Origin of the sequence: Streptomyces sp. NPDC050560 (assembly GCF_044457285.1) — a bacterium.
Taxonomy (GTDB): Bacteria; Actinomycetota; Actinomycetes; order Streptomycetales; family Streptomycetaceae; genus Streptomyces.
Window position 1 is genome coordinate 1 of record NZ_JBITGT010000011.1, and the last position, 56067, is coordinate 56067.

Sequence of the window (56067 nt, forward strand, 5' to 3'; positions counted from 1 at the left end):
AGGATCGTCCTCGTACTGGGCGTACGTGGACGGTCCGACAACGCGGCGAGGTGCCGTAGCTGGCGTCGCACCCCCGCGAAGATCCAAACGACACGACCTAGTGCCCCGCTCCCCCGTCAGTGGATCTCGCTGACCACCACGTCGAGCGCCCAGGGCCGTCCCGGCCCGCCCTCCCGCGCCTCCACCGTGAAGCCCAGGTCGCGCAGGGCCGCCACCAGGGCCGACGGGGTCCTGGGGGCGGCGCCCGCGATGAGCAGGGCGCGGGCGAGGCGGCCCTTGGTGGCCTTGTTGAAGTGGCTCACCACGGAACGGCGTTCGACGCCGTCGACCATGCGCGCGTGCAGCACCCGTACCGTCGCGGTGCGGCCCGCCACGTCGCCCGCCGGTTTCCACGCGGCAGCGTAGGCGGCGGAGCGCAGGTCGAGGACGAGGCCACCGCCTGCCGCCTCGGGCAGCGCCTCGGCGAGGTGGGGCCGCCAGTAGGCGGCGAGCGCGCCCGCGCCGGGCAGCCGTACGCCCATCGGGCAGCGGTACGGGGGGATGCGGTCGCCGGGCCGCACCGCGCCCCAGAGCCCGGAGAAGACCAGCAGCGAGCGGGCCGCGCGGCGCCTGGCGGCGGTGTCGAGGGTGGCGAGGCCGAGCGCCTCGTACAGCACGCCGGTGTACAGCTCGCCCGCGGGGCGGGTGCCAGCGGTGCGCAGGCGCGCGTTCTTCTCGATCTCGCCGCGCTGGCCCTCGCTCAGGCCGAGGACCTGGAGCGCCTTGTCGTTGGCCGCGGCGTCCTCGGCGCAGAGCGCCACCAGCTCGTCGAGGACGGCCTCGCGCGCCGCGGTCAGCCCGGGCAGCGACAGCTCCCCCGGCCGCAGCGGCGCACCACGGCCCGCGGGGGCCTTGCCTTCTGACGGCGGCAGCAGCACCAACACGATCGGTCTCCTCCAACACTTCGGTACCGGGGCGCGGGGCCCGCCCCACACGGGTGGGGACTTGTCGCTATACGGATATGCGGTGCGCGCGGAAATGGCGGGTCGCACGCGTGCGTTGTACCCGGCTGTGGCGCACCCGGCCGGGCCCCCGCGCCAGGGTACGGGGCGCGCGGGGTGTTTCTGCGGGGGCCCGCTGTAGGGTCGCGCGGTGGGGAAGGGGGAGCCGTACGGTGAGGGGTGCGGATGGGGTGCGGGGGCGTGCGGGCGGCGCGGGGCGGCCGCGTGAGCACGCCGTGTGGACCAGGGCGGCGCTGGACACCGGCCGCCCGCTCGACCTGCTGACCGCGCGCTTCGAGGAGCACCGCTACGCGCCGCACAGCCACCCCGAGTACACCGTCGGGGTGTGTGTCGGCGGCTCCGAGGCCATCGCGTACCGGGGCGGGACGATCTACCCGGGCGTCGGTTCGATCGTGGTCCTCGGGCCCGGCGAGCCCCACACCGGCGCCCCCGCGTCCCCGCAGGGGTACGCGTATCTGGCGCTGTACCCGGGCGCGGAGCTGCTGTCGGACGCCACGCTCGGCGCGCCGCACTTCGGCGAGCCCGTCGTGGACGACCCGCGGCTCGCCGACGCGCTCGTCAGGGCGCACACGGCGCTGCGGCGCGGTGTCGAGCCGCTGGAGGCCGAGTCGCGGCTGCCGTGGCTGCTGTCCGCGCTCGCCCGCAGGCACGGCGGCGCCCGGCCGGTGCGGGACACGGTGCCGGGCGCCGCAGCGATCACGCGCGCGGTACGGGACCGGCTGGCGGGGGAGCTGCTGGCGCCGCCGTCGCTGGCGCAGCTCGCCGCGGAACACGGTCTGTCGCGCTACCAGTTGCTACGGGCCTTCCGGGACAGCATGGGCATGCCCCCGTACGCGTGGCTGGCGCAGTACCGGGTCGGCAGGGCGCGGGCGCTGCTGGAGGCCGGGTACCGGCCCGCGAGGGTGGCGGGCCTGGTGGGCTTCGCCGATCAGGCGCATCTGACCCGCTGGTTCCGCAGGGTGCTGGGGGTGACCCCGGCCGCGTACCGCGCGGAGGTGCTGGGCGGCCGCAACCGGACACCCGACGGGGACGCGGACGCGGCGGGCGGGAGGGGCTGACGGCGCCCCCGCGTGGTCCGGCCCGGCCCGGTGGCCGCCCCTTGTGGCGGGGGCGCCGCTCCTCTACTCTCGCTGCGCCCGCGCGGCGCCCCGCTCCGTCGAACACCCTCGAACGTCCCTTTCGCCGCAGGTGGCAGGCGGCAGCGGCCTCCCCATGGGCCGCCGTACGCGCCGCCGAGTCAGCGCTCGCCGGGTACGGAACCGCGCTCCGTCCCGGGGCCGCGGTCCTCCCCCACCCAGGGAAGGGACAGCCATGGCACCTCGCACCTCGCACCGCCTCGTCCGACTGCTGGTGGCACCGGCCGCGTCGGCGGTCGCGCTCACCGTGTTCACGGGGGTCTGCGGCGCGCCCGCGGGCGCCGCGGTGTGGACGTCGTCGGAACAGTGGGGCACGTACACCACGGACGACGGCTACACCCTCTACAACAACATCTGGGGCTCGGGCGCCGGCTCCCAGACCATCTGGGCCGACTCCTCGCGCGTCTGGGGCGTCACCGCCGACCATCCGGGCACCGGGGGCGTGAAGTCGTATCCGAACGCCAAGAAGGCCGTGAACAAGCCCCTGTCGTCGCTGACGTCGTTGAGCAGCACGTACGACGTGTCGGTGCCGTCGTCGGGCGCGTACAACACGTCGTACGACATCTGGGACACGGACTACGACTACGAGATCATGCTGTGGGTCAACCACACGGGCGCCGTGGGCCCGATCGGGACCTCGCAGGGGACGGTGTCGCTCGGCGGCCACGAGTGGGCCGTGTACAAGGGCGACAACGGCGCCAACCAGGTCTTCTCGTTCCTGCGGACCTCGAACTCGTCGGCCGGCACGGTCGACATCCTGCCGGTCCTGGACTGGATCAAGGACACCAAGGGCTGGTGGGGCGACGAGACCGTCGGGGACGTGCAGTTCGGGTACGAGATCACCTCGTCGCCCGGCGGCCTCGACTTCACCACCAACGACTTCGGGGTGGCCTACGGGTCGTAGCGGCGCGTCCGGGCGGCCGCCGCGGCGCGGGTCCGGAGGCGGGTGCCGCCCCGGACCCGCGCCCGTCTCAGGTGTCCGCGCGGGGGGCCAGGGCCGCGGCGTCGCGGGCCAGTGACTCCACGCGGGCCCAGTCGCCCGCCGCCACGGCGTCCGCGGGCAGCATCCAGGAGCCGCCGACGCAGGCCACGTTCTCCAGCGCGAGGTATGCGGGCGCCAAGGCGGCGTTGACCCCGCCCGTCGGGCAGAAGCGTGCCTCGGGCAGCGGGCTCGCCAGCGCCCTCAGATAGGGGGCGCCGCCCGCGGCCTCCGCGGGGAAGAACTTCATGTCGCGCACGCCCCGTTCGAGCAGGGCCACCACCTCGGAGGTGGTGGACACCCCCGGCAGGAAGGGCACCCCCGACGCTTCGAGCGCGCCGAGCAGTCCGGGTGTCCAGCCCGGGGTCACCAGGAAGCGGGCGCCCGCCTCGACGGCCGCGGGGACCTGCTCGGCCCGTACGAGCGTGCCCGCGCCGACGACCGCCCCGGGGACCTCGGCCGCCACGGCGCGGATCGCGTCGAGGGCCGCGGGGGTGCGCAGGGTGATCTCGACCGCGGGGAGCCCGCCCGCGACCAGGGCGCGTGCCAGCGGCACCGCGTCCTGCGGCCGCTCCACGACGACCACGGGGAGTACGGGGGCGAGGTCGAGGACGGAGGCCGAGGCCGGGGAGGCGTCGGCGGGCGGCGGGGAGGACGTCATACGTACCATCCTGCACGCCAACCACATGAGCTGCAACGAGCGTTGCGGGTGATGCAACGGAACTCGTGGCACACGGGTGCGCGGGCGTACGGGCCAGGCGTGGGCGCGGGCGCACCGGCCCCGCGCGCGCTCCGGCGCACGGACGCCCGGGGCACCCGGCGTGGGCGCGGGGGCTCAGCGCAGATGTCCGGTGTCGTTGAACACCCGCAGGCTCGCGTTGCCGTCGGAGTAGCGGGCGAGCACGGTGAGGGACGCCGGGGACAGCTCCATGCGGTAGAGGGACTCGGGCGGTGCGCCGAGCGCGAGCCGTACCAGGGTCTTGACCGGGGTGACATGGGAGACGAGGAGCACGGTGGCGCCCTCGTGGGCGGCCAGCACGCGGTCGCTCGCCGCGGAGACGCGCTCTGTGACCTCGGCGAAGCTCTCGCCGCCCGGCGGCGCGGTGCCGGGGGCGGCGAGCCAGGCGTCGAGGTCGGCGGGGAACCGCTCGCGCGCCTCGGCGAACGTCAGCCCCTCCCAGGCCCCGAAGTCGGCCTCGCGCAGCCCGTCCTCGACGGCCACCGGCAGTCCGAGGCGTTCGGCGACGGCCGCGGCGGTCTCCCGGCAGCGCAGCAGCGGGGAGCTGACGACGGCATCGATCGCGCCGACGTTGCCGACCGTGCCGGGGGCGGCGAGCGCGGCGGCGGCGCGCCCGGCCTGCTCCCGGCCGGTAGGCGAGAGCGCGGGGTCGCTGCCGCCGCTGCCGGAGAACCGCTTCTGCGGGGTGAGGGGCGTCTCCCCGTGCCGCAGCAGTACGAAGGTGGTGGCGGTGACCGCGGCGGGTCCCCAGCCGCGGTCCGCGACGTTGCGAGCCGCGCGGGTGTCGGCGCGGTCGGAGGAGGGGGCGCCCTCCGGGGGGCGGTCGGGGGAGGTCGCGCCCGCGGGGGCGTGGTCGGGGGACGTCGCGCGCGCCGGAGTGCGGCCGGGGGAAGCCGCGCCCGCAGGGGCGCGTTCGGCGGGCGCTTCGGCGCGCGGGCGCCACTGTGTGCCGCGCTTTCCGGCGTCCATGGCCTCGTTGGCGAGCCGGTCGGCGCGCTTGTTGCGCTCCCGCGGAATCCACTCGTAGCCGACCCTGGACGGCGGGAAGACCTCGGCGGCGCGGGCCGCGAGCGGCCTCATGTCGGGGTGCCTGATCTGCCAGCGCCCCGACATCTGCTCGACGACGAGCTTGGAGTCCATGCGGACCAGGACGCGCGCGTCGGGGTCGAGGGCACGGGCGGCGGTGAGCCCGGCGAGCAGCCCGCGGTACTCGGCCACGTTGTTGGTGGCGACCCCGATGTACTCGGCGGTCTCGCGCAGGGTCTCGCCCGAGGCCGCGTCGATGACGACGGCGCCGTACCCGGCGGGGCCCGGGTTGCCCCGGGAGCCGCCGTCGGCCTCGACGATGAACTCGTTCACCGGGGGCCTACAGCCCCGACTCCGCGGTGCGCACCAGGATGCGGCGGCAGTTCTCGCAGCGCACGACGGTGTCGGGGGCGGCGGCGCGCACCTCGTTCATCTCCGTGATGTTCAGTTCGAGCCGGCAGCCCTCGCAGCGGCGCTGGTAGAGCCGGGCGGCGCCGATGCCGCCCTGCTGCTCGCGCAGCTTGTCGTAGAGCTTCAGCAGGTCGGCGGGGACGGACCCGGCGATCAGCTCGCGCTCCTTGGTGACGGAGCCGGTCTCGCCGTCGATCTCCTCGTACGAGGCGTCCCTGCGGGAGGTGGCCTCGTCGATCCTGGCCTGCACGGAGGCGACGCGCTCGGTCAGCTCCTCGATACGGGCCTGGGCGGACTCGCGGCGCTCCATGACGTCGAGGACGACGTCCTCCAGGTCGCTCTGGCGCTTGGCGAGCGAGGCGATCTCGTGCTGGAGGTTCTCCAGGTCCCTGGGGGAGGTGACGGCGCCGGAGTCCAGGCGCTGCTGGTCGCGGCCCGCGCGGGTGCGTACCTGGTCGACGTCCTGCTCGGCCTTGGTCTGCTCGCGTGCGGTGTCGCTCTCCTCGGTCTGTGCCGCCACCAGCAGGTCGCGCTGCTGGGCGAGGTCCTTGTTGAGCGTCTCGATCTCGGCGTGCTCGGGGAGCGACCTGCGCCGGTGGGCGAGTTGCTGCAAGCGTACGTCCAGTGCCTGGACGTCGAGGAGTCGGATCTGGTCGGCGGGCGCGGCGTTCAGTTGGGGGCTCCCTCGGATGAGTCGGTGGACGGACCGGCGGCGGGGGCCCCGGCGGGCGGGGCCGCGTGTGCGGTCCAGGGGTCGGTGACGGTGTCCGAGACGGCGAAGGCGAGGCCCCAGCCGTGCCGTTCGGAGACCGCGGCGAGTTGGGTGGCGGCGAGGCGGCACCAGGGGTGTTCCGTGGCCCAGTGCGCGGCGTCGAGCAGGGCGAGTGGGCCGTGCTCCCGTGCCTCGGAGGCCGGGTGGTGACGCAGGTCGGCGGTGAGGTACGCGTCCACGCCCGCGGCCCTGACCTGGTCGAAGAGGCTGTCGCCCGAGCCGCCGCAGACGGCGAGGGTGCGCACGGACAGGTCCGGGTCTCCGGCGGCCCTGACGCCCTGGGCCGCCGCGGGCAGCAGCGCGGCGGCGCGGGCGGCGAGTTCGCCCAGGGTGAGCGGGGGTTCGACGGCGCAGATCCGGCCGAGCCCGCGGCGTCCGCGCGGGTCCCCCGGGTCGGGCACGAGGGGGCCCGTGGGCCGTACGCCGAGGGCGTCGGCGAGGGCGTCGGAGACCCCCGGGTCCGCGCGGTCGGCGTTGGTGTGGGCGACGTGCAGGGCGATCCCGTGGGTGATCAGGGTGTGGACGACGCGGCCCTTGAAGGTGTCGGCCGCGACGGTCGTGGTGCCGCGCAGATAGAGCGGGTGATGGGTGACGAGCAGGTCGGCGCCGGTCCGCACGGCCTCGTCGGCGACGGCCCGCACCGGGTCGACGGCGAACAGGACGCGTCCGACCTCGGCGTCGGGGTCGCCACAGACCGTGCCGACCGCGTCCCACTCCTCGGCCAGGTCCTGCGGCCAGAGGGTGTTGAGGGCTGCGATCACTTCGAACAGTCGGGGCACGGGCGAAAGGCTACCGTGGGCGGCTCGGCAGGCGAGCGGCGTGGCCCGACTCGGCGGGCACCGGCGGGACGCGGGCGGTACGGGGGCCGTGGCGGGGGCGCGCGGAGGGGCCCCGCGGCCGGGCGGGCGGGGCGCCGTCGAGGGCGCGGGGGCGGTCCGCCCCGGCGCCGTGGGACGCCGGGGCGGGAGTGGGCTGGGCGGAGGTCACGAGGGGCGTTCGCCGTGGGGGCTCCCGGCGGGTCCGGGGGCTCGGGGCTCCCGTGGCCTGCGTCAGCCCGCAGCCGACGTCGGCCCAGGACAGGCGTCAGCCGAGGAGCGAGGTCAGCCCAGGACTGGCGTCAACCCAGGACCGGCGTCAACCCAGGACCGGCGTCAGCCGAGGTACTTCTGGATGTCGTCGAGGACGGAGTTGGCGGCGGTGACGCCGAGGCCGAGGTACCAGGTCTCGTCGGAGACGTTCTTGGCGTGGCCGTCGCGCACGGCGCGCAGGTGCTTCCAGAGGGGGTTGCCCTCGGCGGTGGCGCGCGGGGTCTTGGCGGCGTCGCCGTAGACGCCGGTGAAGATCCAGTCGGCGTCCGCGTCGTCGATGCGCTCGGGGCTGATCTCCGCTGCCAGCTCGTTGATCTGCTGGTTCTTGGGGCGGGGGATGCCGACGTCGTCGAGGATGGTGCCGATGAAGGACGCCTTCGCGTACAGCCGGGTGCGGTCGGGCATGTAGCGGAGCATGGTGACGGTCGGCTTGTCGGAGCCGAGCGTGGTGCCGAGCGCCTTGGCCCGCTTCTCGTAGGCGGCCAGTTTGGCCTTGGCGGTGGAGGTCTCGTCGAGGGCGGCGGCGTTCAGCAGGTAGTTCTCCTTCCAGGGGAAGCCCGGGCGGATGGAGAACACCGTGGGGGCGATCTTGGAGAGCTGCGGGTAGAGCTTGGCGGCGCGGAGCTGGCTGCCCAGGATGAGGTCGGGGTGGAGGCCCGCGATGGCCTCCAGGTTGAGGGTGTTGGTGATGCCGACGCTCTTGGGGTGGCCCGCGTCCTTGGCGAGGTAGCCGGGGATGTCGGGCGAGCCCTCGGTGGGCGCGTAGCCGACCGGCTTGACGCCCAGCGAGACGACGTTGTCCAGCTCGCCGATGTCGAGCACCACGACCCGCTTGGGCTTCGCCTTGAGGGTGGTGCTGCCCATGGCGTGCTCGATGGTGCGGGGGAACTGCCCAGGCCCGGCGGTGGTTCCCAGCTCCGCGGTCTTCTGCGCGGCGCCCGCGAAGTCCTTGCCGCCGGTGGCCACGGACTTGCTGCCGCTGTCGGACGACTTGCCGTCGCCGGAACCGGAGTCGGAGCTGCCGGAGCCGCAGGCGGTGAGGGAGAGGGCGGCGCCGAGGGCGAGGGCGGCGGCCGCGGTGGCCCGGCGGCCGACCGGTCGTCGGCGGCCGGTCCCGCGGCGGGACAGGGGCAGGTGCAGGGGCATCGAGCGCTCCAGGGACATCGAGACGGGGCGCGCGTCATGCGCGCCACCCCCGGCACCGCACACCCCCTGGTTAGGTGAGCCTTACTTTAACCATAAGGTATTTCCGCAGGACAAGAGGGTGCCAGGCGGGCGGGGGTACGGCACGGGCGGGCTCGGTACGCGCGGGTGGCGGGGTGAGCGGGGGCGATACGCGCGGGTGGCGGGGCACGCGGGTGGCGGGACGTGGCGGTTCAGCAGGCCGCGAGGGTCGGCAGCCGTCCCGCCGCGTACGCGGCCGGGGGCACCCCCATCAACGCCCTGAAGTCGGCGGTCATATGGGACTGGTCGTAGTACCCGGCGGCGGGGGCGACCCCGGCCCAGCGCCGCGCCGCACCCGGGGCGGCGAGCACGCCGCGCACCCGGGCGATGCGCTCCGTGCGCTTGGGCGACAGGCCGACACCCTCGGCGAACAGGGCCCGCAGATGCCGCTCGCTGACGGCGAACCGTGAGGCGAGCGCGGGCAGTCGCTCGCGCCGCCCGGGCGGCGTCGCGGCCGCGGCCCGTACCAGCTCGCAGCGGGCGAGGTCCGCGGGGCTCAGCGCCGCGGCCCGCGCGAGCAGCACGGCCCCGACCCGCCGCACCACCGCGGCGGGCGCCTCGGGACCCACCACGTCAACGGGGCCGCGCGGTCCACTGGAGTCGGCCCGACCACCGGAGTCGGCCGAACCGGCGGCACCGTCCAAGCCGTCCGAGCTGGCCAAGCCGCCCAAACCGTCCAAGCCATCCAGACCCCCGGGGCCATCACACCCCTCGGAGCACCCGCCGTCCCCGGAACGCCCCCACAACTCCCCCAAGGGAACGACCCGGTCGACAAGTTCCGCGGCGGCAACGCCCAGCAGGGCGCCCGCGGTGCCGGGCCACAGCCGCAGCCGTACACAGAGCGGCAGGTCCTTGTCGTGGTGGTACGAGGCGTGGCTGCGGGGGCCCACCGCCACCCACCGCCCGACGCCGTCGGGCATGGCGCGGAAGACCAGGCTGGTGGCGCTGTCGGGGAGGTGGACGAGCGGGGCGCCCGAGGCGGCGCCGCGGTGCGAGGTGGCCGTGGCGACCCACCGCCGCAGCGGTGCGGGCACGGGCAGCGGCTCCTCATGGCTCATCCCGCCACGGTAGCCCTGCCACGGGGCGCGCGGTCGTGCCGATTTCTCCTATAACCGCAGGCGGAGGCGGCGGCATCGTGGCGTGCATGATCCTTGTGACGGGTGCCACGGGCACCGTGGGACGTGTGGTGGTGCGGCTGCTTTCGGCCGCGGGCGAGCGGGTGCGCGCGCTGACGAGGGACGCGGCGCGGGTGCCGGAACTGCCGGGGGTGGCGGGCGTCGTGGGCGACTTCGGCGACCCGGACTCCCTGGCGCGCGCGGCCGAGGGCGCGACGGCGGTGTTCCTGTGCACGGCGCCCGGCCCCCGGGTGCCGGAGCAGGACGCGGCGGTGCTGGACGCGGCGCGGGCCGCGGGTGTGGCGCGGGTGGTGAAGCTGTCAGCGATCGGGACCGGGGAGCGGGGCGGCCCGGGCGACTGGCACGCGCCGGGCGAGGCCGCGGTGCGCTCGTGCGGCGCGCGCTGGACGCTGCTGCGCCCTTCCTCGTTCGCCTCCAACACGCTGGGCTGGGCGGCGGCGATCGCGGCGGGCGACCCGGTGCGGAACCCGTCCGGCGACGGTGTCCAGGGCGTCGTGGACCCGCGCGACGTGGCCGAGTTGGCCGTACGCGCGTTGACGTCCGACGGCCTGCACGCGCGCGTGCTGACGCCGACGGGGCCCGAACTGCTGAGCGTCGACCGGATGGCCGTCCAGCTCGGGGCGGCGCTCGGGAGGCCGGTGAAGACGCTCGCGCTGACCCCGGAGGCGTACCGGCAGGGGCTGCTCGACGCCGGGCTTGCACCCGAGTTCGCGGAGGTCGCGGCGGCGGGGGCGCGGCTGGTCGCGGAGGGCGGCAACGCCCGGCTCACCGACGACGTGGCGACGGTGCTCGGCCGCCCGCCGCGCTCGTACGCGACCTGGGCGCACGACCACCGGGACGCGTTCGCACGGTGACACCGCCCGCCGCAGGGCGGCGGGAGGGCGGCGGCACCTGCCGAAGAGCGCCGCAAGAAGGCGCTGGTGGACGCCAGGAACCGGCGAGAAACTGCCGACAAAGCACCACGGGCGGCACCGGCGCGGCACATCGGCCCGAGAACCACCCGTCCGAGTGAAGCCTTCCCGGGCGCCGTGCTGACAGCCGGTGCGGAACCCTAGGTTCCTCACCGGAGGTGACCGGTCGATGACCGTCTGTGCGACTGAAGAAGCGATGGCGTCCGGCGAGCGCGGCGACGCGGCGAGCGGCCGTTACGCGGTCTCCGCGTGCGGCTCCCACGCGGCCCGGCTCAACAGGGCCGAAGGGGCCGCAGGAGCCGAGGGGGCCGGGGGGACGTGGTCCGTGGAGCGCTGGGCGCTGCACGCGCCGGTGCCGTACGCGGTGTCCCTGCCGGTGCCGGGCGCCACGGCCGCGGGCGACGAGGTGCTGCCGCTACCCGACGGGCGGGTGGTGCTGCGCCGCGGGGCGCGGGGGCGGCAGCGGGTGTCGCTGCTGTGCCCGAGCGCGTCGGGCACGGTGGAGCGACCGCTCGCCGAGGTGTACGCGCCCGGGCTCCGGCTGCTGCCCGCCGCGCCCGACGGGGCCTGTCTGCACGGTCTTGAGACGGGCGACGAGGCGTCGGCGGTGTGGGTGCTGGCCGGGGAGCGCGGGGGCCCGCGCAGGGTGGCGGAGCTGCCCGGGCGCTGCTCGGGCGGTATCTGGCTCGACCGGGCGGGGCGGCTGCTCGCGGTGGACGTCGAGACGGCCGGCGCGGTCAGGACCGTACTGGTGGATCTGGCGCGGGGCGGCGCGGTGGCACCGCTGCTGGAGATCGCCGAGCACAGCACCGACCGGCTGCTGGGCGCCGAGCAGGGCAGCGGGCTGCTGCTGATCGGCTCTGACGCGGCGTCACCCGGCCGCGAGCGGCTCGCGTGGGGCGTGCTCGGCAGCGGGGAGCCGGTGCGGTTCCCGGCGTGCGTGGCGCTGCCGGGGCAGACCGCGACGGTGCTCTCGGTGCGGGGCGCGGGCACCGCGGCCGAGTGCGCGGTGGCGCTGCGGGTGACCGGCGCGGACGGCACGTGCGTGGGCCTGTGGCGGCCAGGCGCCGGGACACTGCACCAGCAGCCGGTGCCGCCCGGCTGGCTCGACGGCGTGGTGGTCTGGGGCCGGGACGGCGCGCTCGGGCTGCCGTGCGCGGGCGGCGCGGGCGTGGTGTGGCTGCCCGAGGCGCCCGCGCGTGCCCCGCGCCCGATCCCCCTGCGCGAGGCCCCGCTCGCGGCGCCGGGCCCGGCACAGGCCGTCGCGAGCTGAACGGCGGCCGGGAGCGCGGGCCGAACGCCGGGGCGCGCGGGGGCGCGAGATCCAAGATCCCCAACGCGAAAAGCCCGACCGGCGAAACGCGGGGGCGCGCAGGGGCGCGAGTGCCGACCGACGGCCGGGGGGCGCAGGGGGCCGGGAGGACGGGGCCTCCGCGCCCGGACCTCGGCCCCGGCCCCGGCTACGCCCCGGCCCCGGCTACGCCTCGGCGCTCCGGCTACGCCTCCGCCCCCGGGCCCGTCTCCACGCGTCCCACCAGCACCTCGTCCCCGCGCTCCGGCACCCGCGCGCGTACGTGTCCGTCCGCCCACACCGAGACCCGCAGCGTCTCCCCCGGGAACACCACCCCGGTGAACCGTGCGCGGTACGCCACCACGCGCGCGTGCGCGCCGTCCGGGGTCTCCGGGGCGCCGTCCAGGCAGCCCTTCAGCACCATCCCGTAGGTGCACAGGCCGTGCAGGATGGGCCGTTCGAACCCGGCGCCGCGGGCCGCCTCCGGGTCGGCGTGGAGGGGGTTGAGGTCGCCGGAGAGCCGGTACAGCAGCGCCTGGTCGGGGCGGACCAGGGTCTCGAAGACCCGGTCGGCGGGCGCGTCGGGCGGGTCATCGGGTCCCAGGGAGGGGCCGCGCTCGCCGCCGAACCCGCCCTCGCCCGGCGCGTAGAAGTCGGTCTCCGCGCTCCACAGCGGGCCCCCTGCGTCCCGGACGTCGGTGCGGGAGACCAGCACCGCCGCCTTGCCCTTGTCGTACACGGCGGTGATCCGTGACGCCGCCTCGGCGCGCCCGCGCGCGGGCAGCGGGCGGTGCAGGGTGAGCCGCTGGCCGCCGTGCAGCACACGCGCGGTGTCGACGGCGACGCCCGGCACGTCGAGGGCGCCGAGCACCCCCGCGCCGCCCGCGACCGTCGCGAAGGCGGGCAGCACCCGTAGCCGGTCCTCCAGGACGTAGCGCAGCTCCCCCGGCGCGGTGGCGGCCCGGCCCGCGCCGATGCCGAGGTGGTAGAGCTGCACATCGCGCGGCTCCCAGGCGAGGGCGGTACGGCGGGGCGCGGCGGCGAGCGCGGCGGCGGGGTCCAGGGGCACGGGGCGTCTCCTTCGACGAGGGGGCGTACGGGCGCGGCCCCGCCGGGAGCGGACGCCGCACCGCGGCCCGGCGCGCCGGACGCGGCGGCGCCCCGCCGCCGGGACCACCCAGGACATTTGTCCTACCGGATGTCGTACAGGTGCGCCTACGGCGGCGCCCGCCGCCTCTCTATCGTCGGTGCCATGACCAGGACATCAGACACATGATCGGAACAACGGGCTCGGAGACGGCGCCCGCGGTGTTCTTCACGGGGGCGGTCAAGTCGTTCGGCGCGGTGCGCGCCGTCGGGGGCGTCGACCTGGAGATCGGACGCGGCGAGACCGTGGCGCTGCTGGGGCGCAACGGCGCGGGCAAGTCCACCACCCTCTCGCTGCTGCTCGGCCTGAACGAGCCGGACGAGGGCTCGGTGCGGCTGTTCGGCGACACCCCGGCGAGGGCGGTGGCCGCGGGGCGGGTCGGGGCGATGCTCCAGGAGACCAGGCCGGTGAGCCGGGTGACGGTGCGGGAACTCGTGACCTTCGTCGCGCGCCGCTACCCGTCGCCGATGCCGGTGGACGAGGCCCTGCGGCTCGCCGGGATCGGGGAGTTGGCGGGCCGCCGGGTGGACAAGTTGTCGGGCGGCCAGACCCAGCGCGTCAAGTTCGCGGTGGCGCTCGCGGGCGACCCCGACCTGATCGTGCTCGACGAGCCCACGGCCGCGCTCGACGTGGAGGCGCGCAACGCGTTCTGGGACTCGATGCGCTCGTACGCGCGGCGCGGCCACACGGTGCTGTTCTCCACGCACTACCTGGAGGAGGCCGACGCGAACGCGGACCGCATCGTCGTCATCGACCGCGGCAGGATCGCCGCGGACGGCACGAGCGAGGAGCTGAAGCGGGCCGCGGGCGCGAGCCTCGTCTCCTTCGACCTCGCGGGCCGTGGCACCGAGGGTCTGACGCTGCTGCCCGGCGTGGTCTCCGTGGAGGTGCGCGGGGACAGGGCGCGGCTGCGCTCCGAGGACTCCGACGCGACGGTGCTCGCGCTCGCCGGCCTCGGCGCGGTCCGCGGCCTCGAAGTGGCGGGCGCGTCCCTGGAGGCCGCGTTCCTGACGCTGACCGCCGACGGCGGCGGGGCGCCGCTCTCCCCGCGGGGCGCCCGCCCCGCGGACCGCTCGGGCACCAAGGAGGCCGTACGGTGATCGACTATCTCCGGCTGGAAGTGCGGCGCACCCTGCGGGACCCGAGCTTCGTGGTGTTCTCGATCGCGATGCCGGTGCTGATGTACCTGCTGTTCACGAACGTCGGCGCGGTCGACGGCGAGTGGAAGACGGCGTCCATGGTGGGCATGGCCGCGTACGGGGCGCTGGGCTCCGCGCTGAACACCGGCAGCGGGGTCGCCGAGGACAAGACGCTCGGCTGGCTGCGGCAGCTGCGGATCACCCCGATGAAGCCGCGCGAGGCGGTGCTCGGCAGGGCGCTGACCGGCGGTGTGACGGTGCTGCCCGCGATCGCGGCGGTGCTGGCCGCGGGCGGCGTCGTCAACGGGGTGCGGCTGGCCGCCTGGCAGTGGGTGCTTGTCGCGGTGCTGCTGTGGCTGGGGGCGCTGCCCTTCACCCTGCTCGGGATGGGCAACGGCTACCGGCTGACCGCGCAGGCCACCGGCATGGTGGCGGTCGCGTGCAACCTGGGGCTCTCGATCGTCGGCGGCCTCTGGTTCCCGGTGGAGGCGTTCCCGCGGTGGCTGCGGTCCGTGTCGTCGCTCACACCGTCCAACCGCTTCGCCGAGCTGGGCCGCTCGGTGACGGACGGCGGCCCGCCCGCGCTCGGCGCCGTACTGGTGCTGCTGTGCTGGCTGCTGCTGTTCGGCGGCTACGCGGCCGCGTCGTACCGCAGGTCGGCGCGGACGACATGACGGTGCGCGGGGCGGGGTGAAGGGGCGGCGGGCGGGCTTGCCGTACGCGGCGTGGTCCGTACGGTGGCGGGGAGCGGCAGGGCGATGAGCGCGGCGACCAGGAGGGCGGCCGGGGTGAACGGTGTGACGAGCGGGGCGTCCGGAGCGGCGACCAAGCGGCCGGAGCCGGACGGGGAGCCCGGCGCCGACGGTGCGCGGGCCGCGGCGGAGCCCGCCCCCGCCGCGCCCGGCACGGCGCGCACGGCGCGCGTACGGGCGCTGCCCTGGCGCGGGCCGCGCCCGCGCCGCACGGGGCCCGGGCGCACGCGCCGGGACGGCGCCGAGAAGTGCTCCGAGATGCGCGCGGAGGACATGACGCCGCCGCACGGGTTCGCGCTGCTGCCCTGGCTGGTGATGGAGCTGGGTCCCATCCTGGAGATGGTCGAGGGCGAGACCCCGCACCCCTGGCTCGGCTGGATCGGGCTCGTCGTCTTCAACGCCCTGTACACGGTCACGGCGTTCCGCGCCTTCGACAAGCCGCGCCGCCGGCTCCCCTCCACCCGGTACTGCCTCGTGGCACTCGGCGTGATCGCGTTCGGCCTTGAAATCGGCTACGGGCACAGTTGGCAACTGCTGTTCCCGCTGCTCGCGCTCGCGACCGGCTCCGTGCTGCGGGGGCGGTGGCTGGCGTGGCTGATCATTTGCATGTCGGTGGCGGCGGCGCTGATCTCGGCGTGGCGCAGCGGCTGGGAGTCCGCGGGGATCGGGTACGGCACGTTCATCTCCGGCATGGTGACGGCGTCCCTGCTGGCGCTGCGGGAGACGGTCATCGAGCTGCGCGAGACCAGGGAGGAGCTGGCGCGCACGGCGGTGGAGAGCGAGCGGCTGCGCTTCTCGCGCGACCTGCACGACCTGCTGGGGCACACGCTGTCGGTGATCGTGGTGAAGTCAGAGGCGGCCCGCCGTATCGCCCACCGGGACCTGGGCGCGGCCCTCACCCAGGTCACCGACATCGAGTCGGTGGGGCGGCAGGCCCTCACCGAGATCCGCGAGGCCGTCACCGGCTACCGCGAGGGCTCCCTTGCCACCGAACTCGACCGGGCCCGCTCGGCGCTGACCGCCGCGGGCATCGAGCCCGTCGTACGGCAGTCGGGGCCGCCGCTGCCCGCGCGCACCGAGGCGCTGCTCGGCTGGGTGGTCAGGGAGGCGGTGACGAACGCGGTGCGGCACAGCGCCGCGAGCCGCTGTGAGATCGCCGTGGCGGGCCGGGCCGAGCGGGTCTCGCTGACCGTGTCCGACAACGGCCGCGGCGCCGCGGCGGAGCGCCCCGCCGCACAGCCCGTCGTCGGCGGCACGGGCCTGAAGGGGCTCACGGAGCGGCTGTCCGCGGCGGGCGGTTCCCTGGCCGCGGGTCCTGGCGCGCGCGGCGGCTTCCAGGTCACGGCGGAACTTCCGGTGGAGGAGGCACTCAAGGAGCCGGGCGTCCGCTGAGGGCGCGCCCTCCCGCCCGCTCCCCGGCGCCCACGGCCGCCCCGGCGCGCGCCGCATGAGCCGTGCCCGCGGCGGGTAGACCAAGGCTCCGCGACGACAACGGGGAGTGGGCATGACAAGACGATCGGGCCGGGGACGCAGAGGGTGGGCGGCGGCCGGGGCACTGGCCCTCCTGCTGTGCGGGGCGGCGCAGGGCACCGCCGCCGCCACCACGCACGAGGCGCCCGCCGCCGCCACGACCAGGGCGGCCCGGGTGTTCTACGGCGGCGAGACGATGACCGACGGCGGCGGCGACCGCTGCACCGCCGGCTACGTCGCCACCGGCGCAGGCAGCACGGACCGCTACATCCTGACCGCCGCGAACTGCACCGACGCGGCGTCCACCTGGTACACCGACGACGGCGTCCTGATCGGCGAGAGCACGGGCACGGGCACCGTCGGCTACGGACTCGTCCGGGTGGCCAACCCGGATCTGGACGCGCGCGGGGCCGTACTGCTCGACGGGCAGCCCGTGGACGTCACCGGCAGCACACCCGTTCCAGTCGGCTCCCAGGTGTGCGCGGCCTCCGGGCCGAGCGGCACCCTCTGCGGCACGGTGACGGCGTACGACGTGACCGTGTCCCTGCCCGACGGCACGGTGACCGGGCTGACGCAGACCACGCTGTGCACGGGCCCCGCCGACATCGGCGCCCCGGTGCTGGCGGGCGGCGAGGCGCAGGGCGTCGTCGTGGGCGGCTCGGGCTGCACCACGTTCGTGCTGCCGGTCGACGAGGCGCTCACCGCGTTCGGGGTGGAACTCGCCTGACCACGGCGGCCTCCGTACCGGCGCCCCCGGGCACCTCTTACGCTGTGCCGTATGACAGAGGTGCCCGGGGGGCAGGCCGAACGGCGGGTGCGGGTGCTGCTGGCCGAGGACCAGGGCATGATGCGCGGCGCCCTGGCGCTGCTGCTCGGGCTTGAGGACGACATCGAGGTGGTGGCGCAGGTCGCGGCGGGCGACGAGATCGTGCCGGCCGCCGAGCGCGAGCGGCCCGACGTGGCGCTGCTCGATATCGAACTGCCCGGGTGCAGCGGCCTCGACGCCGCCGCGCGGCTGCGGGAGCGGGTGCCCGAGTGCCGGGTGCTGATCCTCACGACCTTCGGCCGCCCCGGCTATCTGCGGCGGGCGCTGGAAGCGGGCGCCGCGGGGTTCCTCGTCAAGGACGGCCCGGTGGAGGAGCTGGCGGCGGCGGTGCGGCGGGTGCTCGCCGGGGAGACCGTCGTCGATCCCGCGCTCGCCACCGCGGCGCTGAGCGCGGGCCCCAATCCGCTGACCGCGCGCGAGCGCGACGTCCTCACCGCGTCCGTGGACGGCGCCACCGTCGCGGACATCGCGGCCGTCCTGCACCTGTCGGAGTCGACGGTGCGCAACTACCTGTCGTCCGCCATCGGCAAGACGGGCACCCGCAACCGCATGGAGGCGGTACGGGAGGCCCGGCAGCAGGGCTGGCTCTGAACGCCGCACCGACGAACGCCCACGGCGGGCGCGGCGCCACGAGGACGACGACGCGCGCGTGGAGCCCGGCGGGCCTGACGCGCGTACGCCCCGCGGGCTACGAGAGCGCGTCCCGCGCCGCGCCGCTGTCCGCCGCGGGCCCCGCGGCCCTCGGCTCCCCGGGGGCGGTGCCGCTCGGCGCCCCGCGCGGCATCCACGCGAGCATCAGGGCGACGGCGCCGACCAGGATCAGCGCGCCCCAGCGGAACGCGAGCGCGTAGCCGGAGGCGAGCGCGGCGGGGCCGGTGGCGCCCCCGGTGCGGGTCGCCGCGACGGTGGACAGCACCGCGAGCCCGAGCGCGCCGCCGAGCGTACGGGACGTGTTGATCAGCCCCGACGCGAGGCCCGCGTCACCCCGTTCGGCCCCCGACGTGGCGAGCGCGGCAAGCGGGGTGCTGGAGAGCCCGGCGCCGAGCATCATCACGACGCCGGGCAGCATGATCGCGGTCAGATACGCGCCGTGCGCGCCCATCGTGGACTGCCAGGCGAAGCCCGCCGCGGCGATCGCGGCCCCCGCGGCGGCCACCGTACGGGTGCCGAGACGGCGCATCAGCCGGGGCGCCAGCTTGGAGCCCGCGACGACCGCGAGCGAACTCGGCATCAGCGCGAGACCGGCGCGCAGCGGGCTGTACCCGAGGACGTTCTGCGCGTACAGGGTCATGAAGAACCACATGCACATCATCGCGCCGCCGCAGAGGAACATCGCGGCGTTGGCGACGGAGACCCCCCGCAACCTGAACAGCTTCAGCGGCATCAACGGCACGCGCGTACGCGCCTCGACGAGCAGGAAGGAGAGCACGAGCAGCAGCCCGGCCCCGAGCGGCACCAGGGTCCTCGGCGACGTCCAGCCCGCCTCCTCGGTCTGCACGATGCCGTACGCGAGCACCGCCGCGCCGCCGGTCACCAGCACGGCGCCTGGCAGGTCGAGGCGGCGCGGGCCGCCGGTGCGGCTCTCGGCGACCCAGCGGGCGGCGCCCGCGAGGACCAGGGCGCCGACGGGCACGTTGATGAGCAGCACCCAGCGCCAGGACAGGCCGTCCGTCAGCACCCCGCCTACCAGGCCGCCCGCCGCGCCGCCGCCCGCGCCCACCGCGCTCCAGGTGGCTATCGCGCGGGTGCGCGCGGGCCCCTCGGAGACCGCGGACGTCAGGATCGTCAGCGTCGAGGGCGCGAGCACCGCCGCGCCGAGCCCCTGCACGGCGCGGGCCACGAGGAGCTGCCAGCCGTCCTGGGCGAGGCCGCCGCCGAGCGAGGCGAGCGTGAAGAGGGCGAGGCCGACGAGGAACATGCGCTTGCGGCCGAAGAGGTCACCCGCCCTGCCGCCGAGGAGCATGAAGCCGGCGAAGGCGATGCTGTACGCGTTCACCACCCACTGCAAACCCGACTCGCTCAGCCCGAGGCCCGAACGCATCGACGGCAGCGCCACGTTGACGACCGAGACGTCGAGGACGACCAGGAACTGCCCCGCGCAGGCCGCGAACACCACCAGCCAGGTCGCGACGGTCGAGCGGGGCCTGCCTGGGGGTACGGTCGTCGGTGGCATGCCGACCATCGTCTCAACGGCTGCCGGGCGCATGCATCGGGATTTCGGCGCACAAACCGGAGGCCACCGGTCCTAGGACCCGTCGGCACGCCCCCGCGGCGGGCGCGAACCCCGGCCGTGCGGCGCGTGTACGGCCCGCGTGCGGCGCCCGGGGGCAGCGCGGCCCGAGCCGGGTGCCCGGCATCACACCACGCGCCTGTGCCGCATCTCACAACCCCGCCGGACACCGCCCCACGAGCCGGAACGCCGTCCCACGCGCCTTCTCGCGCGTAACGAACGAGTCAAAACTCCGATTCATACGACAGTCGTCGGAATACTGGAACGGTCGGCGAGGTTGATCACTCCCGTACCGGGGCCGTGACACGGCCGCTCGGAGAAGTACGCCCGACAGCCCCACCCCTCGAACGCCCATGACCTGACCACCTCACGACGTCCCGCCGCGCCCGCGCTCGACACGCCCCGGGCCAGGGCCGCCTCGTCCGAAGCTCCGCCGTCCGCGCCACGGCGCCGCACGCCGAAAGCCCCTCCCGCGCGGGAGGGACCGCCCGGCGGCGCGGGCCCTGGCGCCCCGTGCCGCGAACGGCACCGCGGGCCCACGGAGAACCGGACGGTACGGCCGTGGACCCGCCGGGCCACCGCAGCGCCCGGAGCGCGGCGTGGACCGACCGCACCGCACCGCCCCGGGGCCACCGACCGGGGCCGAACCGCCCGACCCCGGCAGCCGCCCGGCCGACGCGCCGCGCTCCTGCCGCGCCCACCGCACTCTCCACCGCATGCGCCCTGGAGGCACCACACAATGACGCAGTCCACCGGCCTGCCCACGCCATCGGCGGCACCCGGTATGCCCGACGACCCGGACAGCGGCCGCGGGGCCCGCGGCAGCGGCTTCGTGGCCGTGCTCGCCTTCGCCGGCATCACGGTCGCCGTGATGCAGACGCTGCTGGTACCGGTCGTCAAGGACCTGCCCACCCTGCTCGGCACCTCCGCGAGCAACGCCACCTGGGTCATGACGTCGACCCTGCTCGCGGGCGCCGTCGCCACCCCGATCATGGGCCGCCTCGGCGACCTCTTCGGCAAGCGGCGGATGCTCCTCGCGAGCCTCGCCGTCATGGTCGTCGGCTCGCTCATCTGCGGCTTCACCGACAACCTGCTGGTCATGATCGTCGGCAGGGCGCTCCAGGGCTTCGCCATGGGCGCCATCCCGCTCGGCATCGGCCTGATGCGCGACGAGTTGCCGAGGGAGCGCCTCGGCGGCGGTATGGCCCTGATGAGTTCGTCCATCGGCGTCGGCGGCGGGCTCGCGCTGCCCGGCGCCGCGCTGGTCGCCCAGCACCTCGACTGGCACGCCCTGTTCTTCACCGCCGCCCTGCTCGGCGTCCTCGCGATCGGCCTCACGCTGCTCGCCGTGCCGGAGTCGAAGGTCCGCGCGCGGGGCCGCTTCGACATCGCGGGCGCCCTCGGGCTCTCCCTCGGCCTGATCCTCCTGCTGCTGCCGGTCACCAAGGGCAGCGACTGGGGCTGGGGCGCGCCGCTGACGCTCGGCCTGTTCGGCGGCGCCGTGCTGGTACTCGCCCTGTGGGGCGCCATGGAGCTGCGGATACCGGCGCCGCTCGTGGACCTGCGCACCAGCGCCCGCCGCGAGGTGCTGCTCACCAACCTCTCCTCGATCATGGTCGGGGTCGCGTTCTACGCGATCTCGCTGGTGCTGCCGCAGTTGCTACAGCTCCCCTCCGCCACCGGTTACGGACTCGGCCGGTCGATGGTGGTCGCGGGCCTGTGCGTGGCGCCGCTCGGCCTCACGATGATGCTCACCGCGCCGCTGTACGCGCGCATCTCCGCGCGGTACGGCCCGAAGGTGTCGCTGATACTCGGCATGCTCGTGATCGCCGTCGGGTACGGCGGCGGGCTCGCGCTGATGAGCAGCGTGTGGGGCACCGTCGTGATCTCCGTGGTGGTGGGCGCGGGCATCGGCCTCGCGTACTCGTCGCTGCCCGCGCTCATCATCGGGGCCGTGGACGCCTCGGAGACCGGCGCCGCCACCGGCCTCAACACCCTGATGCGCTCCATCGGCACCTCGGTGTCGAGCGCGGTCATCGGCATGGTGCTCGCCCGTACCGCCCACGAGAGCGGCGGGATCGCGGTCCCCACCATGAGCGGCTTCAGGACGTCCTTCGCCATCGCCACCGCGGCCGTGGCCGTCGGCCTGCTCATCGCCGTGTTTTTGCCCGCGCGCCGCCCCGCGCCCGCCGTGGAGCGCGTGGTGACGTCCGACGAGCCCGAGACCGTCAGGACCGTCGGGGCCGCCCCCGGGACCGGCTCGGCCCGTGAGGGCGTGCACGGCGACGTGCGGGATGCCGCGGGCGAGGTCCTGGCGCGCGCCAAGGTCACGCTGATCGACCACAGGGGCCGCAGGACGAGCGCCGCGCTCACCGACGCCGGGGGCTCGTACGAACTGCCCGCGCCCACCGGGGGCCACTACGTACTCGCCGTGACCGCCCCCGGCTTCGCGCCCCGCGCCACCGCGGTCACGTACGCGGACGAGCCGGTCCGCCACGACATACGGCTCACCGCCCTCCCGGGCCTCGGCGCCCCGGAGGTCACCTCGGCGAGCTGACACCCCGGAGCGTCACGGGGCCTCAGGGCCTCGCCACGCCCCGCCACGCCCGAAGAGGAGGAGGCCGCCGGTGCGCACGCGCGCGTGTACGCACCGGCGGCCTCCGCGTATCCGTCCGCGGGCCGGGCACAGCGCCACTCCCGCGCGCGCGTGCGGTGCGCGGCCCGACGACACCGGCCGCGCAGGATCGGGCGGGCACTCCCGCGCGCGTGCGGTGCGCCGGAACCATCGGGGCCACGGGACGCACTCCGCGCGCGTGCGCCGCCCGACGTCCCCTCCCCCACATCCGCCGACCCCGCTACCGTGGCCCCATGCTCTGACGTCTGCGACCGCGCCCCCCGCCCCCGCTCCTTCGCGCCCCCGCGAGCCGCCCGTGCCCGCCCGAACCACCACCGAAGGAGCCCCCCTTGAGCATCCTCACCCTCGCGCTGCTCCAACTCGCCCCGCCGGGACCCCGCCTCGACGCCAACCTCCGCGCCGGGGACGCCGCCTGCCGCCGGGCCAAGGCGCTCGGCGCCGACCTCGCGCTGTTCCCCGAGATGTGGAGCAACGGCTACAGCTACGGCGCCGACGGCGAGGTCTACCGCCACCCCGGCCACTGGGACGGCGCCCCCGCACTCGACGAGGGCCCCGCCTGGCTCGGCGAACCCCTCGCCCCCGACGCACCGTTCCTCGCCCACTTCCGCGCGCTCGCGGCCGACCTCGACATGGCGATCGCGCTGACCTACCTGGAGGCGTGGGACGGGCCGCCACGCAACACGATGGCGCTGATCGACCGCACGGGCGAGACCGTCCTCACCCAGGCCAAGGTGCACACCTGCGCGTTCGCGGCGCCCGAGGCCGGGCTCACCCCCGGCGGCGGCTTCGCCGCGTGCACGCTCGACACCGCCGCGGGTCCGGTGCGGATCGGCGCCATGATCTGCTACGACCGCGAGTTCCCCGAGAGCGCCAGGGCGCTGATGCTGGCGGGCGCCGAGCTGATCCTCGTACCGAACGCGTGCGACATGGAGCACAACAGGCTTGCCCAGTTGCGCAGCAGGGCCACGGAGAACATGACCGCCGTCGCCATGGCCAACTACGCGGGGCCCGGCTGGGGCCACTCCACCGCCCACGACGGCATCGCCTTCGCGGACGGCCGCAGCCGCGACACGCTGCTTGTCGAGGCGGGCGAACAGCCCGGCGTCTACCCGGCGTTCCTCGACCTCGACGCGCTCAGGTCCTACCGGGAGCGGGAGACCTGGGGCGACGCCTTCCGCCGCCCCAGCGCCTACGGCCCCCTCGTGTCGGCCCCGACCGCCCCGCCGTTCGTCCGCGTCGCACGCGACGGCTCCCGGCCCGCGCGCTGACACGGGCGGCACCCACGGGCGACACCCCTCGCCCCCCGGCCGCCGGGTCAAGGACCCGGGCCCCGCCCGCGCGTGGGCGGGGCCCGCCGCGTCGAACGGCCCGCCCGATCCGTCGAATATCCCGCGCCCCACGCCCCAACTCTTGACATGACTTCGACAACATGAGGTCATGTGGAGACCGATGGGAGCGCTCCCATACTCCCGCGGAAGACGGCGCGGGCACCGGCCCCGCCGCGCCCCGCGCCCGCACCCCGCCGCCCGCGCCGGACCCGCCGTGTCACGGCCCCACGCCGCCGCGCACCGGCACCCGGCGTCCCCGCGGACCCGGTGCGGCCCACTCCCACAGGAGGCAACGCCCATGCGCAGCAACGCACTCGGACGCCTGCTCACCGTCGCCGCGGTCGCGGCGCTCGCCCTGGTCGCCGCCCGGCCCTCGGACGCCGCCGAGGACCACACCGGCGCCCACGCGCGCGGGACGCGAACGGCAGCGCACGCGCGCGTGACCGCGGAGCCGGTACGGATCATGCCGCTCGGCGACTCCATCACGGGCTCCCCCGGCTGTTGGCGCTCGCTGCTCTGGAACCGGCTCCAGGACACCGGTTACACCGGTATCGACATGGTGGGCACCCTCGGCCCGCAGGGCTGCTCGCTGCCGTACGACGGCGACAACGAGGGCCACGGCGGCGCGCTCGCGACCGTCACCGCCGACCAGGGCCAACTGCCGGGATGGCTCGCCGCCACCCACCCGGACATCGTTGTCATGCACTTCGGGACCAACGACGTCTGGAGCGCCGTCGACCCCGGGCGCATCCTCGACGCCTACTCCACGCTGGTCGCGCAGATGCGTGCGGACAACCCCGCGATGAAGATCGTCGTGGCGCAGATCCTGCCCATGGCGCCGTCCGGCTGCGCCGAGTGCGGGGCGCGGGTCGAGGCCCTGAACGCGCTGATACCGGAGTGGGCGCGGCAGACGAGCACCGCCGGTTCGCCGGTCGTGGTGGTCGACCAGTGGACCGGCTTCGACACCGCCGCCGACACCTACGACGGCGTCCACCCCAACGCCTCGGGCGACGCCAAGATGGCCGACCGCTGGTACCCGGCCCTGACCGGCTTCCTGACGCCAGCGGCGGACGGCCGCCCGGCCGCCCGCACCACCGGATGACCTCCGCCGCCCGAACCCCCCGCCCCATCCCCACGACCCACGGAGCCGCACCATGACACACCCCTCAAGGCGCCGCGCCCTCGGGGCACTTGCCGCCATGACCGGGCTCGCCGCCACCGGACTCGGCCACAGCGCCGAGGCGTCCCCGCGCACCGCCGCCCGCCGCACCGCCCGGAAAACCGCGGCCACAGGACTGCACGTGGCCGACGGAAGGCTGCGCGAAGCGGACGGCAACGACCTGGTGCTGCGCGGCGTCAGCGTCGCGCACGCCTGGTACCGGGACAGGACCGCGCAGTCGCTCGCCGACGTCAAGTCCCTCGGCGCCAACAGCGTCAGGCTGGTGCTGAGCAGCGGCGCGCAGTGGACGCGTACCACCGCGTCCGAGATCACGGACCTCGTCGCCGAGGCCAGGAGCAACCGGCTGATCAGCATCCTCGAAGTGCACGACACCACCGGCTACGGCGAGGACGCGAACGCCGTCCCGCTGGCCGAGGCCGTCGCGTACTGGGCGAGCGTGGCGGGTGCGCTCCGGGGCCAGGAGGACTACACCCTGGTCAACATCGGCAACGAGCCCTACGGCAACACCGGCACCGCCGGCTGGGTCCAGGACACCCAGGCCGCCATCGCCACCGTGCGCGACGCCGGCATCGGCCAGGCCCTCGTGGTGGACGCCCCCTGCTGGGGCCAGGACTGGGACCACACCATGCGGGACGCCGCACCCGCGGTGCTCGCCGCCGACCCGCAGGCCGACACCGTGTTCTCGGTGCACATGTACGGCGTGTACAACAACGCCCAGTCGGTCGCCGACTACCTGGACTCGTATGTGCAGCGGGAACTACCGGTGATCGTCGGGGAGTTCGGCGACATGCACTCGGACGGCGACCCGGACGAGGACGCCATCATGTCCACCGCCCAGCGGTCGGGCCTCGGCTACCTCGGCTGGTCGTGGAGCGGCAACGGCGGCGGCGTCGAGTACCTGGACATGGCCACCGACTTCGACGCGACCCGTCTGACGCCGTGGGGGCGGCGCATCTTCGACGGGCAGGACGGCATCGCGTCCACCGCGCAGGAGGCACGCGTCTTCTCCTGAACGCGCCGCCCCTCCCGGCGCCGCGCCCCTCCCGGTCGCCCCGCGCGCCCCGGTTCTCCCGCACACGCGGTGGGGCCGGGGCGCGCGTCGTCGGTGCGGGCCGGGAGAATGGTGCCGCGCGTCGAGCGGTACGCGCGCGTACGCGCAGAGCGGAGGACCACCATGCCGGGCCCACCCGAGCCGACGACCGCGGCGGGACAAGGCGCCGTCGCGCCCGCACCCGCCACGCTGGCCGCCTTCGAGGCGGCGAAGGGCTTCATGCCGCGCCATGAGGGACTGGCGCTGTACGCGGCCGCGGTGGCGGCCGCGCGGCTCGGGCTGCCGCTGCTCGAAGTGGGCACGTACTGCGGGCGTTCCACGCTGCTGCTCGCGGACGCGGCGCGGGCCGCCGGGGTGACGGCGGTGACGGTGGACCACCACAGGGGCAGCGAGGAGCAGCAGCCGGGGTGGGAGTACCACGATCCGGAACTGGTCGATCCGGACCCGGCGGTGGCGCGCATGGACACCCTCCCGGTGTTCCGCAGGACCCTCTTCAAGGCGGGACTGGAAGCGCACGTGGTGGCGCTGGTGGGCCGTTCGCCGCAGGTGGCGCGGCTGTGGGCGGCGCCGCTCGGCCTCGTGTTCATCGACGGCGGCCACACCGACGAGCACGCCTTCGCCGACTTCGCGGGGTGGGTTCCGCATCTGGCGCCCGGGGGGCTCCTCGCCGTGCACGACGTGTTCCCCGACCCGGCGGCGGGCGGCCAGGCCCCGTACCGGGTGTACCGGAAGGCGCTCGACACGGGGGAGTTCGAGGAGACGGCGGCGGTGGACTCGCTGCGGGTGCTGCGGCGTGCGCGCTGAGCCGGGCGGGCCGCGGCGGCACCGGGAATTCACCGGCGGTCGGCGCCAACAGGGCCCGGGGGTGTGCCGTCGGCCACTAGAGTCGGCGGCGTGTCGTACGTGAGTCCGGGGCGCGATCCCCGTCGTCCCCGCCGCGACCGCCGCCCCGGTGGCGCCCGGCGTTCCTTGGTCGTCGTCCTCGCCGTGGTGGTGCCCGCCGCGGTGGTGGCGGGCATCGTGTGGCTGGTGATGAGCAGTTCGGGCGACGACGGCGGCCGGGTCGCCGCCGACCGGGCGCCGGGGAGCGGCGGCGCGCCGCCCTCCGCCTCCGCGTCGAAGTCGTCGCCGCCCTCGAAGTCGGAGCAGCACCTGCCCCCCACGACCCGTAAGCCGACCGGTTCGAAGCCGCCCGCGGGGCCCCTCGCGGGCAAGGTGGTGGTGATCGACCCGGGGCACAACCCGGGCAACAGCCGCCACACCGCCGAGATCAACAAGCAGGTCGGGATCGGGACGAACCGCAAGGAGTGCGACACCACGGGCACCGCCACCAACGACGGCTATCCGGAGGCCCAGTTCACCCTGGACGTCTCCAGGCGGCTGCGGAAGCTGCTCCAGGACGAGGGCGCCACGGTGAAGCTCACCCAGGACGGCGACCGCCCGTGGGGACCGTGCGTGGACGAGCGCGCCGAGATCGGCAACAAGGCGAAGGCGGACGCGGTGGTGTCGGTGCACGCGGACGGCGCACCGGTGGGCGACCGCGGCTTCCACGTCATCCTGCCCGCGCCCGTGCACGCGGGCGACGCGGACACGAGGAAGATCGCGGCGCCCTCGCGTGACCTGGGCACCCGCATCGCGGGACGGTTCGTGGCGGTGACCGGAAGCGCCGCGTCCAATTACATCGGCGGCGGTACGGGTCTGGACGAGCGCTCGGACCTGGGCGGTCTCAACCTGTCAAAGGTGCCCAAGGTGTTCATCGAGTGTGGCAACATGCGTGATCCGCACGACGCGGCCCTGGTGAAGAGCGGGGACTGGCGGCAGAAGGCGGCACGGGGGATCTCTGAGGGAATCATGAGTTTCCTGGAGCAGTAGCGCCCCGGCCCCGACCCGGCAGACACCCCCAAGCGCGGGACGATAGTGTCACCCTACGATGGGGGCCACCCCCGCGCTTCGCCCGCGGCCACGGTGTTCAGGTGACCGGCCGCCGCGATCCTTCAGCGACAGCGACGCCCACCAGCGACCTATGAGACGACCGACGAAGGACCTGAAGTGAATATCCGCTCCCTCACACGAGGCGACGGCGTGGTGATCGCGGCAGCGGTGTTGCTGTTCATCGCCTCGTTCCTCGGCACGTTCGACAGCTCTGACAGCGACGCGCCCAGCGCCTGGGACGACCTGGGCCTGGTCATGAGCCTGTACATCGCGGGGATCGTCGGTGCCGCACTGATCATCATCGCCCGCGCGCTGCCGACACCGCGCAAGATCATCGGCCTCGACCTCGGCCAGTTCGGGATCGCGTTGACGATCTTCACGGCCTGGACGGCCTTCTGGACGATCATCGACGCCGGTGGCCCCCTCGACGGCCTCGACGCCGGTTCCGGCCTGATCCTCGGGCTGATCGCCGCCCTGGTGCTCGCGGCGGCCGCGGTGGCGACACCGCTCGTGCCCGCGCTCCAGGCGGCGCTGGTGGGCGCCCCGCGCCCCGCCGTCGGACAGCAGCCGTACGGCGGCCAGCCGCAGGGCGGCTACGGCTACCCGGGCGCACAGCCCGCGTACGGCGCCCCGGGGCCGCAGGGCGCCGCTCCCTACGGCCAGCCGCAGCAGCAGACGCCGCCCCCGGCGGGGACCGGCGGCGGCAGCTTCTCGCCGTTCTGGTTCGCGGTGCCGGTGCAGCGCCCGCTGTACGCGGAGGACGGCTCCCCCGCGCCCATCGCGGAGCTGGCGCCCGGTACCTGGTACCTGGCCGTCGAGCAGCGCGGCAGCGGTCTCGTGGCGCAGACGCAGGACGGCCGCCGCGGCGTGTTGCAGGACACCACGGGCATCCAGCGCGGCTGACCCCGCACACCGGAAAGGCCCCCGCTCCCTCGGGAACGGGGGCCTTCGCGCTGCCCGCCCACGCGCGCGTACGGCCGGTCGGCGTCCCCTGCGCGCGGGCGGCGCTCCGTGCGGATGCGCTCCGTGCGGATGCGCTCCGTGCGAATGCGGCGGACGCCAGGAGGCGGGTCCTGGCGCGGGGTGACAGGGCGTCATGCAGACCGCACGGTTTCGGCGCGGGACGGCGGGCAACCTGTATGGCATGTCTCATTACCGTAACGGCACGCACTCGGTGGGAACGGTCATAGCGGCCATCGCGGACGTGATGGCTTTCGTCCTCGGCCTGTGGATTCTGATGTACCTGCTGGACGCGAACCGGGGCAACGACCTGGTCCAGTTCGTCCATGACGCGGCGAGCTGGCTCGCCGGCTGGTCCCACGACCTGTTCACCTTCGACGAGGACTGGGCCCGCGTCGTCGCCGGCTACGGTCTCGCCGCCGTGGTGTACCTGGCCGTGGGCCATATCGTCGCCGGCCGGCTGCACCGGTAGCACGCGGGCGACGCCGCCCCGTGCCCCGCTACGCGGGGTCGCGGTGCGGCCCGCGGCACTCGGTGTCCAGGCCGTGCGGCAGGGCGGCGCCGCCGAAGACGGCGCAGGTCGCCTCGTCGCCGCCCAGCGCGGCCGCGGCGAGCAGCAGCGCGCCCGCGGTCCACGTGGTCTGCTCCTCGGGCCACACGGCACGGTCGGCGAACACGTAGCCGGTCCAGTACAGGCCGGTGGCCCGGTCCCTGAGGTGGCCGATCGAGCGCAGCACCTCCCGCGCGCGCGTGTGGTCGCCCATCGACCAGAGCGCCAGCGCGAGTTCCGCCGACTCCCCGCCGGTGACCCAGGGGTTGGGCACGACGCAGCGCACTCCGAGCCCGGGCACCACGAAGCGGTCCCAGCCCTCCTCGATGCGCCGCTCGGCCTCCTCGCCCGTCAGGGCGCCGCCGAGCACGGGGTAGTACCAGTCCATCGAGTAGTGGCTCTTGTCGAGGAACCGCTCGGGGTGGCGGCGCAGCGCGTGCCGCAGGGTGCCCGCGGCCAGCTCCCAGTCGGGCTGCGGCTCGCCGAGGTGGGCGGCGATGGCGAGGGCGCAGCGCAGCGCGTGGTGGATGGAGGAGCAGCCGGTGAGGAGCGCGTCGTGCTCCGCGGTGCCGTCAGCCGTGCGCTTCCAGCCGATCTGCCCGCCGGGGCGGCGCAGTTCGAGCACGAAGCCCACCGCGTCGCGCACCAGGGGCCACATCCGCGCGAGGAACGCCTCGTCGCCCGTGGAGAGGTAGTGGTGCCACACCCCGACGGCCGGGTACGCGCAGAAGTTGGACTCCCTGTCGTCGTCGGTGACGGTGTCGGTGCGTCCTTCGCGCTCGGTGTAGGCGGCGTACCAGGAGCCGTCGGCGTTCTGGTGCCCGGCGAGCCACGCGTAGGCGCGGGCGGCGGCGGTGTGCTCGCCCGCGGCGTCGAGCGCCATGGCGGCCTCGGTGTGGTCCCAGGGGTCGAGGTGGTGCCCGGGGAACCAGGGGATGGCGCCGTCGCCGCCCTGCGCGGCGAGGATGGCGCGCACGGTGGCCGTCGCCTGCGCCGCCGTGAGCACGCCGGGCAGGGCGAGCCGTTCGGTGCGCTCCGCTTCCGTCACGCGGCGTCCCCCGCCAGGCGGGGCTTGGTGGCGTAGGCGACGAAGCTCTTGCCGACGACGGGGTTGAGGAGTTGCTCCGCGAGGCGGGTGGCCAGGGGCTTCTTCATGATGTCCCAGACCAGGAGCTGGTGGTACGCGCGTACGGGCAGCGCCTTGTCGTTGTCGACGCCGAACGCGCACTTGAGCCACCAGTACGGGGAGTGCAGGGCGTGCGCGTGGTGGGTGCCGTACGGTTCGAGTCCGGCCTCGCGCATCCTGCCGAGGAGTTCGTCGGCGCGGTAGATGCGGATGTGGCCGCCCTCGACCTCGTGGTAGGCGTCGCTGAGGGCCCAGCAGACCCGTTCGGGGCCGTAGCGGGGGACGGTGACGGCGATCCGGCCGCCGGGGCGCAGCACCCGCACCATCTCGGCGAGCACGCCCTTGTCGTCGGGGATGTGCTCCATCACCTCGGAGATGATGACGGCGTCGAAGGAGGCGTCGGGGAACGGCAGCGCGAGGGCGTCGCCCTCGACGGCGGTGGCGGTGGCGCCCCGGGGGGCCTCGCCCTCGTCGCGCATCGCGGCGAACCAGCCGGCCACCTCGCGGATCTCGTCGCCGTTGCGGTCGAGCGCGACGACGCGCGCGCCGCGCCGGTAGCACTCGAAGGCGTGGCGTCCCGCGCCGCAGCCGAGGTCGAGGACGCGGTCGCCCGCGGCGAGGGGGAAGCGGGCGAAGTCGACGGTCAGCATCAGCGGTCACTCCCGTGGGGGGTCGCGGCGCGCGGCCGGGGGCCCGCGGCGCTGCGGGCGATGGCTTCGCGGTACAGCTCGGCGGTGCCCGCGGCGGCGCGGGCCCAGGTGAAGCGGGCGAGTACGCGCGCGCGTCCCGCGGCGCCGAGCCTGCTGCGCAGCGTGGCGTCGCCGAGGAGCCGGTCGAGGGCGGCGGCGAGGGCCTCGGGGTCGCCGGGGGGCACGGCGAGGCAGGTCTCGCCGTCGGGGCCCGCGACCTCGGGAATGGCGCCGCCCGTGGTGGCGACGAGGGGGGTACCGGTGGCCATGGCCTCGGCGGCGGGCAGCGAGAAGCCCTCGAACAGGGAGGGCACGCAGGCGATCTCGGCACCGCGGATGAGGTCGACGAGTGCGGGGTCGGAGATGCCCTTCACGAACTCGACCGCGTCGGCCAGGCCGTGGTGTGCGACGGCGCGGGCGACGGGCCCGGACTCGGGGCGCCTGCCGACGACGACGAGGTGCGCGGCCGGGTTTCCGGTGCGCACCTTCGCCAGCGCCTCCACGAGGTGCACGAGGCCCTTCAGGGGGACGTCGGCGCTGGACGTGGTGACGATGCGGCCGGGGACGCGGCGGACGGCGGGGTCGGGCGAGAACAGGTCGGTGTCGGCGCCGATGGGCACCACGCGCACGCGCGCGGGGTCGACGCCGAGGTGGTCGGTGATCTGCCGCCGTGAGCTGCCGGAGACGGTCAGCACCGAGGGCAGCCGCCGCGCGACGCGGCGCTGCATGTGGGTGAACGCGTACCAGCGGCGCACGGAGAGGCGGCGGAGGCCGCGTGCGGCGTCGAGTTCGAGCCTGCGGTCGACCGTGACGGGGTGGTGGACGGTCGTGACCAGGGGCGCGCCGAGGTCGCCGAGGAGGCCGTAGCCGAGGGTCTGGTTGTCGTGGACGACGTCGAAGTCGCCGCGGCGCGCGCGCAGCAGCCGTGCGGCGCGCAGCGAGAAGGTCAGCGGCTCGGGGAAGCCGCCGGTGCGCATGGTGGCGAACTCCAGGGCGTCGATCCAGTCGCGGTACTCGCGAAGGCGCGGGGTGCGGAACGGGTCGGGCTCACGGTAGAGGTCGAGGCTGGGCAGCTCGGTGAGGCGCAGCAGGTCGCCCCCGTCGTCGAGTACGGGGTAGGGCTGGGCGCCGATGACCTCGACGCGGTGGCCGAGTCCGGCGAGTTCGCGGGAGAGGTGGCGCACGTAGACGCCCTGGCCGCCGCAGTAGGGGTTGCCCTTGTAGCTGAGCAGGGCGACACGCAGCGGGCGGCCGCCGTCGGCGGCCCGGTGGGTGTCGTCGGGGCTCGCGGCGGCCGGAGGCCCGGCCCGTCCGGCCTCAGCGGTCACTCATGGCCCCCTATCTCTGGCACCCGGTCTGGAGAGTACGCGGGCGGGATGAACCGGAACAAGGACACCTCGCGCCCCGCCGCAGGTCGTACGACGAACAGCAAATCTACCGGCAAGTAGCCTCGGGTCGGCGACGAGGGCGCGGTGATTCCCGCCACCAGGGGCCGAGCAGCCGGGAAGAAGCCCTGGTCGGGGCGGTGTCGCGGAGTTGTCCACAGGCCGTCGGGGCGGGTGTGGCCCGGCCGGTACAGTGAACGGGTCGTCATCACCACCCGGGTGGGGGGAAGCCGGTGCGAATCCGGCGCTGACCCGCAGCCGTGAGCCGCCTCCGGGCGGCGAGCCGGAATGCCCGGCCCGGGCCGTGACCGGCTCCTTCCGCCGCACCCGCGGCGGTCGGCACCGTCGTGGCATGCGGAGCCGGAGCCGCCCCGGTGCCCCCGCGTGCCCCGGTGCCGCCCGGCTCCCCGCAGGGAGGGGCACCGGCCCATGAATGTTCGCCGCAGCGCAGCGGCTCTCGCGGCGGCGGCGCTGGTCGCCGCGGGGGGCGCGCCCGCCGCCCTCGCGGACGGCGGGTCGCCCTCCCCTTCGTCGTCGGCGGCGCTGCCCCCGGGTCTCTACGGCACGTCCGATCCCACGTACGACGGCGTGTTCCGGCAGTCGTACGCGCTGCTGGCGCAGCTCACCGGCGGTGTGCGGCCCACCTCGGAGGCGAGCGGCTGGCTGACCGTGCAGCAGTGCGCCGACGGCGGCTTCGCGGCCTACCGCGCGCGGCCGGCGAAGCCCTGCGACGACAAGACGCCCCGGGACAGCAACTCGACGGCGGCGGCCGTGCAGGCCCTGGCGGCGCTCGGCGGCGACGCTGCCGACCGCGCGGCGGGCAGGGCGGTCGACTGGCTGAAGTCGGTGCAGAACGACGACGGCGGCTGGGGCTACAACCCCGGCATGCCGAGCGACGCCAACTCGACCGGCATCGTCGTCGGCGCCCTGGCCGCGGTCCACACCGCGCCGGGGGACGTGCGCTCCGCCAAGGGCGGCAAGACGCCGTGGGACGCGCTGCCCGCGCTGGCGCTGCCGTGCGCGAAGGGCGGCGCGTTCGGCCTGCGCGACGACAAGTCGGGCAAGCTCTCGGCGAACGCGGACGCGACCGCCGCCGGGGTGCTCGGCGGCCTCGGCAAGGGCATGGTGGCCACGGCGGGTGGCCCGGTGGCCAAGGGCGCCTGCCGGGACGGCGACCGGGCGACCGCGCGCGGCGCCGCGGCCAACGGCGCCCGCTATCTGGCGCGGCAGCTCGCGAAGAGCGCGCACCTCACCTCGCAACTGCCCGGCGCGGACGACCAGCCCGACTACGGCAACACCGCCGACGCGGTCGTCGCCCTCGCCGCCGCGGGGCGCACGACGGAGGCGAAGCGCGCCTACGACTGGCTCTCGGGGCACGCGGGCGACTGGGCCGAGTCGGCGGGTCCCGCCGGGTACGCGCAGCTCATCCTCGCCGCCCACGCGGCCGGCCGTGATCCGCACTCCTTCGGCGGCGGCACCGACCTCGTCACCGCGCTCGCGAAGCTGGGCCCGGCACCCGCCACCGAGCACCCCGCGACGGGCGCGGCGGGGACGAAGAAGGACGGCGGGGACGACGGGGACGGCATTTTCGGCGTCTGGTGGTGGGTCGGGGTCTGCCTCGTCATAGGCGTCGGGATCGGCTTCCTCTTCAGCCGCAGAGGCGGGCGGGGCGCATGAGGTCCCGCGCCCTCGCGCGCGTGCCGCTCGTGCTGCTCGGCGTGGTCGGGCTGCTGCTCGCGGGGGTGCTCGGCGCGGGTACGGCGCAGGCCGCCGGGTACCGGTACTGGTCCTTCTGGCAGCTCGACGGCGGCGACTGGACATACGCGTCCCGGGGGCCGTCCGTGGAGCGGCCGGACGACGGCGCGGTGCTCGGGTTCCGGTTCTCCGTCAGCGAGGACTCGGGGGACGCCGCGACCCCGCGCGGCGGCCACGGCTTCGCGGCGATCTGCGCGCACACGCCCGCGCGCGACGGCGACAAGCGGCTGGCGCTCGTCCTCGACTTCGGCGTCGCGGCCGACGCGCCCGCGGGCGAGACCCCGCCGAAGGCGCGTACGGCGTGCGCGCGCGTGGACGGCGACGGCTCCGCCGCGGACGCGCTCGCCGCCGTGGCGAAGCCCCTGCGCTACGACTCCGTCGCGCTGCTGTGCGCCATCGCGGGCTATCCACGCACGGGCTGCGGCGAGCAGGTCTCGGGGGCGCGGCCGACCGCGGCGTCGAGCGCGTCCGCTGACCGGCATGGCGGGGACGGCCACACGCCGTCCGCGGGCATCGCCGCGGGCGTCGCCGTGGTGGCGGTGCTCGGGGCCGCGGCGCTCTGGCAGGCCAGGCGCCGCCGCGGCTGATGCGATCCCCGTGGCACTCCCCCGCCCCGCCGCGCGGCCCCCGCAGGGCCGCCGCGGTGCCGGCGCGCGGGCGCGGCCCGCTGCTGCACCCCGGCGCCTGGTGGGTGTGGGCGCTCGGGCTCGCGACGGCGGCCTCCCGCACCACCAATCCGCTGCTGCTCGCGCTGCTGGTGGCGGTGGCCGGCTATGTGGTGGCGGCGCGCCGCTCGCAGGCGCCGTGGGCCCGCTCGTACGGGGCGTTCGTGAAGCTGGCGCTGGTGGTGCTGGTGATCCGGCTGGTGTTCGCGGTGTTCCTCGGCTCCCCGATCCCGGGCAGCCGGGTGCTGTTCACGCTGCCGCAGGTGCCGCTGCCCGGCTGGGCGGACGGGGTGCGGCTCGGCGGCCGGGTCACGGCCGAGGGTCTGGTGTTCGCGCTGTACGACGGCCTGAAGCTGGCCGCGCTGCTGGTCTGTGTGGGCGCGGCGAACGCGCTCGCGTCTCCCGCGCGGCTGCTGAAGTCGCTGCCTGGCGCGCTGTACGAGGCGGGGGTGGCGGTGGTGGTGGCGATGACGTTCGCGCCGCACCTGGTGGCGGACGTGCGGCGGCTGCGCGCGGCGCGGCGGCTGCGCGGCCGTCAGGACCGGGGCGTGCGCGGGCTGCTGCACGTCGGTCTTCCGGTGCTCGAGTCCGCGCTGGAGCGCTCGGTGGCGCTGGCCGCGGCGATGGACTCCCGGGGCTACGGCCGCAGCGCGCGGGTGCCCGCCGCGGTGCGCAGGACGACGGCCGTGCTCACCGTCGGCGGGCTCCTCGGCGTCTGCGCCGGTACGTACGGGCTGCTGGCGTCCTCGGGCGCGGGCTACGGCCTGCCGGTGCTGGGGGCGGGCGCCGCGGCGGCGCTCGGGGGACTGTGGCTGGGCGGCAGGCGCACCGTACGCACGCGTTACCGGCCCGACGCGTGGGGCCTTCGGGCGTGGCTGGTGGCGGGCTCGGGCGCGGCGGTGGCGGCGCTGATGGTGCGAGCCGCCGCGCGGGACCCCGCTGCCCTGGCCCCCGGCGTCGTACCGCTGACGGCGCCGGTGCTGCCGCTGTGGCCCGCGGCGTCGCTGCTGCTCGGGCTGCTGCCCGCGCTGGTGGCCCCGGCGCCACCGGCCGTCGCGCCCGCACCACCCGCCGCAGCGCCCGCGCGGTCGGCCCCCGTGTCCGCGCGGCGGGGCGAGCGCCCCGTCGACCCTGTGGGGCGCCTCGGGCGCGGGCCGGTGAAGCCCGCGCGTGAGGCGCCGCCGTCTCCCCGTGAGGAGCCCTCGTGATCCGCTTCGAAGAGGTCTCCGTACGGTACGAGGACTCCCCGGCGCCGGTGCTCGACGGCCTGGACCTGACCGTGCCCGAGGGGGAGTTGGTACTGGTCGTCGGCCCCTCGGGCGCGGGCAAGTCGACGCTGCTCGGCACCGTCAGCGGTCTCGTGCCGCACTTCACCGGGGGTGTGCTCGGCGGCCGGGTCACGGTGGCGGGGCGGGACACGCGCACCCACAAGCCGCGCGAACTCGCCGACGTGGTGGGCACGGTGGGCCAGGACCCGATGGCGCACTTCGTCACGGACACCGTCGAGGACGAGTTGGCGTACGGCATGGAGTCACTGGGGATCGCGCCCGATGTGATGCGCCGCCGGGTGGAGGAGACCCTGGACCTGCTGGGCCTCGCGGGGCTGCGCGACCGGCCGCTCGCGACGCTCTCCGGCGGGCAGCGCCAGCGGGTGGCGATCGGCTCTGTGCTGACACCGCACCCGCGTGTCCTGGTGCTCGACGAGCCCACCTCGGCGCTCGACCCGGCCGCGGCCGAGGAGGTGCTTGCGGTGCTCCAGCGCCTGGTGCACGACCTGGGCACGACGGTGCTGCTGGCCGAGCACCGGCTCGAACGGGTCGTGCACCACGCCGACCAGGTGCTGCTGCTCGGCGGCCCAAGCGGGCGCCCCGCGCTTGGCAGCCCCGCCGAGATCATGGCGGTGTCGCCGGTCCACCCGCCGGTGGTGGCACTCGGCCGGCTCGCGGGCTGGACCCCGCTGCCCCTGACGGTCCGTGACGCGCGCAGGCGCGCGGGAGAGCTGCGCGGGCGCCTCACCCGCGCGGGAGCGCCCGCCGCCGCTCCCGAAGAAGGGCCCGTCCGGCGCCCCTCGCGCGCGTGGTGGCGTCCGGCGCGCGGGGCCGAAGCGCCGGGCGATGCCCCGGTGGCCGTCGCCGAGGGCCTGGGGGTGCGCCGCGGCGGCGTGACGGCGCTGCGCGGGGTGACGCTCTCGGTGGCGCCCGGTGAGACGGTCGCCCTGATGGGGCGCAACGGCGCGGGCAAGTCCACGCTGCTCTCCGCCCTGGTGGGCCTGGTGGCGCCCGCGGCGGGCACGGTGCGCGTCGGCGGGCTCACGCCGCACCGTGCGGCGCCGCGCGCGCTGCTGCGGCGCGTCGGGCTCGTACCGCAGGAGCCCCGTGACCTGCTGTACGCGGACACGGTGGCGGCGGAGTGCGCGGCGGCCGACCGCGACGCGGACGCGGCGGGCGGGACCTGCCGGGCGCTGGTGTCCGAACTGCTGCCCGGCGTCGGGGACGCGGTCCACCCGCGGGACCTGTCGGAGGGCCAGCGCCTGGCGCTCGCGCTCGCGGTGGTGCTCACGGCGCGGCCCCCGCTGCTGCTGCTCGACGAGCCGACCAGGGGCCTCGACTACGCGGCCAAGGCCCGCCTGGTGGCGGTGCTGCGGCGGCTGACGGGGCGGCAGGGCGGGCGCCATGCGGTGCTGCTCGCCACCCATGACGTGGAACTGGCCGCGGAGATCGCGGACCGGGTGGTGATCCTCGCGGACGGCGACGTCGTCGCGGACAGGCCTGCCGCCGAGGTGGTGACCGCGTCGCCCGCGTTCGCGCCCCAGGTGGCCAAGGTGCTCGCGCCCGAGCCGTGGCTGACGGTGTCCCAGGTCGCGGACGCGCTGTCATGAGCGGCGTCGGGCGTACGCGCGCGGTGCGGCTCGGGCCGCGGGCCGTGGTGGCGCTCGCGCTGGTGAGCGCGGTCGGGGTGGCGGGCTTCGGCTGGCCGCTGCTCGCGGGCCCTGGCGCGGAGGTGAACGCGCACGCGCAGGACGCGCCCTGGCTGTTCGCCGCGGTGCTGGTCCTCATGGTCGGGGTGGTCGCGGCGACGGTGTCGGAGGGCGGCCTCGGCGCCAAGGCGGTCGCGATGCTGGGCGTGCTGGCGGCGGCGGGCGCGGCGCTGCGGCCGCTGGGCGCGGGCACGGCGGGTCTTGAGCCGATGTTCTTCCTGATGGTGCTGAGCGGGCGGGTGCTCGGGCCCGGCTTCGGCTGGGTGCTCGGCTCGGTGACGATGTTCGCCTCGGCGCTGCTGACCGGGGGCGTGGGGCCCTGGCTGCCGTTCCAGATGCTGTCCATGGGCTGGTTCACCATGGGCGCGGGGCTGCTGCCGGGGGCGGTGCGGCTGCGCGGCAGGGGCGAGTTGCTGCTGCTCGGCGGCTACGGCTTCGCCGCGGCGCTGGCCTACGGGACGGTGATGAACCTGTCGGGCTGGCCCTTCATGAACACCCTCGCGTCGTCGGTGGCGTACGACCCGGACGCGGGGCTCGGCGGCAATCTGGCGCGGTTCTTCGCGTACTGCCTGGCGACGTCGCTCGGTTGGGACCTGGGGCGCGCGGGGCTCACGCTGGTGCTGACGCTCGTAGTCGGCAGGCCGGTGCTGAACGCGCTGCGCAGGGCCACGCGGCGGGCCGCGTTCGAGCCGCCGGTGGTGTTCGAGCCGTCTCCGGGGCGTCCCGCGCGTGGGGACGGCGGCCCTGAGCGCGCGGCGGGCGGTGCGGGCGGCGACGGGGCGGGGGTGCGGGGCGGCTGAGGCGGGCGCGGCGCGGGTCGTGCCAGGGGGCGGTGGGCGCACGTAGGGTCGGTCTGGCCGTCCGCGCCCCGGGGCGGCACGCCGGGAGGGAGCCGTCCATGCCGCCGTCCGCGCCCAAGCCCCCGCCGCCCGCCGCCCCCGGGGCGGCGCGTGAGCGCGGCGGGCTCGGGCTGACGTACGTACTGCTGTCGCTGACCGTGGTCAGCGGGGTGATCGACGCCGTCAGCTATCTGGGCCTCGGGCGGGTCTTCACCGCGAACATGACGGGCAACGTCGCGGTGCTCGGCTTCGCCGCCGCGGGGGCGCCCGGCTTCTCCGCGCTGCACGCGCTGGTGTCGCTCGGCGCGTTCTTCGCGGGCTCGGCGGCGGGCGGGCGGCTGGCGCGCTGGTACGAGGGCAGGAAGCGGCGCGCGTGGGTGCGTACGTCGCTGACGGTGGAGGCGGCGCTGCTGGGCGCCGCGACGGTGGTGGCCGCGGTGGCGGGGGACGGCTCGGCGGGCGCCGAGTACACGCTGATCGCGCTGACCGGTGTCGCCATGGGGCTGCGGAACTCCACCGTTCAGGGGCTGGGCGTGGCCGACCTGACGACGACGGTGCTCACCAGGACCCTCAGCGGCCTCTTCTCGGACGCGCCGCTCGCCGACCCCAGGCGGACCCTGCGCCGCGTGGGGTCGGTGCTCGCGCTGCTCGCGGGGGCGGTGCTCGGGGCCTGGCTCGTGGTCGAGCACGATCTGTGGGTGCCGCTGCTCATCGTCACCGCGGTGGCCGCGGTCATGGCAGCGACGGCCTCCGGTCGGGAGTGAGGCCGCCCGCGGCCGGGGGGTCGCCGCCGTCGGGGGCGGCCCCGTCGCCGTCCTCGCGCGGCTTCTCGTCGGCGGCTACGGGCGCCAGGGGGCGTTCCTCGCCCGGCGCGGTGCCGTCGCCCGCCGTGGCCCCGCCCGGCGCGGCGTCCCGGCCCGGCGGGGCGCCGTCGCCCGTGGGCGGGCCCTCGGCCGCTTCGGCGGGCAGCGGCAGTGTGGCGCGCGGCCCGGACAGCACATGGGTCAGGCCGAATCCGATGCCGATGACGGTGGCGCCGCCGACCGCGTCGAGCACCCAGTGGTTGCCGGTGGCGATGATGGCGGAGACCGTGAAGAGCGGGTGCAGCAGCCCGAGCGCCTTCATCCACCAGCGCGGCGCCAGGACGGCGATCATGATGCCGCACCACAGCGCCCAGCCGAAGTGCAGCGACGGCATCGCCGCGTACTGGTTGGTGACCGACGTCAGGGTGCCGTAGTCGGGCTTGCTGAAGTCCTGGACGCCGTGGACCGTGTCGACGAAGTGCAGGCCGGGCATCAGCCGCGGCGGCGCGAGCGGGAACAGCCAGAACCCGAGCAGCGCCAGCACGGTGGCGAAGCCGAGCGCCGAGCGGCCCCAGCGGAAGTCGGCGGGGCGGCGGATGTACAGCACGGCGAGGATGGTCAGCGGTACGAAGAAGTGGAACGACTCGTAGTAGAAGTCGAAGAAGTCCCGCAGCCAGCCGACCTTGACGACGTTCTGGTTGGCCCAGTGCTCGATGTCGATGTGGAGGAACTTCTCGATCGAGTCCACGCTCGCGCCGTGGTCCTCCGCGGCGGCCCGCTCCCCGCGCACACCGAGCCGCACCTGCGCGTACGCGGAGTAGCCCACCCGGATCAGCAGCAGTTCGAGCAGCAGGTTGGGCCGGTTCAGCACCCGGCGCCAGAACGGCAGCAGGGGCACCCGGTGCCAGCGCGCGGGCACCGGGCGCGCGTACGCCGTGGGGATGGGCGCGCGGAAGTACGGGGAGGAGCGCGGCAGGAACGGAACGGCGCACGCAGCGGCGAGCGCCGCCAGCAGGACGACGTTGTCGCGCAGCGGGAAGACGACGGCCATGTTCGGCAGCAGGGCCTTGGCGGGCAGCGTCAGCACCAGGACGACCGCCACCGGCCAGACATAGCGGTCACGCGCGCGCTTGCCGACGCGGCCGATCACCGCGAGCAGCACCCACAGCAGTTGGTGCTGCCAGGTGGTGGGCGAGACGGCGACGGCGACACAGCCGGTGATGGCGACCGCGAGCAGCAACTGCCCGTCCTCGGCGTACCGCAGGGCGCGGCGCAGCCCGAGCACCGCGACGGCGGCGCCGAGCGCGAGGAACACGGCGATCTCGGGCGCCCCGTCGAGGCCGAGGCGCAGCAGCGCGCCGTGCAGGGACTGGTTGCCGAGCCCGGAGGGGTTGGCGCCGAGGCCGGTGCCCGCGAGGTGGTGCACCCAGTAGATCCAGGAGTCGTGCGGCAGCGCCACCCACGTGAGCGCGGTGCAGACGACGAAGGCGACCCCGCCCGACAGCGCCGCGCGGTGCCGCCCGGTGAGCCAGAGCAGGGCGGCGAACAGCAGCATCGTCGGCTGGAGCGCGGCGGCGACGCCGATCAGCACCCCGGCCCTGCGCTGCCCCGGCACGGCGAAGCAGCCGAGCAGCACGAGGAGCACCGGGATGACGCTGGCCTGGCCCAGGTAGAGGGCGTTGCGCACCGGCAGCGACAGCATCAGCAGGCTGATCGCGACGGGCGCCGCGAGCAGGGCGGTGCGGCGGGTCACCGGCTTCGGCAGGGCGCGCGCCGCGATCCAGCCGAGCACGGCCACGAGGAGCAGGGTGCCGAAGGTCCAGCCGAGGCCGAGGGCGTCCTCGGCGGCGCGGGAGAGCGGTTTGAGGACGAGGCCGGCGAAGGGGGTGCCGGTGAACCGGTCGGCGTCGTACAGCGAGCCGGTCATGTGCAGGACGCCGCCAGGCCCTGTCCAGGTCTCCAGGTCGGTCAGCCGCTCGCCCGAGGGGCGGCTGAGCACGGCGGCGGCCTGGCGCGCCGCGATGGCGAGCGCGACGAGCCAAAGACCCACCCGGATCAGCCGCAGCCGGGCCTGTACGGCCGCAGGGCCCGCCAGCGCCCGGCCGGGTCTGCTGTGAACGCCCTGTACGCCCCGTGCACCGTCATTCACGCCCCGTCGGCCCTCCCGCCCGTTGTTCCCGCCCGGCTCGTACCGGTCGTGTGCCGGTATTGTGCCGACTGCACGAGCCTCGCATCCTGCTCGAAGAGAGACGCAGGCAACCCACCCTTTACCTCAGAGCCTCATCGGTTTTGAATCTTTTTTGGCAATCCGGTGGGTGTTTCGGCCAGTCACCACGGTGGCCGCCCTTCGGTCCCCCGCCCCGCCGACGTTACGATTCCGGGGCCGGGGCGGGCGCAGCGAGGCACCGCGGACGACTACCGGCGCAGGCTGAGGCCGCGGACGAACGCGGACGGATCGGGCGGGCGCGGCCACGAGCGAGGGCGGGGATCATATGAGCGACACGGAAACTGCGGGTCAGGCGCGCTGGGACGCGGTGGACGACTACTTCACCGGCCTGCTGTCCCCCGAGGACGACGCGCTGGCCGCGGCCCTCGCGGACGCCGGGGCCGCGGGCCTGCCGCCGATCAACGTGGCGCCCAACCAGGGCAAGCTGCTCCAGTTGCTGGCGCAGACCCAGGGCGCCCGCCGCATCCTGGAGATCGGCACGCTCGCGGGCTACAGCACGATCTGGCTGGCCAGGGCGCTGCCCGCGGACGGCAGGCTGATCACCCTCGAATACGAGCCGCGGCACGCGGAGGTGGCGCGCGCCAATCTCGCCAGGGCGGGCCTCGACGGCGTCACGGAGATCAGGGTGGGGGCCGCCGCCGCGTCGCTCAAGGCGCTGGCGCAGGAGGGCCAGGAACCCTTCGACCTCGTCTTCATCGACGCCGACAAGCCGAACAACCCCGTCTACCTGGACTGGGCGCTGAAGATGACAGGGCCTGGCAGCCTGATCGTCGGGGACAACGTGGTGCGCCACGGCGCGGTGGCCGACGCCGACTCGACCGACCCGTCGGTCGTGGGCACCCGCGCCCTCATCGAACTGCTCGCCGAGAACCCGCGGCTGTCCGCGACGGCGTTGCAGACGGTCGGCTCCAAGGGGTACGACGGGTTCGCGCTGGCACGCGTGATGAGCTGAGGCCCCCGGGGTCCCGCCGCTCCCTCGCGGGCGTGCGGCCGCGGTGCCCGTACGGCTGCCGCGCCACGGGCCGGGCACGTCACCGACATCGGCCGATTCCGTACCACGGGCGGGGCCGGCGCTCATGTCTCGTGGTAGAAGCCCACGTTCACGCTGCGGGGTCCTGAGCGGTCCTGGATGACGACCTCGCCCGAGCCGCCGGGCGGCAGCGGCACGCTCGCTCCGTAGGCGAGCTGGCGGGTCGCGCCGCCGCTGACGACGCGGACCGCCGACGACGGCTCGGCCCGTGAGCCCCGCAGCCAGGTGACCGTCCAGCCGCCGTCGGGCCCGCAGCGGAACTCCAGATGCACCCGGGACACGAAGAGCCAGTCGGCGGGCGGCACCAGGCGACAGCTCTCGCGGTCGCGCCCCACCCTGAGGACGGAGCCGGGGGCGGTGGGCGCCTCGGCCATCACCATGCCCGCCGTCGCACCCGAGTCGGCCTCCGCCACCGTCGCCATGGTCAGCTCCAGCACGTGCGCTCCTTCGGTCCGCCGGGGCCCCGGGCGGGCCCGGGGCGCTTCCACACACGCGGCCGAAATGATAGGTCGCCGCGCGGCGGCCACGCCCTTACTCGTGACACAGGCCACAGGCTCCTCGGCCCCTTCCGGGACACTGGGGGGCATGACGGAACGCAAACCTGCCGGGATGAGTTTCGAGTCCTTTGTCGACAAACAGATCCGTGAGGCGGAGGCGCGCGGCGCGTTCGACTCGCTCAGCGGCAGCGGCAGGCCACTGCCGGACGCCGGGGACACGTCGTACGACGAGCTGTGGTGGGTGAAGCGGAAGATGGCCCGCGAGGGCATCTCGGTGCTGCCCCCGGCGCTGGCGCTGCGCAAGGAGGCGGAGGACGCGCTCCAGGCGGCGTACGAGGCCCCGTCCGAGGCCGCGGCGCGCCGGATCATCGCGGCGGTCAACCAGAAGATCAGCGACATGATGCTGCGCCCGCCGCCAGGACCGCCGCTCGGCAGGAAGCCGTACGACGTCGAGCAGGTGGCCCGCGAGTGGCGTGAGCGCCACCAGGACTGAGGCGGCCGGACCGAAGCGCCTCGACTGAAGCGGCCGGACCGAGGCGGCCGGTCCTGGCGGTGGTCGTTCGCGGGCGCGGCGCCGATGAGTTCCGGGGCGCGGCCGGGTCGTCCCTTCACGACCACGTTCACGCGTGCCGGGCGCGACGGAGCCCGGCAGCGGGCGGTGAAGGGACGGCGACCACCATGCTCTACGCGGACATCTCCACCTCGCTCGACGGCCGGGTCACGGGGCCGGAACCGAACCCCGAGCAGCCGCTCGGCGCCGCCGGCTCCCGGCTGCACGAGTGGCTCTACGGGCTGAGCGGCTGGCGCGGCCCGCACCGGCTGGACGGCGGCGCGCAGGGGCCGGAGTCCGAGCTGGTCGCGCACTCCCTCGACCGTGCGGGGGCGCTGGTCATGGGCCACACCATGTACACGCTGGCCGACCCGCATTGGGCCGAGGAGCCACCGTTCCACCGCCCGGTGTTCGTCCTCACCCACACGCCGCGCGAGCCCGACGTGCGCCGCGGCACCACGTTCCACTTCGTCACCGACGGACTGCGCGCCGCGGTGGAGTCGGCCACCGCGGCCGCGGAGGGCAGGGACGTGTCGGTGGGCGGCGGCGCCGACGTCATCCGGCAGGCGCTCGCCGCCGGGCTCCTCGACGAGCTGCGGCTGCACATCGTGCCCGTGCTGCTCGGCGGGGGTGTCCAGCTCTTCGGCGACCCGGGGCCCGGCCCCGCCGAGTGGCAGGTCGTGGACACGCTCAGGGGCGCCGACGCCGTACATCTGACGCTGCGACCGGCACGGACGGCCGACTGACCGGCCGACCGGCCGACCGGCGGACCGGAAGGCGCCGGGCCCCGGGCCCTCCGGCCCGCGCAAACGCGGTTGCGGGCGGGAGCGGGCGCCGGGTGGGATGACGGGCATGGACGCCGAGTGGACCGTGACCCCCGAGCCACCTGACTCGCCCGCCGCGAAGGCGCTGTGGCGCGCGTACTACACCGAGGTCAGCGACCGCTGGTTCGTGCTGCACGAGGGCCGGGACACGCCGCAGGACGAGTTGGCGAGGGGGATCGCGGACGACGACGGACTCACCCTCGCGCCGCCGTCAGGGGTGCTGTTCGTCGGCCGGTGGCGGGGCGAGCCAGGCGGCTGTGCGGGGGTGCGCCTGTGCGGTCCCGGGACCGCCGAGCTGAAGCGGATGTTCGTCGTACCGGGGCTGCGGGGGCGCGGCGGGGGCGGCGCGCTGCTCGCGGCGGCGGAGTCCGCGGCGCGCTCGCTCGGCGCGGGCAGGCTCGTCCTCGACACCCGGCACGATCTGGTGGAGGCACGCGCCCTCTACGCCCGTCACGGCTTCACCGAGACCGCACCGCACAACGCGGAGCCGTACTCGGACCGATGGCTGGGCAAGGAGTTGCCGCAGGCGGGACGTTGAGTCACGGGGGCGGTGCACGGGGCCCGGTCATACGTTCTGCATAATCTGGCCCAACTCTCCAGAGGGGGTTCATGCGGTGAGCGCAGCAAGGTGTCCCGAGTGCGGCACGGAGCGGACGTCGACGGGGTTCCTGGCGTGCGGCTGCCCGGAGCGGCCGGAGGCGCCGGGCGCCGGGTCCGCCGACGGCGGCAGTAACGGCTTCGACGGCGCGGGGGACGACAAGCACCCCGAGGAGTTCGAGTCCCTGCGGCTGCGGCCCTACGTACCGCAGTGGGACCACAAGACCGACGTCGACGCGGCCCCGCCCCTGTTCGGCGACGAACCGGACCGGGCCGGAACCGACGACGCGGCGGCCGGGGCCGAGGGCGGCACGGCGGTCCTGCCGTCGGTGGCGGCAGAGGACGGGCCGTCCCCCGCTTCCGGGACAGCGGCCGCCACGGCGGCGATGGGCGCCGTCGGCGGCACGACGAGCGACGCGGGCGACGCGGGCGACACGGGCGGAGGAATCGTTCCGCCGGAGCACGGCACCGGCTCCGCCGCCACCCCGGGGGACGGCGACGACGTAGCGCACCCGGATGCTGCCGCGGTGCCCCCGGCGCCGCCGCGTAACGTGCCGGAGCCCGGCGCGTTCGAGCCGGACGAGCCGCCGCGCAGGCGGCGGCGGACGGTCGTACTGGCGGCGGTGGGAGCGGCGGCCGCGGTGACGGTGGTGGCCCTCTTCGCGGGCGGGGTGTTCTCGTACGACAAGCCCGGCAGGGACGGCGCGCTTCCCGGCACCGGGGAGCAGGCGGACGGGCCGGGCGCCTCGGTGTCGCCCACGGCCCCCGACGCCTCGCGCGGCCCCGGTGAGTCGCCGTCCGCCCCGGCGTCGAAGCCGGGCGCGCCGTCCACGAAGCCCGGCGCCCCCGGCGCGGACGCCTCGGACCCCGGCGCGTCCGCCTCCGCGGGGGACGAGCCCTCGGACGCCGCCTCCACGGCGCAGGCCACCGGCTCCGTCGGCGCCCCGCCGGACGCCGACGACGCCTCGTCCCAGTCGTCGGTACTGGCGCTGGGCGCGCACGGCGTTGAGGTCGAGGAGTTGCAGGGGCGGCTGCGGCAGGTGCTGGTGTATCTGGGCTCGGCCGACGGCGTGTACGACGACGACGTCAAGGACGCGGTCGGCCGCTACCAGTGGCTGAAGGGCATCAAAGACGACGAGAAGGGCGTCTACGGCCCGCACACCCGCGCGGTCCTGGAGGCCGAGACCAAGAAGCCGTAGGAGCGGCGACGGGCCCTGTCGGGCACCGGGAGCGGGGCACCGCCGTTCACGCGCGTCCGACGGCGCGCGCGTACGAGTCTCCGCGCACGCGCGCGTATCGAGAGAACGACCACTGGCACGAGATGTTCGCCATGGGCCGAAGCCTCCGCGCACGCGCGCGTACGAGCCGCCGCATATCCGCGCGTATGCGCACGCACCCGGGCCCTGCGGCACACGCACGCGGCGCCGGTGGCCGCCCCCGGTCCGCGGCCTCGGCGGCAGGCATGCCCTGCGGGGTCAGCGGCCGGGCGTGATCTCCACCCGTATCCCGCCGTCCGTCCCCGCCGAGACGTGCACCTGCCGCAGGTCGAGTACGTGGGCCGTGGGGTCGAGTCCGGCGGCGGGGGCCCCGACGCCGACGACGGGCATGCCCGCTGCCCTGGCGGCCGCCACGCCCGCCGGGGAGTCCTCGAAGACCAGGCAGTCCGCGGGGGCGACGCCCAGTTCCGCCGCGCCCTTGAGGAATCCCTCCGGGTCCGGCTTGCTCGCGCCGACCGACTCCGCCGTGATCCGCACATCGGGCAGCGGGAGCCCCGAGGCGCCCATACGGACCCGCATCAGCGCGGTGTCGGCCGAGGTCACGAGGGCGTGCGGAAGCCCGGCGAGGGCCGCGAGGAACGCGCCGGCGCCGGGTATCTCGACGATGCCGTCGACGTCGGCGACCTCCTCGGCGAGCAGGCGTGCGTTGTCGGCGAGGTTCTCCTCCATCGGCCGGTCGGGGAGGAGCAGCGCCATGGTGGCGTGGCCCTGCCGCCCGTGGGCGATCCTCAGTACCTCGTCGAGTGCGAAGCCGTGCCGCAGCGACCAGCGCCGCCAGCACCGTTCGACCACGGCGTGGGAGTCGACCAGGGTGCCGTCCATGTCAAGCAGCAGGGCTCGGGGCGTCAGCACGGCGGTGTCCGTCATTTCTTGCTCCAGGGGCACGGGGCGAGCACGGGGCGAGGGTGCACGGGACGCCGCCCGGGAGCGGGCGGTGGCCGTTCCCACCTGTCGGTGCCATCCTCGCCGACCTGGTCACCCGGCGGCCAAGCGGCCCCGCCCGCCGGTCAGGGGAGGCGGGCGAAGCCACTTTGTTTACCCACGATACAAAACACCGGGGTCCGCCACCACCCCGGGCGGGGGCCGGCCCTTGAACCGGGGGCGGGGAGCCGTGGAGCCGCGGCGCATGGAGCGGTGGCACATGGGGGCGTGGAACGGCGGCGCGCTGGTGCGTGAGGCGCGGGGCCGTCAGCCCGCGATCGTCTCGTAGAGGCTCCAGACGCCCAGGCCGAGCATCAGCAGTGCGGCGATCCTGGTGATCAGCTTGAGCGGCACCCGCTTCATGAGGGCGCGCCCGCCGACGATGCCGAGTCCGGCGACCGCCCAGAGCCCCAGTACGGCGCCGACGCCGACGGAGACGGGGTCGTCGTAGCGGGCGGCGAGGTTGGCCGTCATGATCTGGGTGAGGTCGCCGAACTCGGCGACCAGGATGAGCATGAAGCCCGCCCCCGCGACCCGCCAGAAGCTCTGGTCCCTCGGCTTCCTGATCTCCTCCTCGTCCTCGTCGTCCTTCTGGAGGAGGAGCATGAGGGCGCCGCCGAGGAAGAGCGCCCCCGTCACGCCGTGCACGAGGCGCTGTGGCAGCAGGCTGAGGGCGCTGCCCGCGGCGACGGCGAGCACGACGTGGACGACGAAGGCGGCCGCGACGCCCGCGAAGACGTAGGACGCCCGGTAGCGGGTGCCGAGCACGAGCCCGGCGAGTGCGGTCTTGTCCGGCAGCTCGGCGAGGAAGACGACGCCGAAGACGAGCGCCGTCACGCTGATGCTGATCACTGTTCCTCAATCGGTCGGGGCTGCCCCGCCGAGAGGGATCTGCGTACGACACATCGGCGCGGCAGCGCTCACGGCCGTACACGGATGCGTACGGAGCACTGCTCTGCCGAAGGTCTCGCCGACCGCCCTGCCGGGCGGCCTCCGGGCGCCGGCTCAGCCAGGCTGAGCAGTGTGTCGACGGTCCGGCGAAGAGCTACTCCCCTTCCGCTCCGGCCATCGTACGCGAACCCCCGCGGGACCCGACGCGCTCCGTACGGCGCACCCTCCCCCGCGCCCCGGGCGGCAGGACGACCCACTGACCAGGCACGCCCCCGCATTCGCCACCACCGGCCACGGACAGGCGCGCACCGGTTCCCCCGTGAGATCGATCACCCTCCGCACGGCGGGCGCATCGATCACCCTCTGCGGATCGAGCACGTGGAGCGCCATCGGGCGGAGGCGCCACTTCCGCCCGGACACCCCCACCGACACCACCACCAACAGCCGCACAAGCCCCAATCAGCTTTCTCGCTGCCCAAGTTCGCCTAAGCCGCAAACCACCCTGCCTCAAGGCGCCCGGAAAGAGTGACGGAGCGGCAGCCCTCTTGATGTGACGTGTTCATGTCCTCACCCTGTTACCTGGCGCCCATCTCGCGGCAACCACAGGGCGCCAGCATGGCCGGACATCCGACCGGCCCGCTTTCCCCCCACAACAAGGGAGTTCACGTGACCGCATTCTACGCGCGTCGAACCAGTTCTCCAACTGTCCGTAGAGCAGGCGCACTCGGCGCCATCGCCGCGTCCGTGACCGCGTTCGCACTGGTGACCGGGACCCCCGCGCAGGCTGCGCCACCCACCCCGATCGCCGCGTCCACCGCCCGCAGTTACCTCTCAGAGCTGACCGTCAAGGCCGAGGGCTCCACCTCCGGCTACGACCGCGACAAGTTCCCGCACTGGATCACCCAGTCGGGGTCCTGCGACACGCGCGAGACCGTCCTCAAGCGCGACGGCACCGACGTGGCCACCGACTCCTCCTGCTCCGCCACCTCAGGGAGCTGGTACTCCGAGTACGACGGCGAGACCTGGACGGCCTCAAGCGACGTGGACATCGACCACATCGTGCCGCTCGCGGAGGCGTGGACGTCGGGTGCGAGCAGTTGGACGACCGACCAGCGCCAGAGCTTCGCCAACGACCTCACCAGGCCCCAGCTCATCGCCGTCACCGACAACGTCAACCAGTCCAAGGGCGACCGCGACCCCGCGGAGTGGCTGCCGCCGAGCAGTTCGTACCACTGCATGTACGCGCGTATGTGGGTACAGGTGAAGCACTACTACGACCTCACGGTCGACTCGGCGGAGAAGAGCGCGCTTCAGGGCATCCTGAACGACTGCTGAACGCGCCGGTTCCGGGCGGCCGTTCGCCGGACGGCGCGGCAACTCCCGGTTCCCGGGCACCGCTTCAGCCCCCTCCGCCGCGTCCTGGCCGCGGAGGGGGCTCGGCAGCGGGCCGGTCCGCCCCCTACGGTGGGACCCCCGGCACCGGGCGGGGCGGACGAGAAAGGGTGACGGGAGTGGCAGAACTGCGCCTTGGGCCGCTGCTGAGATATGTGGACGGCACCTCCGCGACGGTGTGGGTCGAGGCGAGCGAGCCCTGCACCGCCACCGTGCGCGCGGCGGCCGACGGGTCGGCCCTCGGGTCCGCGCGCACCTTCCATGTGGCGGGCCACGACTACGCGCTGGTGGCCGTGGAGGGGCTGGCACCCGGCACCGTCACGCCGTACGAGGTCGTGCTCGACGACGCGGCCGTGTGGCCGCCGCGGCACGACACGCTGCCGCCGCCGGAGATCAGGACGCCCGCGCCCGGCGCGGAGGTCCGGGTGGCGTTCGGCTCCTGCCGCTGGGCGGCGCCGCCGACCGGCGGGAGCGACCCGGTGGGGCCCGACGCGCTCGACGCGCTCGCGGCGCGCCTGACCGCCGTCGGCGGCGACGCGGCGCCGCCCGACCTGCTGGTGCTCCTCGGCGACCAGGTGTACGCGGACGAGACGTCGCCCGATACGCGCGCCTGGCTCGCGAAGCGGCGGGACCTGTCGAAGGCCCCGGGCGACCAGGTCGCGGACTTCGAGGAGTACACGCGCCTCTACCACGAGTCCTGGCTCGACCCCGAGGTGCGCCGGCTGCTCGCCACCACCCCGGTCTGCATGGTCTTCGACGACCATGACGTGATCGACGACTGGAACACCAGCGCCCGCTGGCAGGCCGAGATCCGCGCGGAACCCTGGTGGCGTGAGCGGATTCTGAGCGGCCTGATGTCGTACTGGGTCTACCAGCACATCGGCAACCTCTCCCCCGCCGAGTTGGCCGCCGACCCGGTGTACAAGACGGTGAGCACCGCGCGGGACGGCACGGAGGCGCTGCGCGCGTTCGTCTCGGACGCCGACGCCGATCCCACCGCCGCGCGCTGGAGCTACCGCCGCGACGTCGGCCGCACCCGCCTCGTCATGGTGGACAGCAGGGCCGCGCGGGTGCTCGACGAGCAGGAGCGCGCCATGGTGCACCCCGGCGAGGCCGCGTGGGTGCGGGAGCAGATCATGGACTCCCCCGGCTCGTACGACCATCTGCTGATCGGGACCTCGCTGCCGTGGCTGCTGCCGCCGCTGATCCACCAGGCCGAGGTGTGGGACGCCGCGCTGTGCCGCGGCGTGCGGGGCGCGCGCTGGGCGCGTTTCGGGGAGTGGCTGCGCCGGTACGCCGACCTGGAGCACTGGGGGGCGTTCACGGCGTCCTTCGACTGGCTCACGGAGCTGATCGACGAGGCCGGTTCCGCGGGGGGCGGCGCGGCGCCCGCGACCATCTGTGTGCTGTCGGGCGACGTCCACCACGCGTACGTCGCGGAGCCGTCCTGGCGGCGGGAGGGCGCGGCCCCCGCGGCGCGGGTGCTCCAGTTGACCTGCTCCCCCGTGCACAACTCCATCCCCTCCTCGATGAAGTGGGGCTTCCGTTTCGGCTGGAGCCGTCCCGCGCGTGCGCTCGGCGGGCTGCTGCGCCGACATGCGAAGGCGGCACGTCCCGCGATCGACTGGGACGCGCTGGGCGACGGCCCCTGGTTCGGCAACCAGCTCATGACGCTGTCCCTGCGGGGCCGCGCCGCCTCGCTCGTGCTCGAACAGGCCAGGGCCGCGAGCGGGGAGCTGCCCGGCGGAGCCGGGCGTCTTGTGACCGCGGACGAGCGCGCGTTGACCACCGCGGAGGGCACCCACATCTGAGGCCCGGCGGCCGGGCGCCCGGCCGCCGGGCCGCATGCCGTCCACGCGCGCGTGCGGCGCGAAGTGCGCCACGCGCGTGAGCGGCTCGGCGGCACGCGCGTGAGCGGCCCGCGGCGGCACGCGCGTTGATGAGCCTCGCGGCCGTACGCGCGTCGGGCGCGCCGCGGGCGATACGCGCGTTGTACCCGGGGCGCGCGGCGCGGGCGCGCGGGGCTCTCGCGATGACCGGCTTTCCCCCGCGGGTATTTGTTACGTCCCATTGTCGCGTCCCGTTGTCGTGCGCCGTCGTCGCGTCTGGATTCGGCCGTGGCGAAAACAGTCGGCACACCGTCAGGTACCGGGACATGTACAGAAAGCGTCCGGTCTTCCGGGAGAAATTTCCGCGGCCGCGCTTGAACACTCAAGCACCTGTTTCCGTACAGGACGGCAGGCGCCCGGCGACCCCAGTCAACCGCACCGCGGACGCCGTACGGCCCCCACCCTTCACCGCCCTGTCGACGAGGACCGGGACTCCACAGAGCGCCGCTTCCACGGCGCGGCCAACAATGGCGAATCTTGAACTTGCAAGCATTTGTTAGGCATACCTAACCTAGCTCTGGCACGGTTCCTCCCCGACGCAAGGAGACCCCCCGCTCATGTCAAGGCACCTTGACACCTCCCGTCCCTACGCCCTGGGCCTGTTCCGGATCATCGTGGGACTGCTCTTCACCCTGCACGGCGTGTCCACGCTGTTCGGCGTGCTCGGCGGCGACACCGTGGCGGCCGGCACCTGGCCCGGCTGGTACGCGGCCGCCATACAACTGGCAGGCGGCGCGTTCGTGCTGGTCGGCCTCGGCACCAGGGCCGCGGCGCTGGTCTCGTCAGGCTCGATGGCGTTCGCGTACTTCACCAAGCACCAGCCGCACGCACTGCTGCCGATACAGAACGGCGGCGAACCCGCCGTGATGTTCTGCTGGGCGATGCTCCTGCTCGTCTTCACCGGCTCGGGCGCCCTCGCGCTCGACCGCCTGCTCGGCGCCCGCGAGGCACGCAAGGAGGCGCCGCAGGAGGCGGAGTCCGAGGGGGCGCCCGTGACGGTCTAGCGAACGCCCGGCCGCGACCCGCAGGGCGACACGGCCCGCACCCGCACGGAAGGCGCCTGCCCGGGGAGGGGCAGGCGCCTTCGGCATTCCCCGGACGGAACCCCACACCCCGCGCCTTTTCGCGACGCCGCGGATATCCGTCTGGCACTTACCGCGCCCGAACTCCCGCTTTCCGCCCGAGAATCCGTTTCTGCCGCGAAACGGACAGGCGCCCGACTTCGCGGCGGGCGAGCGTCCCGCATTCCCCGTTCACCCCGTATACGGCGCGATTCACCGCGTATACGACGCGCCGCCGTCGGCGGTGAAGCACCGCGCACGCCGAATGCCGTGGCGGGCAAGTTCGGAAGCCGCCATTCCGGGGCACGTTCCCCCGCATACGCCGCTCCACGCCTCCGTACAGGCTTCGGAGGCACGCGCCGCGCGGCCCCGACGAGGGAAGGCGCCGGGGCCGGGGCTGGTGGGCTCCCGACGATCGGGAGAGTGGGAATTTCCCCGGTATTTCGGCGCCCGTCACGTGACATGACGAACAAATCGCCCCCCGGGGGCCACAAATGCCCTCGTCACGCGTACGCTGTATGGCTGTCATCACGCCGCATTCTGTCCACTCCTTGTCGACAACCCGGCGTCACCGTTCCACTACCGGGAGATGTCGCGTGCTGGAGAGTCTGGGGCCGCTCAGTGGCAGCCCCTGGATCTATGCCGTCGTGGCGCTCTCCGTGCTGTGCGACGTCTTCCTGCCGGTGCTGCCGAGCGGGGTGCTGGTGATAGCCGCGGCCACCGCCGCCGCGGGCCCGAGCACCGCCGCCGAGCACCTTCCGCACCGGGTGCCCGACATCCTCGCGCTGATCCTCTCCGCGGCCACCGCGTCCGTGCTCGGCGATGTGGCGGCGTACCGGATGGCCTGGCGCGGCGGCGACCGCTTCACCCGCGCCCTCGGCCGCTCCCGGCGGCTCACGGTGGCGCACGAGCGGCTGGGGACGGCGCTGTCCAGGGGCGGCGGCGGCCTGGTGGTGCTGGCGCGGTTCGCGCCCGCGGGCCGCTCCCTCGTGTCGCTCGGCGCGGGCGCCGCCCACCGCAGGGCGCGGGACTTCGTGCCGTGGTCCGCCGTCGCGGGCGTGGCCTGGGCGGCGTACAGCGTGGGGCTCGGGTACTTCGGGGGCCAGTGGCTCGGGGCGACCTGGTTGGCGACCGGGGTGTCCCTGCTGGCGCTCTTCGCCGCCGGGGCGGGCGCGGCGTTCCTGATGCGCCGCCCCTCGTCCACGAGCTGAGCGCCCCGGGGACCGCCGCGGCGTACGCGCGCGCGGCACACTGTCCGTATGTGCCGCAGTATCAAGACGCTCCGACCGCCCGCGCTGGCCGAGGAGGCCACCGAGGACGAGATCAGGGCCGCAGCCCTCCAGTACGTACGCAAGGTCTCGGGCTTCCGCGCCCCGGCCGCCCACAACCGCGAGGTCTTCGACCGCGCGGTGGACGCCGTGGCCGAGGCCACCGCGTCCCTCCTCGCCGATCTGGAGGTACGGGGCGGAAAGCGGGCCGAGCGGGCCGCCTAGGGCCTCGCTCCCGCCGCACCACCTCTCAGGCGTGCCCCTTCGACTTGGCGCGCCTCCGTACCCTGGCGCGCCTCCGCGCCGTGGGCGCGTCTGAGCCCTCCGCGCCCGCGCCCATGGCGTCCAGATGGCCGCCCATGGCCCCACCGCGCGCCCGCGCGGGCATCGTCGGACAGCCGTCCCACTCCTTGACCGAGTAATCCACACCCGCCCCGCGCGGGAGGCTCCCCGGCGGAAGGCACGCGGGCAGGCGCCGTAGGGAAGCGAAAGGGAGCCGGCTGACGCCCGCCGACGGCGACAGCGCGGCGAGGGCAGGGGCCGCCAAAAGAACCGCACGGCACACCTGGCACTCGCACATGAAATTCGAACAGGCGTACCATTACGGCCGTGGCCCCGACTTATGACTTCCCGGACGATCTCCTCGCCGGACAGGAGGAGCTTCACCAGGTGCGCGCCGAGCTTCTTGCCCTGCTCAAACGGCTGCCGTGGTCGGTCGAGCCGCTTGACGGCTTCACCGACACCCACGGCTACCGCCCCGTCGAACGCCCCGCCTCGCCCGGCTGGACGGAGGACGAGCAGCAGGAGGTCGAGAAGCTGCGCGCCCGCGAACGCGAACTCGCGGTGTTCGTCACGACGCACCGCCACTGGTCGCGCGTCGCCGCCGACGAGACGGTGGACGCGCGCATGGCCCTGAAGCAGGCCGGGAGACCGGACCGCCCGGAGGAGCCGCCGCCGGGACCCGACGCCGGTCAGGACGCGGGCCCGCGCGGCTGACGGCCCCCGCACACGGACGTCACGCCCGCACGCGGACGCCGCGCCACCACCGGCCGCCGTGCCACCGCGCCGCGTACCACCGGGGCCGCCCGCGCCCATGCGCGTACCGCCGGGGACGGCTACCGTCACGGAGTGAGACTGTCCAGGGCCGACGCACGCGCGCGTTTCACGCTCTCCCCCGTCGCCCGCCTCGCGACGGCGGACGCGGCGGGGGTGCCGCACCTGGTCCCGGTCACCTTCGCCGTGGACGGCCCCCGGATCTTCTTCGCCGTCGACCACAAGCCGAAGCGCTCCACGGACCTGCGGCGGCTGCGGAACATCGCGGAGAACCCGGCCGTCTCCCTCCTCGTGGACTCTTACGCGGACGACTGGTCGGCGCTGTGGTGGGCACGGGCCGACGGCCGCGCGGCGATCGGCGGGGCCGGGTCCGAGGACACCGGCGCCGTGGCGCTGCTCTGCGCCAAATACCCTCAGTACGCGGCCAGTCCGCCCCGGGGCCCGGTCGTCACGATCGAGGTCACGGCATGGTCGGGGTGGGCGTTCAGGGGTGGTTGAGGGCGCCCCTCTACCGTGGGACCCGACACCCCGAAGGGACCGCACCGTGAACCACTTCTCCGTCGAGCGGCCGCTGCGCATCGGCACCCGCAGCTCACCGATGGCCCTCGCGCAGACCGAGCAGGTCGCCGCGCTGCTGCGCAAGCACGAGCCCGAACTCCCCATCGAGACCGTGCCCGTGACCACCGAGGCCGACAAGTGGCACGGGGACCTCGCCCTGCTGGGCGGCAAGGGGCTCTTCGTCAAGCAGATCGACCACATGCTCCAGCGCGGCGATGTCGACATGGCGATCCACTGTGTCAAGGACGTGCCGGGGGACCAGCCGCTCCCCGAGGGCCTTGTCTTCGCCGCCTATCTGCCGCGCGACGACGCGCGCGACGTGCTGCTCTTCCCCGAGGGCTCGCCCCACCGGAGCCTCGACGACCTGCCGCGGGGCGCCAGCCTCGGCACCTCGGCGGTACGACGCAGGGCGCAGCTCGCCCGGGTGCGCCCCGACCTCGACGTCGTACGGGTGCGCGGGACCGTCGGGACCCGTATCGACAAGCTCGACGGCACGCGGGAGACGGACGTCCGGGTGGACGCCATGGTGCTGGCCGTGGCCGGTCTCGAAAGGCTCGGCCTCGCGCACCGCGGGCGGCAGGTGTTCCCCGTGCACGAGATGCTGCCGGCGGTCGGCGCCGGGGTGCTCGGCCTGGAGTGCCGCCACGACGCCCCCGTCGCCGCCCTGCTCGCGCGCCTGGGCGACGAGGGGACGCGGACCGAGGTCACCGCGGAACGCGCGATGCTGGGCGGCCTGCGCGGCCACTGCAACTCCCCGATCGCCGGCCACTGCGTCACCGAGCCGGACGGCCGCCTCACCCTGCGCGGCAGGGTCTTCTCCCCCGACGGCACCAGGTTCGTCGAGGCCGAGTCCCGATCCGACCCCAACGCCCCCACCAC

53 protein-coding genes and 1 riboswitch (1 of these 54 only partly in view) are annotated in these 56067 nt (G+C 75.2%); of the genes, 36 read left to right on the top strand and 17 right to left on the bottom strand.

Annotation, left to right across the window (positions count from 1 at the left end; translation table 11 throughout):
• Positions 1-116 precede the first annotated feature (116 nt).
• A complete protein-coding gene (yaaA, locus tag ACIBIW_RS24815; RefSeq protein ID WP_399339217.1) occupies positions 117-923 on the bottom strand; it encodes a peroxide stress protein YaaA in 807 nt (268 codons plus the stop codon).
• A gap of 230 nt (positions 924-1153) precedes the next feature.
• Here yaaA and ACIBIW_RS24820 point away from each other — a divergent pair, with 230 nt between their 5' ends.
• Both ACIBIW_RS24820 and ACIBIW_RS24825 read left to right on the top strand, forming a co-directional pair.
• Complete coding sequence (locus ACIBIW_RS24820) at positions 1154-2059, top strand: helix-turn-helix domain-containing protein (protein ID WP_399339218.1); 906 nt, start codon at positions 1154-1156, stop codon at positions 2057-2059.
• Between the two features lie 253 nt (positions 2060-2312).
• Positions 2313-3041, top strand: a complete 729-nt coding sequence (locus ACIBIW_RS24825; RefSeq protein WP_399339219.1) for a hypothetical protein — start codon at positions 2313-2315, stop codon at positions 3039-3041.
• 67 nt (positions 3042-3108) lie between these two features.
• On the opposite strand, the gene eda is transcribed toward ACIBIW_RS24825, so the two are convergent.
• From eda to ACIBIW_RS24855, 6 genes are all read right to left on the bottom strand, one after another.
• On the bottom strand, positions 3109-3777 hold the full coding sequence (gene eda / locus ACIBIW_RS24830) for a bifunctional 4-hydroxy-2-oxoglutarate aldolase/2-dehydro-3-deoxy-phosphogluconate aldolase (RefSeq protein ID WP_399339220.1): 669 nt from the start codon (positions 3775-3777) through the stop codon (positions 3109-3111).
• Positions 3778-3951: 174 nt separating this feature from the next.
• On the bottom strand, positions 3952-5214 hold the full coding sequence (locus tag ACIBIW_RS24835; protein WP_399339221.1) for a bifunctional RNase H/acid phosphatase: 1263 nt from the start codon (positions 5212-5214) through the stop codon (positions 3952-3954).
• Positions 5215-5221: 7 nt separating this feature from the next.
• The gene (locus ACIBIW_RS24840) at positions 5222-5965 is read right to left on the bottom strand and encodes a zinc ribbon domain-containing protein (protein WP_399339475.1); all 744 of its coding nucleotides are present in this window, start codon (positions 5963-5965) and stop codon (positions 5222-5224) included.
• Complete coding sequence (locus tag ACIBIW_RS24845) at positions 5962-6843, bottom strand: Nif3-like dinuclear metal center hexameric protein (RefSeq protein ID WP_399339222.1); 882 nt, start codon at positions 6841-6843, stop codon at positions 5962-5964. The genes ACIBIW_RS24840 and ACIBIW_RS24845 overlap by 4 nt, the downstream gene beginning before the upstream one ends.
• 372 nt (positions 6844-7215) lie before the next feature.
• Positions 7216-8298, bottom strand: a complete 1083-nt coding sequence (locus ACIBIW_RS24850; protein WP_399339223.1) for an ABC transporter substrate-binding protein — start codon at positions 8296-8298, stop codon at positions 7216-7218.
• Between the two features lie 230 nt (positions 8299-8528).
• Positions 8529-9434, bottom strand: a complete 906-nt coding sequence (locus ACIBIW_RS24855; protein WP_399339224.1) for a helix-turn-helix domain-containing protein — start codon at positions 9432-9434, stop codon at positions 8529-8531.
• Positions 9435-9520: 86 nt separating this feature from the next.
• Between ACIBIW_RS24855 and ACIBIW_RS24860 the strand changes: the two genes are divergently transcribed.
• Both ACIBIW_RS24860 and ACIBIW_RS24865 read left to right on the top strand, forming a co-directional pair.
• Entirely contained in the window at positions 9521-10366 is an 846-nt protein-coding gene (locus ACIBIW_RS24860) for an NAD(P)H-binding protein (RefSeq protein WP_399339225.1), read from the top strand.
• Positions 10367-10592: 226 nt separating this feature from the next.
• Positions 10593-11696 carry a hypothetical protein gene (locus ACIBIW_RS24865; protein WP_399339226.1) on the top strand — a complete coding sequence of 368 codons (1104 nt, stop codon included), beginning with the start codon at positions 10593-10595 and terminating at the stop codon, positions 11694-11696.
• A 223-nt stretch (positions 11697-11919) separates the two neighbouring features.
• On the opposite strand, the gene ACIBIW_RS24870 is transcribed toward ACIBIW_RS24865, so the two are convergent.
• On the bottom strand, positions 11920-12783 hold the full coding sequence (locus tag ACIBIW_RS24870) for a MaoC/PaaZ C-terminal domain-containing protein (protein WP_399339228.1): 864 nt from the start codon (positions 12781-12783) through the stop codon (positions 11920-11922).
• A gap of 203 nt (positions 12784-12986) precedes the next feature.
• Between ACIBIW_RS24870 and ACIBIW_RS24875 the strand changes: the two genes are divergently transcribed.
• From ACIBIW_RS24875 to ACIBIW_RS24895, 5 genes are all read left to right on the top strand, one after another.
• Entirely contained in the window at positions 12987-13961 is a 975-nt protein-coding gene (locus ACIBIW_RS24875) for an ABC transporter ATP-binding protein (RefSeq protein WP_399339229.1), read from the top strand.
• Complete coding sequence (locus ACIBIW_RS24880; RefSeq protein ID WP_399339230.1) at positions 13958-14674, top strand: ABC transporter permease; 717 nt, start codon at positions 13958-13960, stop codon at positions 14672-14674. Before ACIBIW_RS24875 ends, ACIBIW_RS24880 begins: the two co-directional genes overlap by 4 nt.
• A 336-nt stretch (positions 14675-15010) precedes the next feature.
• The gene (locus ACIBIW_RS24885) at positions 15011-16144 is read left to right on the top strand and encodes a sensor histidine kinase (protein ID WP_399339476.1); all 1134 of its coding nucleotides are present in this window, start codon (positions 15011-15013) and stop codon (positions 16142-16144) included.
• 112 nt (positions 16145-16256) lie between these two features.
• The gene (locus ACIBIW_RS24890) at positions 16257-16949 is read left to right on the top strand and encodes a S1 family peptidase (RefSeq protein ID WP_399339231.1); all 693 of its coding nucleotides are present in this window, start codon (positions 16257-16259) and stop codon (positions 16947-16949) included.
• 51 nt (positions 16950-17000) lie between these two features.
• A complete protein-coding gene (locus ACIBIW_RS24895; RefSeq protein WP_399339232.1) occupies positions 17001-17639 on the top strand; it encodes a response regulator in 639 nt (212 codons plus the stop codon).
• Positions 17640-17736: 97 nt separating this feature from the next.
• Here ACIBIW_RS24895 and ACIBIW_RS24900 read toward each other — a convergent pair whose 3' ends face one another.
• Positions 17737-19221 carry an MFS transporter gene (locus tag ACIBIW_RS24900; protein WP_399339233.1) on the bottom strand — a complete coding sequence of 495 codons (1485 nt, stop codon included), beginning with the start codon at positions 19219-19221 and terminating at the stop codon, positions 17737-17739.
• An 841-nt stretch (positions 19222-20062) separates the two neighbouring features.
• Between ACIBIW_RS24900 and ACIBIW_RS24905 the strand changes: the two genes are divergently transcribed.
• The 8 genes from ACIBIW_RS24905 (at position 20063) to ACIBIW_RS24940 (ending at position 28836) form a co-directional block, all read left to right on the top strand.
• Positions 20063-21835, top strand: coding sequence for an MFS transporter (locus ACIBIW_RS24905; RefSeq protein ID WP_399339477.1), 1773 nt, complete (start codon positions 20063-20065; stop codon positions 21833-21835).
• A 407-nt stretch (positions 21836-22242) separates the two neighbouring features.
• On the top strand, positions 22243-23181 hold the full coding sequence (locus tag ACIBIW_RS24910) for a carbon-nitrogen hydrolase family protein (RefSeq protein WP_399339234.1): 939 nt from the start codon (positions 22243-22245) through the stop codon (positions 23179-23181).
• Positions 23182-23539: 358 nt separating this feature from the next.
• On the top strand, positions 23540-24343 hold the full coding sequence (locus tag ACIBIW_RS24915; RefSeq protein ID WP_399339235.1) for an SGNH/GDSL hydrolase family protein: 804 nt from the start codon (positions 23540-23542) through the stop codon (positions 24341-24343).
• A gap of 52 nt (positions 24344-24395) precedes the next feature.
• Positions 24396-25433 carry a cellulase family glycosylhydrolase gene (locus ACIBIW_RS24920; RefSeq protein ID WP_399339236.1) on the top strand — a complete coding sequence of 346 codons (1038 nt, stop codon included), beginning with the start codon at positions 24396-24398 and terminating at the stop codon, positions 25431-25433.
• Positions 25434-25595: 162 nt separating this feature from the next.
• On the top strand, positions 25596-26276 hold the full coding sequence (locus ACIBIW_RS24925) for a class I SAM-dependent methyltransferase (RefSeq protein WP_399339237.1): 681 nt from the start codon (positions 25596-25598) through the stop codon (positions 26274-26276).
• 90 nt (positions 26277-26366) lie between these two features.
• On the top strand, positions 26367-27344 hold the full coding sequence (locus ACIBIW_RS24930) for an N-acetylmuramoyl-L-alanine amidase (protein ID WP_399339238.1): 978 nt from the start codon (positions 26367-26369) through the stop codon (positions 27342-27344).
• Positions 27345-27521: 177 nt separating this feature from the next.
• Positions 27522-28307 (top strand): hypothetical protein, encoded by a 786-nt coding sequence (locus ACIBIW_RS24935; RefSeq protein WP_399339239.1) that lies wholly within the window; start codon positions 27522-27524, stop codon positions 28305-28307.
• A 241-nt stretch (positions 28308-28548) separates the two neighbouring features.
• The gene (locus ACIBIW_RS24940) at positions 28549-28836 is read left to right on the top strand and encodes a hypothetical protein (RefSeq protein ID WP_399339240.1); all 288 of its coding nucleotides are present in this window, start codon (positions 28549-28551) and stop codon (positions 28834-28836) included.
• A gap of 28 nt (positions 28837-28864) precedes the next feature.
• Here the strand turns inward: ACIBIW_RS24940 and ACIBIW_RS24945 are convergent, their stop codons facing one another.
• Genes ACIBIW_RS24945 through ACIBIW_RS24955 form a run of 3 tightly spaced genes read right to left on the bottom strand, consistent with a single transcriptional unit; the run spans position 28865 to position 32057 of the window.
• Positions 28865-29962 (bottom strand): prenyltransferase, encoded by a 1098-nt coding sequence (locus tag ACIBIW_RS24945; RefSeq protein ID WP_399339241.1) that lies wholly within the window; start codon positions 29960-29962, stop codon positions 28865-28867.
• Positions 29959-30690: a methyltransferase domain-containing protein gene (locus ACIBIW_RS24950; RefSeq protein WP_399339242.1), complete on the bottom strand. Its 732-nt coding sequence runs from the start codon at positions 30688-30690 to the stop codon at positions 29959-29961. Before ACIBIW_RS24950 ends, ACIBIW_RS24945 begins: the two co-directional genes overlap by 4 nt.
• Entirely contained in the window at positions 30690-32057 is a 1368-nt protein-coding gene (locus ACIBIW_RS24955) for a glycosyltransferase family 4 protein (protein ID WP_399339243.1), read from the bottom strand. The genes ACIBIW_RS24950 and ACIBIW_RS24955 overlap by 1 nt, the downstream gene beginning before the upstream one ends.
• A gap of 280 nt (positions 32058-32337) precedes the next feature.
• Positions 32338-32408, top strand: a riboswitch (cobalamin riboswitch).
• Between the two features lie 135 nt (positions 32409-32543).
• Here ACIBIW_RS24955 and ACIBIW_RS24960 point away from each other — a divergent pair.
• The 6 genes from ACIBIW_RS24960 (at position 32544) to ACIBIW_RS24985 (ending at position 39114) form a co-directional block, all read left to right on the top strand.
• Entirely contained in the window at positions 32544-33791 is a 1248-nt protein-coding gene (locus ACIBIW_RS24960) for a prenyltransferase/squalene oxidase repeat-containing protein (protein ID WP_399339244.1), read from the top strand.
• On the top strand, positions 33788-34456 hold the full coding sequence (locus ACIBIW_RS24965) for an SCO2322 family protein (protein ID WP_399339245.1): 669 nt from the start codon (positions 33788-33790) through the stop codon (positions 34454-34456). Before ACIBIW_RS24960 ends, ACIBIW_RS24965 begins: the two co-directional genes overlap by 4 nt.
• Positions 34456-35742 (top strand): CbiQ family ECF transporter T component, encoded by a 1287-nt coding sequence (locus tag ACIBIW_RS24970; protein ID WP_399339246.1) that lies wholly within the window; start codon positions 34456-34458, stop codon positions 35740-35742. The genes ACIBIW_RS24965 and ACIBIW_RS24970 overlap by 1 nt, the downstream gene beginning before the upstream one ends.
• Entirely contained in the window at positions 35739-37412 is a 1674-nt protein-coding gene (locus ACIBIW_RS24975) for an ABC transporter ATP-binding protein (RefSeq protein ID WP_399339247.1), read from the top strand. The genes ACIBIW_RS24970 and ACIBIW_RS24975 overlap by 4 nt, the downstream gene beginning before the upstream one ends.
• Complete coding sequence (locus tag ACIBIW_RS24980) at positions 37409-38311, top strand: ECF transporter S component (protein ID WP_399339248.1); 903 nt, start codon at positions 37409-37411, stop codon at positions 38309-38311. Before ACIBIW_RS24975 ends, ACIBIW_RS24980 begins: the two co-directional genes overlap by 4 nt.
• 98 nt (positions 38312-38409) lie before the next feature.
• The gene (locus ACIBIW_RS24985) at positions 38410-39114 is read left to right on the top strand and encodes a YoaK family protein (RefSeq protein WP_399339249.1); all 705 of its coding nucleotides are present in this window, start codon (positions 38410-38412) and stop codon (positions 39112-39114) included.
• Here the strand turns inward: ACIBIW_RS24985 and ACIBIW_RS24990 are convergent.
• Complete coding sequence (locus ACIBIW_RS24990) at positions 39083-41302, bottom strand: phosphatase PAP2 family protein (RefSeq protein WP_399339250.1); 2220 nt, start codon at positions 41300-41302, stop codon at positions 39083-39085. The genes ACIBIW_RS24985 and ACIBIW_RS24990 overlap by 32 nt on opposite strands.
• Before the next feature lie 343 nt (positions 41303-41645).
• Between ACIBIW_RS24990 and ACIBIW_RS24995 the strand changes: the two genes are divergently transcribed.
• Positions 41646-42332 (top strand): O-methyltransferase, encoded by a 687-nt coding sequence (locus ACIBIW_RS24995; protein WP_399339251.1) that lies wholly within the window; start codon positions 41646-41648, stop codon positions 42330-42332.
• A 122-nt stretch (positions 42333-42454) separates the two neighbouring features.
• Here ACIBIW_RS24995 and ACIBIW_RS25000 read toward each other — a convergent pair whose 3' ends face one another.
• Positions 42455-42847: a hypothetical protein gene (locus ACIBIW_RS25000; RefSeq protein ID WP_399339252.1), complete on the bottom strand. Its 393-nt coding sequence runs from the start codon at positions 42845-42847 to the stop codon at positions 42455-42457.
• Between the two features lie 148 nt (positions 42848-42995).
• Here ACIBIW_RS25000 and ACIBIW_RS25005 point away from each other — a divergent pair, with 148 nt between their 5' ends.
• The 4 genes from ACIBIW_RS25005 (at position 42996) to ACIBIW_RS25020 (ending at position 46077) form a co-directional block, all read left to right on the top strand.
• Positions 42996-43400 (top strand): DUF1992 domain-containing protein, encoded by a 405-nt coding sequence (locus ACIBIW_RS25005; protein ID WP_399339253.1) that lies wholly within the window; start codon positions 42996-42998, stop codon positions 43398-43400.
• A 185-nt stretch (positions 43401-43585) separates the two neighbouring features.
• Positions 43586-44203 carry a dihydrofolate reductase family protein gene (locus ACIBIW_RS25010; RefSeq protein WP_399339254.1) on the top strand — a complete coding sequence of 206 codons (618 nt, stop codon included), beginning with the start codon at positions 43586-43588 and terminating at the stop codon, positions 44201-44203.
• A 97-nt stretch (positions 44204-44300) separates the two neighbouring features.
• The gene (locus ACIBIW_RS25015) at positions 44301-44819 is read left to right on the top strand and encodes a GNAT family N-acetyltransferase (RefSeq protein WP_399339255.1); all 519 of its coding nucleotides are present in this window, start codon (positions 44301-44303) and stop codon (positions 44817-44819) included.
• 76 nt (positions 44820-44895) lie between these two features.
• The gene (locus ACIBIW_RS25020) at positions 44896-46077 is read left to right on the top strand and encodes a peptidoglycan-binding protein (RefSeq protein WP_399339256.1); all 1182 of its coding nucleotides are present in this window, start codon (positions 44896-44898) and stop codon (positions 46075-46077) included.
• Between the two features lie 276 nt (positions 46078-46353).
• Here the strand turns inward: ACIBIW_RS25020 and ACIBIW_RS25025 are convergent, their stop codons facing one another.
• Both ACIBIW_RS25025 and ACIBIW_RS25030 read right to left on the bottom strand, forming a co-directional pair.
• A complete protein-coding gene (locus ACIBIW_RS25025) occupies positions 46354-47022 on the bottom strand; it encodes an HAD-IA family hydrolase (protein WP_399339257.1) in 669 nt (222 codons plus the stop codon).
• 321 nt (positions 47023-47343) lie between these two features.
• Positions 47344-47928 carry a TMEM165/GDT1 family protein gene (locus tag ACIBIW_RS25030; protein WP_399339258.1) on the bottom strand — a complete coding sequence of 195 codons (585 nt, stop codon included), beginning with the start codon at positions 47926-47928 and terminating at the stop codon, positions 47344-47346.
• A 705-nt stretch (positions 47929-48633) separates the two neighbouring features.
• On the opposite strand from ACIBIW_RS25030, the gene ACIBIW_RS25035 reads away from it, so the two are divergent.
• The 5 genes from ACIBIW_RS25035 to ACIBIW_RS25055 all read left to right on the top strand — a co-directional run bounded on the left by ACIBIW_RS25035 (position 48634) and on the right by ACIBIW_RS25055 (position 53802).
• Positions 48634-49302 carry an HNH endonuclease family protein gene (locus tag ACIBIW_RS25035; RefSeq protein WP_399339259.1) on the top strand — a complete coding sequence of 223 codons (669 nt, stop codon included), beginning with the start codon at positions 48634-48636 and terminating at the stop codon, positions 49300-49302.
• Positions 49303-49478: 176 nt separating this feature from the next.
• On the top strand, positions 49479-51170 hold the full coding sequence (locus ACIBIW_RS25040) for an alkaline phosphatase D family protein (protein WP_399339260.1): 1692 nt from the start codon (positions 49479-49481) through the stop codon (positions 51168-51170).
• Positions 51171-51805: 635 nt separating this feature from the next.
• Positions 51806-52252 carry a DoxX family protein gene (locus tag ACIBIW_RS25045; RefSeq protein ID WP_399339261.1) on the top strand — a complete coding sequence of 149 codons (447 nt, stop codon included), beginning with the start codon at positions 51806-51808 and terminating at the stop codon, positions 52250-52252.
• A gap of 653 nt (positions 52253-52905) precedes the next feature.
• Positions 52906-53520, top strand: coding sequence for a DedA family protein (locus ACIBIW_RS25050; RefSeq protein WP_399339262.1), 615 nt, complete (start codon positions 52906-52908; stop codon positions 53518-53520).
• 48 nt (positions 53521-53568) lie between these two features.
• Positions 53569-53802 (top strand): DUF2277 domain-containing protein, encoded by a 234-nt coding sequence (locus ACIBIW_RS25055; protein WP_399339263.1) that lies wholly within the window; start codon positions 53569-53571, stop codon positions 53800-53802.
• Between the two features lie 25 nt (positions 53803-53827).
• Here the strand turns inward: ACIBIW_RS25055 and ACIBIW_RS25060 are convergent, their stop codons facing one another.
• Positions 53828-54004: a hypothetical protein gene (locus tag ACIBIW_RS25060; RefSeq protein WP_399339264.1), complete on the bottom strand. Its 177-nt coding sequence runs from the start codon at positions 54002-54004 to the stop codon at positions 53828-53830.
• 182 nt (positions 54005-54186) lie between these two features.
• Between ACIBIW_RS25060 and ACIBIW_RS25065 the strand changes: the two genes are divergently transcribed.
• From ACIBIW_RS25065 to hemC, 3 genes are all read left to right on the top strand, one after another.
• Positions 54187-54573, top strand: coding sequence for a hypothetical protein (locus ACIBIW_RS25065; RefSeq protein ID WP_399339265.1), 387 nt, complete (start codon positions 54187-54189; stop codon positions 54571-54573).
• Positions 54574-54705: 132 nt separating this feature from the next.
• Positions 54706-55128, top strand: a complete 423-nt coding sequence (locus ACIBIW_RS25070) for a TIGR03668 family PPOX class F420-dependent oxidoreductase (protein WP_399339266.1) — start codon at positions 54706-54708, stop codon at positions 55126-55128.
• Positions 55129-55174: 46 nt separating this feature from the next.
• Positions 55175-56067: the 5' portion of a hydroxymethylbilane synthase gene (hemC, locus tag ACIBIW_RS25075; RefSeq protein WP_399339267.1), read on the top strand. 73 nt of this gene lie beyond the right edge of the window; the window shows 893 of its 966 coding nt (coding positions 1-893); it begins with the start codon at positions 55175-55177; its stop codon lies off the right edge, out of view.

What these genes read in the sequence shown, in the direction of transcription:
- ACIBIW_RS24825 (WP_399339219.1), top strand. Translation starts at nt 2,313, where the DNA reads ATGGCACCTCGCACCTCGCACCGCCTCGTCCGACTGCTGGTGGCACCG.
- eda (WP_399339220.1), bottom strand. Translation starts at nt 3,777, where the DNA reads ATGACGTCCTCCCCGCCGCCCGCCGACGCCTCCCCGGCCTCGGCCTCC.
- ACIBIW_RS24850 (WP_399339223.1), bottom strand. Translation starts at nt 8,298, where the DNA reads ATGCCCCTGCACCTGCCCCTGTCCCGCCGCGGGACCGGCCGCCGACGA.
- ACIBIW_RS24855 (WP_399339224.1), bottom strand. Translation starts at nt 9,434, where the DNA reads ATGAGCCATGAGGAGCCGCTGCCCGTGCCCGCACCGCTGCGGCGGTGG.
- ACIBIW_RS24860 (WP_399339225.1), top strand. Translation starts at nt 9,521, where the DNA reads ATGATCCTTGTGACGGGTGCCACGGGCACCGTGGGACGTGTGGTGGTG.
- ACIBIW_RS24865 (WP_399339226.1), top strand. Translation starts at nt 10,593, where the DNA reads ATGACCGTCTGTGCGACTGAAGAAGCGATGGCGTCCGGCGAGCGCGGC.
- ACIBIW_RS24875 (WP_399339229.1), top strand. Translation starts at nt 12,987, where the DNA reads ATGATCGGAACAACGGGCTCGGAGACGGCGCCCGCGGTGTTCTTCACG.
- ACIBIW_RS24885 (WP_399339476.1), top strand. Translation starts at nt 15,011, where the DNA reads ATGCGCGCGGAGGACATGACGCCGCCGCACGGGTTCGCGCTGCTGCCC.
- ACIBIW_RS24890 (WP_399339231.1), top strand. Translation starts at nt 16,257, where the DNA reads ATGACAAGACGATCGGGCCGGGGACGCAGAGGGTGGGCGGCGGCCGGG.
- ACIBIW_RS24895 (WP_399339232.1), top strand. Translation starts at nt 17,001, where the DNA reads ATGACAGAGGTGCCCGGGGGGCAGGCCGAACGGCGGGTGCGGGTGCTG.
- ACIBIW_RS24900 (WP_399339233.1), bottom strand. Translation starts at nt 19,221, where the DNA reads ATGCCACCGACGACCGTACCCCCAGGCAGGCCCCGCTCGACCGTCGCG.
- ACIBIW_RS24905 (WP_399339477.1), top strand. Translation starts at nt 20,063, where the DNA reads ATGCCCGACGACCCGGACAGCGGCCGCGGGGCCCGCGGCAGCGGCTTC.
- ACIBIW_RS24915 (WP_399339235.1), top strand. Translation starts at nt 23,540, where the DNA reads ATGCGCAGCAACGCACTCGGACGCCTGCTCACCGTCGCCGCGGTCGCG.
- ACIBIW_RS24920 (WP_399339236.1), top strand. Translation starts at nt 24,396, where the DNA reads ATGACACACCCCTCAAGGCGCCGCGCCCTCGGGGCACTTGCCGCCATG.
- ACIBIW_RS24925 (WP_399339237.1), top strand. Translation starts at nt 25,596, where the DNA reads ATGCCGGGCCCACCCGAGCCGACGACCGCGGCGGGACAAGGCGCCGTC.
- ACIBIW_RS24940 (WP_399339240.1), top strand. Translation starts at nt 28,549, where the DNA reads ATGTCTCATTACCGTAACGGCACGCACTCGGTGGGAACGGTCATAGCG.
- ACIBIW_RS24950 (WP_399339242.1), bottom strand. Translation starts at nt 30,690, where the DNA reads ATGCTGACCGTCGACTTCGCCCGCTTCCCCCTCGCCGCGGGCGACCGC.
- ACIBIW_RS24960 (WP_399339244.1), top strand. Translation starts at nt 32,544, where the DNA reads ATGAATGTTCGCCGCAGCGCAGCGGCTCTCGCGGCGGCGGCGCTGGTC.
- ACIBIW_RS24965 (WP_399339245.1), top strand. Translation starts at nt 33,788, where the DNA reads ATGAGGTCCCGCGCCCTCGCGCGCGTGCCGCTCGTGCTGCTCGGCGTG.
- ACIBIW_RS24970 (WP_399339246.1), top strand. Translation starts at nt 34,456, where the DNA reads ATGCGATCCCCGTGGCACTCCCCCGCCCCGCCGCGCGGCCCCCGCAGG.
- ACIBIW_RS24980 (WP_399339248.1), top strand. Translation starts at nt 37,409, where the DNA reads ATGAGCGGCGTCGGGCGTACGCGCGCGGTGCGGCTCGGGCCGCGGGCC.
- ACIBIW_RS24985 (WP_399339249.1), top strand. Translation starts at nt 38,410, where the DNA reads ATGCCGCCGTCCGCGCCCAAGCCCCCGCCGCCCGCCGCCCCCGGGGCG.
- ACIBIW_RS24995 (WP_399339251.1), top strand. Translation starts at nt 41,646, where the DNA reads ATGAGCGACACGGAAACTGCGGGTCAGGCGCGCTGGGACGCGGTGGAC.
- ACIBIW_RS25005 (WP_399339253.1), top strand. Translation starts at nt 42,996, where the DNA reads ATGACGGAACGCAAACCTGCCGGGATGAGTTTCGAGTCCTTTGTCGAC.
- ACIBIW_RS25010 (WP_399339254.1), top strand. Translation starts at nt 43,586, where the DNA reads ATGCTCTACGCGGACATCTCCACCTCGCTCGACGGCCGGGTCACGGGG.
- ACIBIW_RS25015 (WP_399339255.1), top strand. Translation starts at nt 44,301, where the DNA reads ATGACGGGCATGGACGCCGAGTGGACCGTGACCCCCGAGCCACCTGAC.
- ACIBIW_RS25025 (WP_399339257.1), bottom strand. Translation starts at nt 47,022, where the DNA reads ATGACGGACACCGCCGTGCTGACGCCCCGAGCCCTGCTGCTTGACATG.
- ACIBIW_RS25045 (WP_399339261.1), top strand. Translation starts at nt 51,806, where the DNA reads ATGTCAAGGCACCTTGACACCTCCCGTCCCTACGCCCTGGGCCTGTTC.
- ACIBIW_RS25055 (WP_399339263.1), top strand. Translation starts at nt 53,569, where the DNA reads ATGTGCCGCAGTATCAAGACGCTCCGACCGCCCGCGCTGGCCGAGGAG.